52 protein-coding genes (1 of these 52 cut by a window edge) are annotated in these 56,929 nt (G+C 67.5%); 22 read left to right on the top strand and 30 right to left on the bottom strand.

Going from position 1 to position 56,929, the window contains the following annotated elements; translation table 11 throughout:
- Window positions 1-228 carry the end of a TOMM precursor leader peptide-binding protein gene (locus ACMX2H_RS00260; RefSeq protein WP_414958418.1) on the top strand. It extends 846 nt beyond the left edge of the window, so 228 of the gene's 1,074 nt are visible here — the last part of the coding sequence; the start codon falls outside the window, past its left edge; it ends in the stop codon at window positions 226-228.
- A 37-nt stretch (window positions 229-265) separates the two neighbouring features.
- Here ACMX2H_RS00260 and ACMX2H_RS00255 read toward each other — a convergent pair whose 3' ends face one another.
- Complete coding sequence (locus ACMX2H_RS00255) at window positions 266-2,398, bottom strand: ATP-dependent DNA helicase UvrD2 (RefSeq protein WP_414958417.1); 2,133 nt, start codon at window positions 2,396-2,398, stop codon at window positions 266-268.
- On the bottom strand, window positions 2,395-3,342 hold the full coding sequence (nudC, locus tag ACMX2H_RS00250; RefSeq protein WP_414958416.1) for an NAD(+) diphosphatase: 948 nt from the start codon (window positions 3,340-3,342) through the stop codon (window positions 2,395-2,397). The genes ACMX2H_RS00255 and nudC overlap by 4 nt, the downstream gene beginning before the upstream one ends.
- Window positions 3,343-3,504: 162 nt before the next feature.
- Here nudC and ACMX2H_RS00245 point away from each other — a divergent pair, with 162 nt between their 5' ends.
- The gene (locus ACMX2H_RS00245) at window positions 3,505-5,025 is read left to right on the top strand and encodes a macrolide 2'-phosphotransferase (RefSeq protein ID WP_414958415.1); all 1,521 of its coding nucleotides are present in this window, start codon (window positions 3,505-3,507) and stop codon (window positions 5,023-5,025) included.
- Between the two features lie 43 nt (window positions 5,026-5,068).
- On the opposite strand, the gene ACMX2H_RS00240 is transcribed toward ACMX2H_RS00245, so the two are convergent.
- Genes ACMX2H_RS00240 through ACMX2H_RS00230 form a run of 3 tightly spaced genes read right to left on the bottom strand, consistent with a single transcriptional unit; the run spans window position 5,069 to window position 12,065 of the window.
- Window positions 5,069-8,425 (bottom strand): ATP-dependent helicase, encoded by a 3,357-nt coding sequence (locus tag ACMX2H_RS00240; protein WP_414958414.1) that lies wholly within the window; start codon window positions 8,423-8,425, stop codon window positions 5,069-5,071.
- On the bottom strand, window positions 8,422-11,694 hold the full coding sequence (locus tag ACMX2H_RS00235) for an ATP-dependent helicase (protein ID WP_414958413.1): 3,273 nt from the start codon (window positions 11,692-11,694) through the stop codon (window positions 8,422-8,424). Before ACMX2H_RS00235 ends, ACMX2H_RS00240 begins: the two co-directional genes overlap by 4 nt.
- The gene (locus ACMX2H_RS00230; RefSeq protein WP_414958412.1) at window positions 11,691-12,065 is read right to left on the bottom strand and encodes an MGMT family protein; all 375 of its coding nucleotides are present in this window, start codon (window positions 12,063-12,065) and stop codon (window positions 11,691-11,693) included. Before ACMX2H_RS00230 ends, ACMX2H_RS00235 begins: the two co-directional genes overlap by 4 nt.
- Before the next feature lie 122 nt (window positions 12,066-12,187).
- Between ACMX2H_RS00230 and ACMX2H_RS00225 the strand changes: the two genes are divergently transcribed.
- From ACMX2H_RS00225 to ACMX2H_RS00210, 4 genes are all read left to right on the top strand, one after another.
- Window positions 12,188-12,886, top strand: coding sequence for a 3'-5' exonuclease (locus ACMX2H_RS00225; protein WP_414958411.1), 699 nt, complete (start codon window positions 12,188-12,190; stop codon window positions 12,884-12,886).
- Between the two features lie 183 nt (window positions 12,887-13,069).
- Window positions 13,070-14,062 carry a methionine ABC transporter ATP-binding protein gene (locus ACMX2H_RS00220; protein ID WP_414958410.1) on the top strand — a complete coding sequence of 331 codons (993 nt, stop codon included), beginning with the start codon at window positions 13,070-13,072 and terminating at the stop codon, window positions 14,060-14,062.
- A complete protein-coding gene (locus ACMX2H_RS00215) occupies window positions 14,059-14,793 on the top strand; it encodes a methionine ABC transporter permease (RefSeq protein ID WP_414958409.1) in 735 nt (244 codons plus the stop codon). The genes ACMX2H_RS00220 and ACMX2H_RS00215 overlap by 4 nt, the downstream gene beginning before the upstream one ends.
- A gap of 157 nt (window positions 14,794-14,950) precedes the next feature.
- Complete coding sequence (locus ACMX2H_RS00210) at window positions 14,951-15,790, top strand: MetQ/NlpA family ABC transporter substrate-binding protein (protein WP_414958408.1); 840 nt, start codon at window positions 14,951-14,953, stop codon at window positions 15,788-15,790.
- Between the two features lie 88 nt (window positions 15,791-15,878).
- Here the strand turns inward: ACMX2H_RS00210 and ACMX2H_RS00205 are convergent, their stop codons facing one another.
- From ACMX2H_RS00205 to hemE, 9 genes are all read right to left on the bottom strand, one after another.
- Window positions 15,879-17,024 carry an AI-2E family transporter gene (locus ACMX2H_RS00205; protein ID WP_414958407.1) on the bottom strand — a complete coding sequence of 382 codons (1,146 nt, stop codon included), beginning with the start codon at window positions 17,022-17,024 and terminating at the stop codon, window positions 15,879-15,881.
- Window positions 17,025-17,188: 164 nt separating this feature from the next.
- The gene (gene hemL / locus ACMX2H_RS00200) at window positions 17,189-18,523 is read right to left on the bottom strand and encodes a glutamate-1-semialdehyde 2,1-aminomutase (protein ID WP_414958566.1); all 1,335 of its coding nucleotides are present in this window, start codon (window positions 18,521-18,523) and stop codon (window positions 17,189-17,191) included.
- An 80-nt stretch (window positions 18,524-18,603) separates the two neighbouring features.
- Window positions 18,604-19,578 (bottom strand): porphobilinogen synthase, encoded by a 975-nt coding sequence (gene hemB / locus ACMX2H_RS00195; RefSeq protein ID WP_414958406.1) that lies wholly within the window; start codon window positions 19,576-19,578, stop codon window positions 18,604-18,606.
- The gene (locus ACMX2H_RS00190; RefSeq protein WP_414958405.1) at window positions 19,575-20,495 is read right to left on the bottom strand and encodes a uroporphyrinogen-III synthase; all 921 of its coding nucleotides are present in this window, start codon (window positions 20,493-20,495) and stop codon (window positions 19,575-19,577) included. Before ACMX2H_RS00190 ends, hemB begins: the two co-directional genes overlap by 4 nt.
- Before the next feature lie 2 nt (window positions 20,496-20,497).
- Window positions 20,498-21,463: a hydroxymethylbilane synthase gene (gene hemC / locus ACMX2H_RS00185; protein WP_414958565.1), complete on the bottom strand. Its 966-nt coding sequence runs from the start codon at window positions 21,461-21,463 to the stop codon at window positions 20,498-20,500.
- Between the two features lie 2 nt (window positions 21,464-21,465).
- Entirely contained in the window at window positions 21,466-22,599 is a 1,134-nt protein-coding gene (locus ACMX2H_RS00180) for a ferrochelatase (protein ID WP_414958564.1), read from the bottom strand.
- Window positions 22,600-22,655: 56 nt separating this feature from the next.
- Window positions 22,656-23,363, bottom strand: coding sequence for a hydrogen peroxide-dependent heme synthase (hemQ, locus tag ACMX2H_RS00175; protein ID WP_136784700.1), 708 nt, complete (start codon window positions 23,361-23,363; stop codon window positions 22,656-22,658).
- 64 nt (window positions 23,364-23,427) lie between these two features.
- Complete coding sequence (gene hemG / locus ACMX2H_RS00170) at window positions 23,428-24,903, bottom strand: protoporphyrinogen oxidase (protein WP_414958404.1); 1,476 nt, start codon at window positions 24,901-24,903, stop codon at window positions 23,428-23,430.
- 2 nt (window positions 24,904-24,905) lie between these two features.
- On the bottom strand, window positions 24,906-25,967 hold the full coding sequence (hemE, locus tag ACMX2H_RS00165; protein ID WP_414958403.1) for a uroporphyrinogen decarboxylase: 1,062 nt from the start codon (window positions 25,965-25,967) through the stop codon (window positions 24,906-24,908).
- Between the two features lie 191 nt (window positions 25,968-26,158).
- Here hemE and ACMX2H_RS00160 point away from each other — a divergent pair, with 191 nt between their 5' ends.
- Window positions 26,159-27,490: a glutamyl-tRNA reductase gene (locus ACMX2H_RS00160; protein WP_414958402.1), complete on the top strand. Its 1,332-nt coding sequence runs from the start codon at window positions 26,159-26,161 to the stop codon at window positions 27,488-27,490.
- Between the two features lie 51 nt (window positions 27,491-27,541).
- Here ACMX2H_RS00160 and moeB read toward each other — a convergent pair whose 3' ends face one another.
- Entirely contained in the window at window positions 27,542-28,726 is a 1,185-nt protein-coding gene (moeB, locus tag ACMX2H_RS00155; RefSeq protein WP_414958401.1) for a molybdopterin-synthase adenylyltransferase MoeB, read from the bottom strand.
- Window positions 28,727-28,835: 109 nt separating this feature from the next.
- Between moeB and ACMX2H_RS00150 the strand changes: the two genes are divergently transcribed.
- Genes ACMX2H_RS00150 through ACMX2H_RS00140 form a run of 3 tightly spaced genes read left to right on the top strand, consistent with a single transcriptional unit; the run spans window position 28,836 to window position 30,044 of the window.
- On the top strand, window positions 28,836-29,456 hold the full coding sequence (locus ACMX2H_RS00150; protein WP_240691679.1) for a TetR/AcrR family transcriptional regulator: 621 nt from the start codon (window positions 28,836-28,838) through the stop codon (window positions 29,454-29,456).
- Window positions 29,457-29,514: 58 nt separating this feature from the next.
- A complete protein-coding gene (locus ACMX2H_RS00145; protein ID WP_136784705.1) occupies window positions 29,515-29,739 on the top strand; it encodes a DUF3107 domain-containing protein in 225 nt (74 codons plus the stop codon).
- Between the two features lie 5 nt (window positions 29,740-29,744).
- Window positions 29,745-30,044, top strand: a complete 300-nt coding sequence (locus tag ACMX2H_RS00140) for a hypothetical protein (protein WP_414958400.1) — start codon at window positions 29,745-29,747, stop codon at window positions 30,042-30,044.
- Between the two features lie 6 nt (window positions 30,045-30,050).
- Here ACMX2H_RS00140 and ACMX2H_RS00135 read toward each other — a convergent pair whose 3' ends face one another.
- Both ACMX2H_RS00135 and ACMX2H_RS00130 read right to left on the bottom strand, forming a co-directional pair.
- A complete protein-coding gene (locus ACMX2H_RS00135; RefSeq protein ID WP_414958399.1) occupies window positions 30,051-30,386 on the bottom strand; it encodes a 4a-hydroxytetrahydrobiopterin dehydratase in 336 nt (111 codons plus the stop codon).
- Between the two features lie 130 nt (window positions 30,387-30,516).
- Entirely contained in the window at window positions 30,517-31,212 is a 696-nt protein-coding gene (locus ACMX2H_RS00130; protein ID WP_414958398.1) for a ferritin-like fold-containing protein, read from the bottom strand.
- Between the two features lie 51 nt (window positions 31,213-31,263).
- Between ACMX2H_RS00130 and ACMX2H_RS00125 the strand changes: the two genes are divergently transcribed.
- From ACMX2H_RS00125 to ACMX2H_RS00115, 3 genes are all read left to right on the top strand, one after another.
- Window positions 31,264-32,850 carry an RNB domain-containing ribonuclease gene (locus ACMX2H_RS00125; RefSeq protein WP_414958397.1) on the top strand — a complete coding sequence of 529 codons (1,587 nt, stop codon included), beginning with the start codon at window positions 31,264-31,266 and terminating at the stop codon, window positions 32,848-32,850.
- A gap of 328 nt (window positions 32,851-33,178) precedes the next feature.
- Window positions 33,179-34,798 (top strand): DEAD/DEAH box helicase, encoded by a 1,620-nt coding sequence (locus tag ACMX2H_RS00120; protein ID WP_414958563.1) that lies wholly within the window; start codon window positions 33,179-33,181, stop codon window positions 34,796-34,798.
- On the top strand, window positions 34,798-35,736 hold the full coding sequence (locus tag ACMX2H_RS00115) for a DNA-methyltransferase (RefSeq protein WP_414958396.1): 939 nt from the start codon (window positions 34,798-34,800) through the stop codon (window positions 35,734-35,736). Before ACMX2H_RS00120 ends, ACMX2H_RS00115 begins: the two co-directional genes overlap by 1 nt.
- Before the next feature lie 168 nt (window positions 35,737-35,904).
- On the opposite strand, the gene ACMX2H_RS00110 is transcribed toward ACMX2H_RS00115, so the two are convergent.
- The 3 genes from ACMX2H_RS00110 to ACMX2H_RS00100 form a co-directional block, all read right to left on the bottom strand.
- On the bottom strand, window positions 35,905-36,036 hold the full coding sequence (locus tag ACMX2H_RS00110) for a putative transporter small subunit (RefSeq protein WP_414958395.1): 132 nt from the start codon (window positions 36,034-36,036) through the stop codon (window positions 35,905-35,907).
- A gap of 10 nt (window positions 36,037-36,046) precedes the next feature.
- Complete coding sequence (locus ACMX2H_RS00105; RefSeq protein ID WP_414958394.1) at window positions 36,047-37,744, bottom strand: sodium:solute symporter family protein; 1,698 nt, start codon at window positions 37,742-37,744, stop codon at window positions 36,047-36,049.
- Window positions 37,745-38,135: 391 nt separating this feature from the next.
- The gene (locus tag ACMX2H_RS00100; protein WP_414958393.1) at window positions 38,136-39,002 is read right to left on the bottom strand and encodes a PHP domain-containing protein; all 867 of its coding nucleotides are present in this window, start codon (window positions 39,000-39,002) and stop codon (window positions 38,136-38,138) included.
- Between the two features lie 74 nt (window positions 39,003-39,076).
- Here ACMX2H_RS00100 and ACMX2H_RS00095 point away from each other — a divergent pair, with 74 nt between their 5' ends.
- The gene (locus ACMX2H_RS00095) at window positions 39,077-40,648 is read left to right on the top strand and encodes an aminopeptidase P family protein (protein ID WP_414958392.1); all 1,572 of its coding nucleotides are present in this window, start codon (window positions 39,077-39,079) and stop codon (window positions 40,646-40,648) included.
- Between the two features lie 150 nt (window positions 40,649-40,798).
- Here the strand turns inward: ACMX2H_RS00095 and ACMX2H_RS00090 are convergent, their stop codons facing one another.
- Window positions 40,799-41,728: a YflT domain-containing protein gene (locus tag ACMX2H_RS00090; RefSeq protein WP_414958391.1), complete on the bottom strand. Its 930-nt coding sequence runs from the start codon at window positions 41,726-41,728 to the stop codon at window positions 40,799-40,801.
- A gap of 175 nt (window positions 41,729-41,903) precedes the next feature.
- Here ACMX2H_RS00090 and ACMX2H_RS00085 point away from each other — a divergent pair, with 175 nt between their 5' ends.
- The 3 genes from ACMX2H_RS00085 to ACMX2H_RS00075 are packed head-to-tail and all read left to right on the top strand — an operon-like array spanning window position 41,904 to window position 44,928.
- Window positions 41,904-43,181, top strand: coding sequence for a magnesium transporter MgtE N-terminal domain-containing protein (locus tag ACMX2H_RS00085; RefSeq protein ID WP_414958390.1), 1,278 nt, complete (start codon window positions 41,904-41,906; stop codon window positions 43,179-43,181).
- Complete coding sequence (locus ACMX2H_RS00080) at window positions 43,174-43,773, top strand: DUF1003 domain-containing protein (RefSeq protein ID WP_136784714.1); 600 nt, start codon at window positions 43,174-43,176, stop codon at window positions 43,771-43,773. The genes ACMX2H_RS00085 and ACMX2H_RS00080 overlap by 8 nt, the downstream gene beginning before the upstream one ends.
- A gap of 3 nt (window positions 43,774-43,776) precedes the next feature.
- Complete coding sequence (locus tag ACMX2H_RS00075) at window positions 43,777-44,928, top strand: Mrp/NBP35 family ATP-binding protein (protein WP_414958389.1); 1,152 nt, start codon at window positions 43,777-43,779, stop codon at window positions 44,926-44,928.
- A 159-nt stretch (window positions 44,929-45,087) separates the two neighbouring features.
- Here the strand turns inward: ACMX2H_RS00075 and ACMX2H_RS00070 are convergent, their stop codons facing one another.
- From ACMX2H_RS00070 to sigE, 3 genes are all read right to left on the bottom strand, one after another.
- Window positions 45,088-45,513: a Sec-independent protein translocase family protein gene (locus ACMX2H_RS00070; RefSeq protein ID WP_414958388.1), complete on the bottom strand. Its 426-nt coding sequence runs from the start codon at window positions 45,511-45,513 to the stop codon at window positions 45,088-45,090.
- A 99-nt stretch (window positions 45,514-45,612) separates the two neighbouring features.
- A complete protein-coding gene (locus tag ACMX2H_RS00065) occupies window positions 45,613-46,743 on the bottom strand; it encodes an anti-sigma factor family protein (protein WP_414958387.1) in 1,131 nt (376 codons plus the stop codon).
- Window positions 46,744-46,751: 8 nt separating this feature from the next.
- Window positions 46,752-47,369: an RNA polymerase sigma factor SigE gene (gene sigE, locus ACMX2H_RS00060; RefSeq protein WP_414958386.1), complete on the bottom strand. Its 618-nt coding sequence runs from the start codon at window positions 47,367-47,369 to the stop codon at window positions 46,752-46,754.
- A 304-nt stretch (window positions 47,370-47,673) separates the two neighbouring features.
- Between sigE and ACMX2H_RS00055 the strand changes: the two genes are divergently transcribed.
- On the top strand, window positions 47,674-48,306 hold the full coding sequence (locus tag ACMX2H_RS00055; RefSeq protein ID WP_414958385.1) for an O-methyltransferase: 633 nt from the start codon (window positions 47,674-47,676) through the stop codon (window positions 48,304-48,306).
- Window positions 48,307-48,514: 208 nt separating this feature from the next.
- On the opposite strand, the gene ACMX2H_RS00050 is transcribed toward ACMX2H_RS00055, so the two are convergent.
- The 5 genes from ACMX2H_RS00050 to ACMX2H_RS00030 all read right to left on the bottom strand — a co-directional run bounded on the left by ACMX2H_RS00050 (window position 48,515) and on the right by ACMX2H_RS00030 (window position 52,933).
- Complete coding sequence (locus ACMX2H_RS00050) at window positions 48,515-50,116, bottom strand: leucyl aminopeptidase family protein (RefSeq protein WP_414958384.1); 1,602 nt, start codon at window positions 50,114-50,116, stop codon at window positions 48,515-48,517.
- 12 nt (window positions 50,117-50,128) lie between these two features.
- A complete protein-coding gene (locus ACMX2H_RS00045; protein WP_127511285.1) occupies window positions 50,129-50,308 on the bottom strand; it encodes a DUF3117 domain-containing protein in 180 nt (59 codons plus the stop codon).
- 174 nt (window positions 50,309-50,482) lie between these two features.
- The gene (locus ACMX2H_RS00040; protein WP_414958383.1) at window positions 50,483-51,718 is read right to left on the bottom strand and encodes a hypothetical protein; all 1,236 of its coding nucleotides are present in this window, start codon (window positions 51,716-51,718) and stop codon (window positions 50,483-50,485) included.
- Between the two features lie 5 nt (window positions 51,719-51,723).
- On the bottom strand, window positions 51,724-52,116 hold the full coding sequence (locus tag ACMX2H_RS00035) for a DivIVA domain-containing protein (protein ID WP_414958382.1): 393 nt from the start codon (window positions 52,114-52,116) through the stop codon (window positions 51,724-51,726).
- A gap of 34 nt (window positions 52,117-52,150) precedes the next feature.
- Window positions 52,151-52,933: an LOG family protein gene (locus ACMX2H_RS00030; RefSeq protein ID WP_136784722.1), complete on the bottom strand. Its 783-nt coding sequence runs from the start codon at window positions 52,931-52,933 to the stop codon at window positions 52,151-52,153.
- A gap of 193 nt (window positions 52,934-53,126) precedes the next feature.
- Between ACMX2H_RS00030 and ACMX2H_RS00025 the strand changes: the two genes are divergently transcribed.
- From ACMX2H_RS00025 to ACMX2H_RS00010, 4 genes are all read left to right on the top strand, one after another.
- On the top strand, window positions 53,127-53,918 hold the full coding sequence (locus ACMX2H_RS00025) for an amino acid ABC transporter ATP-binding protein (protein WP_414958562.1): 792 nt from the start codon (window positions 53,127-53,129) through the stop codon (window positions 53,916-53,918).
- A 56-nt stretch (window positions 53,919-53,974) separates the two neighbouring features.
- A complete protein-coding gene (locus tag ACMX2H_RS00020) occupies window positions 53,975-54,826 on the top strand; it encodes a glutamate ABC transporter substrate-binding protein (protein ID WP_414958381.1) in 852 nt (283 codons plus the stop codon).
- Between the two features lie 64 nt (window positions 54,827-54,890).
- Window positions 54,891-55,586 (top strand): amino acid ABC transporter permease, encoded by a 696-nt coding sequence (locus tag ACMX2H_RS00015; protein ID WP_414958380.1) that lies wholly within the window; start codon window positions 54,891-54,893, stop codon window positions 55,584-55,586.
- The gene (locus tag ACMX2H_RS00010; protein ID WP_414958379.1) at window positions 55,583-56,446 is read left to right on the top strand and encodes an amino acid ABC transporter permease; all 864 of its coding nucleotides are present in this window, start codon (window positions 55,583-55,585) and stop codon (window positions 56,444-56,446) included. The genes ACMX2H_RS00015 and ACMX2H_RS00010 overlap by 4 nt, the downstream gene beginning before the upstream one ends.
- A 163-nt stretch (window positions 56,447-56,609) precedes the next feature.
- Here the strand turns inward: ACMX2H_RS00010 and ACMX2H_RS00005 are convergent.
- Window positions 56,610-56,929: M20/M25/M40 family metallo-hydrolase (locus tag ACMX2H_RS00005; RefSeq protein WP_414958378.1), on the bottom strand; the 320-nt coding region annotated here is incomplete at its 5' end.

Here is a 56,929-nt window from a genome sequence, read left to right as displayed (position 1 = left end):
ACCGGCACGCCGGGCAAAGCGGCCGGCCGGATTTCCGCCGACGAGGTCTCCCAGTCGGTAGCGGCCGCCGGTTTGGCGGCCCACCAGGCCCTGCTGTTCCTGGACGGACGGAACCAACCGGGCAGCTTTTCCGCCGTCCTCAAGCTCGAAAGCGGCGACGGCACCGTGTCCCGGCACGCCTATCCCCCGCACCCGGGCTGCGGCTGCGTACTGGCGGTTGCATCCTGACACCGGCAGGCAGGAACCGCGGCAGGGGCCGACAGGCTCAGTTCGCGGCGAGAATCCGCAGCACGTCTTCGCCGTAGCGCTCCAGTTTGGCGGGCCCCACGCCGGCCAGCTTGGACAGCTCGGGGAGCGACTGCGGCCTGGCCTCGGCGATCGCCACCAGAGTGGCGTCGGTGAAGATTACGAAAGCCGGCATCGACGCGCTGCTGGCGGTGTCTTTGCGCCACTCGCGCAGCGCCTCGAACGTCGACTCCTCGTAGGTGGGCGGACAGTTGTGGCACCTGCCGACTTTGCGCTCCGCACCGCTGCCCAGCAGGGTCCCGCACACCCGGCAAACCGCCGGGGCGGCCTGCTTGCGGCGGGCCGGGCGCTGGCCGGCGACGCTGCGCACCGAGGATGACGATGCCGGGCGCAGCCCGTCCAGGAACCGGGACGGCTTGCGGTTCGCGCGGCCGCCCGGAGTCCGGGCCAGCGACCAGGACAGTGCCAGATGCTGGCGGGCACGGGTGATGCCGACGTAGAGCAGGCGGCGTTCTTCATCCACGGCCTCATCGGTATCGGCGAAGGAGATCGGCATCAGTCCCTCGCTGAGGCCGACCAGGAACACCGCGTCCCATTCCAGGCCCTTGGCAGAGTGCAGCGATGCGAGGGTAACGCCTTGCACCGTGGGAGCGTGCTGTGCCGCCGCGCGTTCATCCAGCTCGGCGACAAAGTCCAGCATGGTGAACACGCCGCCGGCCGCCGAACCGCGGGCTGCGTCCAGCTCATCGGCCAGCCCCACCAGCGCGGCCAATGATTCCCAGCGCTCACGCACTGCCCCGCCGGCCTGCGGAGCTTCGCGGGTATAGCCCAGGTTCGCCAGCACATCGCGGACCAGTTGCGGCACCGGCTCGGTTCCCGCAGCACGGGAGGAGGCGCGCAGCTGCAGGATCGCATCGCGGACCTCCCGGCGCTGGAAGAACCGCTCGCCGCCGCGCAGCTGATAGCCGATGCCGGCACTCGCCAGCGCCTGCTCGTAAGCCTGCGACTGGCCATTGGTACGGAAAAGCACCGCAATCTGGGCGGCCGCAACACCGTCGTCGAGCAGACCGCGGATGCGGGTGGCCACCTGCGCCGCTTCTGCCTCGTCGTCGGCGCATTCGGTGAAGGAGGGCTCCGGTCCCGCCGCGCGCTGGGCGATCAGTTCCAGCGGCGTCGGCCAGCTGTCCCCGCCGCGGGACGGCTGCCGGGTACGGGCGGCCAACAGCGAATTGGCCAGCTGCACCACCTGGGGTGTCGAACGGTAGTCCCGGACCAGCTTCACCACATCGGCGCCGGGGAAGCGTTTGGTGAACTCCAGCAGATGCCGCGAGGTCGCGCCCGTGAAGGAGTAAATGGTCTGGCTGGCGTCGCCGACCACGCACAGTTCGTCGCGGTCACCCAACCAGAGATCCAGCATCCGCTGCTGCAGCGGCGAGACGTCCTGGTATTCATCCACCACGAAGTGCCGGTACTGGTCCCGTACAGCGGCGGCGACCTTCGCGTCCTCCTGCAGGATCCCCACGGTGATCAGCAGGACATCCTCAAAGTCGATGATGTTCCGGTCCGTTTTGACGTCCTCGTAGGCCTGGTAGAGCCGCGCCACCGTGGTCTGGTCGTAGCCTGCCGGCGCCGCACGCCCGGCCGCCCGGCGAACGTAGCTCTCCGGCGTGAGCATGGAGACCTTGGCCCACTCGATTTCGGCGGCGAGGTCGCGGATGGCGGCCCGGTCCGTGGTCAGCCGCAACCGCCGTGCCGCTTCGGCGATCACGTTCGCTTTGTGGTCCAGCAAACCGGGCAGCGGACCGCCGACCGCCTGCGGCCAGAAGAACTGCAACTGGCGCAGTGCCGCAGCGTGGAATGTCCGGGCCTGTACGCCGCCGACGCCCAGGTCACGCAGCCGCGTCCGCATTTCGGCAGCCGCCCGGGCGGTGAAGGTCACCGCCAGCACCCGCTGCGGCTGATACACCCCGGTGTGCACGCCGTAGGCGATCCGGTGGGTAATCGCCCGGGTTTTGCCGGTGCCCGCACCCGCGAGGACGCACAACGGGCCGGCCAGACTGGTGGCCACCTGCCGCTGTTCCTCGTCCAGTCCGGTCAGAATCTGTTCCTCGAGGCTGCCCTCCGGGCGGGGCACCGCCGCCGCAGCGTTCACTGCCCAGCCTGCGGCAGTTCGCCGCCGTACCAGTGCTCGATCAGCGCCCGCGCAATGGAGATGCCGCTGGCAACCTGGACCTCGTCGGCCTCCAGCGCGGCGGCCAGTTCCGCACGGCTGAACCAGCGTGTGTCCAGGATCTCCACCCCGTCCGGTACCGAAACTGCGTTGGTTGCCACGGCGGTGAAACCGATCATCAACGACGCCGGGAACGGCCACGGCTGGGATCCAAGATATGTGGGCGAATGCACCACGACGCCGGACTCCTCCTCAATCTCCCGCACCACCGCTGCCTCCAGCGACTCCCCGGGCTCCACGAATCCGGCCAAAGTGGAATACCGGCTGGCCGGCCACGCGCTGTTGCGGCCCAGCAGCAGCCGGTCGTCCTCGTCAATCACCGAGACGATGATCGCGGGGTCGGTGCGCGGGAAGTGCTGGCTGTCGTCGGCGGGGCAGCTGCGAACCCAGCCGCCTTGCTCGATTTCCGTACGCTTCCCGCAGCGCGGACAGTGCGTGTGCGTCAGATGCCAATTGGAAATGGCCAGGGCTTCCACGAACAGCCCGGCGTCCTGGGCCGAGAGCTCCGCTGCCACATCGCGCAGGCTCAGCCACTCGCCGTCGTACGCCTCCAGTTCCGCGCCTTCGGGCAGCACGGACAGCACAATCTCGGTGCCGACCGGTACGTCCGCCCCTTCCACCGCCCGGCCCAGGTAGACGGACAGCTCGGTGGCGGCCCGTTCACGGCTCGGGAGCAGCGCGATCCGGCCGCCGCGAACCAGCGTTTTGCCGTTTGCGATAAGCATCACATAGGTGCTGTCACTGCCCCAGATACCGTCCAGCAGGCCGGGATGGCTGCGCCGTTCGCAACCGCGGTCCATTGTGGTGCGCGCCAGCATCAACTGGCCCAGCGGCGGGAACCCGGCGGAGGCGGTGCTAAGACTCATGCATCTACCGTACTCACCGCGGGGCCCGGATCGTTATTCGGACAGCGGCTTCTGTGGAATGCGCGACGGCGGTGGGTTCGGGTGCAGCCTGCGTCACCGTTCCGGCGACTCGCCGCGGCCGTGGACAGGCTGCCGGTACCGGTTGCACGTACGGTGGACTACGTGAGAAAGACACCTCTGGAGCTGGCGGCGATAGCCAGCGCGGCCGTACCCGGGTTGACGCCCACGGGCGTTGCCGGCTTGCCAGACGATGCTGCGGATTTCCAGTCCGCCGTGCTCACCGACTCGGCCGGCAAGCGGTGGCGGGTACGTTCGCCCAAGCACGCCGAGGCCAGCATGCGGCTGGAAACGGAGCTGCTGGTGCTCCGCGCCTTCTCCCCTGCCATCCGTGCAGAGCTGCCCTTCCAGGTGCCCACTGTCGCCGGAACCGTGCAACAGACCGAACTGCGCACGTTTGTCTACAACCACGTGCCCGGCAGCACCCTCGGGCTGGAGGCGCTGGTCGCCTCCGGTGCCTCCGTTCCGGTGTCGATCGGACGGGCAACCGCCGGCATCCACGATCTGCCGCCGTCCATGGTCGACGCCGCCGACCTGCCCAGTTACACCGCGGACCAGTTCCGCCAGCGCAAGCTCAACGAATTGGACCAGGCCGCCACCACCGGCAAAATACCGCCCGCGCTGCTGCGCCGCTGGGAGCACGCCCTGGAAGACGTGGCCCTGTGGAAGTTCAACCCGTGCGTGGTGCACGGTGACCTGCATGAAGACAACCTGCTGGTCCATGACGGCAGTGTCTCTTCGGTGACCGGTTGGACCGACCTGCGCATCGGCGATCCGGCCGACGACTTTGCCTGGCTGGTGGCCGTGCACGAGCAGTCGTTCGCCGACGTCGTGCTGGAGTCCTACCGGAAGTACCGCAAGGATCCGGTGGACCCGCACTTGATGCGCCGGGCAGCGCTGGCCGCTGAATTCGCCTTGGCGCAGTGGCTGGTCCGAGGTCTGGCAGCGGACGACCAGGCCATGGTGGATGAAGCCGTGGAGATGCTGAACGAGCTCGAATCGGACGTTGCCGAGCACGGCGGCCAGCCCATCAGCGTCACCGCTCCCCCGCCACCCGCCGTTCCCCCGACTATCCTCGCGGCGGCGCCGCAGATTGCAGAGGCCTCCGCGGGCACCGCCGGCGCGGCGAGCGCTGCTCCCGCGGCCATCCCGGAGGGCGGCAACTCAACCGGCGCCGCTAAGGACAGGGTTGGGGAATCCGGTTCCGCGAACGAGGATTCCGCAGCTGAGGGCGGGACTCCCGCCACCGTTGGCGGTCCCCGCGTGCACCTTTCCAACGGCGCAGGTCACGGGAAGGTCACCTTGCTCCCGGTTGAGGAACCGGCTGCCGACGCCGTTGCGTCGTCAGCACCCACGGGCTTGCCCGCCAGCCAGGGTCCAGCCGGCCACGCTCCGGTCGCCGCCCCTCCGGCTGACGTGGCTTCGGCTGGCCACGCGCCGTCCGGGCACACGCCGTCCGGCCAGGAGAGCGGCGCTCCAGAGAGCAACAGCCCGGAAAACGGCGCTTCCGAGAACAACAGTCCGGAGAACAACGGCCCGGCAGCATCCCCCGACCGGGAAGATGCCCCGGAAACCGGCCCCGCGTCGGCCGATACCACCGCCTTGCCGGTCATCAACCAGCAGTGACCGGCGCTGCGGCAGCTGTCGCCGCGACCGCCGGACAGGGCTTCTAGGCGTAGGCCCGTAGCACGGCCGCTTCCAGTTCCTCTTCACCGGCGAGGTCGTGCGGTCTCACCAGCTTGTCCTGGGGCACGTAGTAGAACGCGGCCTTGACCTGGTCCAGATCGATACCCTGCAGCCTGGCCCACGCGAGCCGGTAGACAGCCAGCTGCACCGACTTGACGGCCAGCTGCCGGCCTGTCGGCGCCGTGCCGGTCTTCCAGTCAATAAGGTCCCAGCAGCCGTCGGCATCGCGGAAGACCGCGTCGATGCGCCCTCGCACCACCACGTCGCCGACCCGGGTCTCCACGGGTACCTCGATGGCAGTCGGCACCCGGTCGGCCCATTCGGAGTTCTTGAACGTTGTGATCAGCCCGTCCAGGTCGTACGCTTCGTCGACGTAGGAATCGGCGGCCCCCGGATACTCCTCGAGGTCCAACATTCCGGTGGCACCGAAGAATTCCTCGATCCAGCCGTGGAAGGCCGTGCCCTTCCTGGCTGCCATGCCGGGCTTGCGCGGCACCGGGCGGCGCAGGCGCCGTGTGACTTCGTCCGGATCGTCGGCCAGATCCACCAGCAACGACGCCGAGATGTGCGCGGGCAACTGCACTTCTCCCGCCGTTGGCGCGGCATTATGCCGCTCCAGGAGCAGCCTGGCTTCGTGCGCCCACGCCGAATCCGCGGGAGGCGTGCGGTCCTGTGCGAGCGATTCGAGAACCGACTGGGCTGCTTGTTCCATCGCCGCGCGGCGGCCGGCACGTTGCCGCTGCGGGACTCCATTGCGGTAGATCCGCGGCCCTTCCAGTGGGTCGTAGGGCCACAGTGCCGCTTCCACTTTGGCGCGGAACGGATTCTCCGGCCCAAGATCCTCGTCCTGCACCCACTGCGCCACCTGCACCGTGCCGGGTTCGCTCTGCGATAACTCGTGCAGTTCGGCCAGAAAGACGGAGGTTGCCGTCGGCTTTACCTTGCTGCCGGACCAGCCGGCGGAACTGCAGACCAGCAGGTGCTTGGCGCGGGTGTAGGCCACGTAGGCCAGCCGGCGCTCTTCATCTTCACCGTGTGCTTGGACCTCCGCCTTGTAATCCGCTTCCGCGTTCAACCAGGACAGCTGGTCCGGCTGGTCGGTGTCCCACTGGGGCAGATCGGAGCGGTCGCCGCGCAACGGCCAGGGCAGCGCGGCGTGGCCGCTGCTCCACCGGCTGTCCGACGACGAGGGGAAAGCGCCGTCGTTGAGCCCGGGCACGAAGACCGCATCCCACTCCAGCCCCTTGGACGCGTGGACGGTGAGCAACTGCACGGCATCATGCCGCACATCCACCTGGGCCATGTCCAGGCCGCCTTCCTCGGCGGCGGCGGCCTCCAGCCAGGCGAGGAAGGCGAGCAGGTCAACGCGTTGTGAGGTCTGCATGAATGCAGCCGCAGCGTCATGGAAAGCATCAAGATTGCGCCGCGCCTGGTGGATGCTCTGGCCGGGTTTGGAGGCGACCTCGATGTCCAGCAACATGGTGCGCTCCACTTCACCCAACAGCAGTGTCAGGTCATCGCCGATGAAGCTGCGCAGGTAGCGGACCTCGTCCGCCAGACGTGCCAGCCGCTCGAGCGCGGCTGGCGTCAACGAGCGTCCATAGCGGGAGGTCCACCCCGGCCTGGGCAGCCGGTCGAGGGCCTCGACCAGGGACGCAGACTCGGCCAGATCGTGTTCGACGACGGTTTCCGTTGCCCCCTCATCGCGGTCCAACTCCGGAGCTTCGCCGGCCCGGACGGCGCTCAGGCGCTGGCGCTCCAGGTAGCGCGACCAGTCGGCCAAGGCCATGAGGTCGGCGGGGCCGATCCGCCATCGGGCACCGGCCAGCAGCCGCATCAGTGCATCGGAGCGTCCCGGATCTGCCAGCACCCGCAGCGTGGCCACGAGGTCCACGATGTCCGGCTGGGCCAACAGTCCGGCCAGCCCGACAATTTCGTACGGAATGCCCCGTTCCTCCAGGGCCTTGGCGATCCCGGGGATTTGGGCCCGCCGCCGGCACAAAACCGCGGCGCTGACCTGCTCCGCCCGGCCGGTTTCCGGGTCCCGGGCGAAGACCGTCTTCCTCGCACGTTCGATCGCGTCGGCAACGGCATTGGTTTCGTCCGCCTCCGTCGCGTACCGCCCCAGCACCACCGTCCCTTCCGTGGCTCCGGGCCGGGGGCGCAGCGGCGGGACAGTGATCCGGCCGGGACGCGGCCGGTTCGGGTCTTCGCTGTTCAGCGGCGAGGAAATCCGGTTGGCCATCCGCAGGATGTTTTCGCTGTTGCGCCAAGCCACGGTCAGGAAGCCGGCCGGAGCAGGGGCACGGCGTCCGTCGTCGTCCACCAGCGGGAATTGCTCTTGGAAAGCGAAGAGTTGGCCGGCTGAAGCACCGCGGAAGCCATATATGGATTGGTTGGGGTCCCCCACCGCGGTCACGGCGTGACCGTCGCCGAACAGTTCGGAGAACAACACCATCTGCGCGTGCGAGGTGTCCTGGAATTCGTCCAGCAACACCACCTTGTAGCGGCTGCGTTCGAGCTCGCGGGCCTGCGGCACTTCCCGGGCGATGCGCGCAGCCAGCGAGACCAGGTCGCCGTAGTCCAGGACACCGCGTTCCCGCTTGGCGCGGTTGTACGCGCCGGCGAGGCCCGCCACGGTGATCCGTGTCCGCAGCCGGTCCAGCAGTTTCCGCACGTCCTGCTTGGCCGGCCTGGTGCTGCCGTCCACATAAGGGAGGGCGGCTATCCGCTCCACCTCCGCCGTCAGGTAGTCGGCCGCCTGCTCAGGGGTCACCAGATGCTCCGAGCATTCTCCGGCGAACTGCATGACGGAGCCGACCAGCGTCGACTTGGCGGCCGCCAGGTGCTCGATCGGGCCGTCGTAGGCTTCCACAACGTGGCTGGCCAGTTGCCAGGACTGCGCCGTGCCCAGCAAGACCACGTCGCGTTCGATGCCCAGACGCAGCCCGTAGTCGCTGACCAGGCCGTTGGCGTATGAGTGGTAGGTGGAGACTTTGGGCTCCACGAACCCGGCGGCGTTGTCCGGCTCCTGCGGCAGCAGCCCCTTGCGGTCCAGCCTGGCCAGCTGGGCGCGGATCCGGGCGGCAAGTTCCCCGGCGGCCTTGCGGGTGAAGGTGACGCCGAGGATTTCGTCCGGCCGGACGAGTCCGTTGGCCACGAGCCAGACGACGCGGTCGGCCATGGTGGCCGTCTTGCCGGAACCGGCGCCGGCTATGACCAGCAGCGGCTGCATCGGGGAACTGATGATGGCGGACTGTTCCTCGGTGGGAAGATGCTGGCCCAGCGAACCGGCAAGTTCTTCCGGGGTGTACGTGGTGGTGACCGATCCGATGCTCACTCGGTGACCTGCTTTCCTTCTGCGCACAGCGGGCAAATTTCCGGTGCCCGGCAGCCGTGGCCGCCATTCCGGGACCGCTGCGGGTCGTGCCGGGCTTCAAATTGCGCGGCAGACATCAGTGCCGCCGCCTCATGGATCATCGGCGTAGCCCAGTCTTCGCCGTCGGACAGGCTGTCCTGCTGCTGGACCTTGACCGTTTTCAGGTCCTGGCCGAGTTGGACCAGGGACGCCCCGCCGGGGGCCGGTTGTTGCCCGGAAAAACCACCGGCCTGCACCGCCGCCTGGTAGCTTCCGAGCTGTGGGTGCCGTTCCAGGTCCGCTTTCGTCGGGGCAGAACGGCCCGTTTTCAGGTCCACAATATGTAGCCGCCCGTCGGCGTCCAGCTCCAAACGGTCCACTTGTCCGCGCAGTCTGGCCACACGCTCGGGCCCCTGCAAATCGACGGAGAAGTCCTGCTCGACGCCGACCAAGCTCCGGCCTTCCACCCGCATCTGGACCACGTACTGGGCAAGTCTGCGGACCATGCCTTCGGCCCGTTTAAAGTCCAACTGGCCTTCCCAGTTTTCCTTCATGCCCAACTGCGGCCAGCGGCGGACCAGTTCCGCCACGTATTCGGTCCCCGTGCCGTCGGGAAAGTCCTGGGCAATCCCGTGGACCAGCGTGCCCAGGCTGCGGGCGAAATCGGTGGCAGCCTCGCCCCCGGCGGCCTGGATGAACCAGTCCAGCGGGGACTTTTGGACGGCCTCCACCTTCGACGGGGACACCGGGACAGGTTCACCTTCCGGCACCACCGGTGCTGTGCTGCTCAAGGGCAACAGTCCCCACCAGTCGCGGGGATGCGCCCCGGGCACCGGTACCGGACTGGCAGCCAGCATGGCGAGGACGGCCGCAGCGTCGGCAGCCTGTTCCGGACGGTCCGTTGCCTGCTGGGCGGCCTGGCGGAGTTCCGCGGCCAAGGCCCGCACGGTGCGCGGCCGGAGTACTTCTGTGAGCGGGCGCGGAGTCTCCGGGTCCAGCCAAGGATCAACCAGGTCCAGAAACTGGGACGGCTGGGCATCTTCTGACTGGACTGCCGTGCAAATCAACCGGCGTTCGGCGCGGGAGATGGCGGTGGAGAAGCTGCGTAATTCGTCGTACCGGATCTCGCGCAGCCGGGCCACCGCGTCGATCCGCCGTGCTTCCTCGACGCCGTGCTCCAAGACGTCGACGAACTGGGTGCTGCCCAACAGTTCACCGCGCAGCCTGGTGTTCGGCCACACTCCCTCCTGGACGCCTGCGACGATGACCAGCGGCCAGCCGCGTCCAGCTGCCGAGGCGGGAGTGAGCAGTTCGACCGCTTCCCGCACTTGTGCCCGCGGCGCCAGGTTGTCCATCGGCAGTTCCTGGTTGAGCAGGTACTCCAGGAACTGCCGTGGGCTAGAGCCGGGGAGCTGGTCAACATACCGTTCGGCTGTCTGGAACAACGCCATCATTGCGTCGAGATCCCGGTCGGCCCGCACCCCGGCCGGCCCGCCTTGCAGCGCCTGTGCAGCCCAGCGGTCCGCCAGCCCGGCTGTGGACCACAAGGCCCACAGCACCGTCTCCGCGTTGGCCCCCGGCGCGGCCGCTGCCTCCCGGCCGGCCTGCAGCATGCGGGACACCCTGCGTGCGGCCCCGCCTTCGCTTCCGAGGGTGCTGAGGAATGCAGCGTCGCCCAGGGCCTCCACGAGCAGCGCATCGCTGGAGCGGCCCCCGCCGCCCAGCAACTCTTCACGCCGCAGGGCCTGGCGAAGGCGACGCAGGTCGATCGCCGTGGCTCCCCCGAGCCGGGAGGTCAGCAGTGAGACCGCGCTGTCAGCGGTGAGCAGGTCCGGGTCCAGCGCCATGGCCAACGCGTCCAGCAACGGCCGGACTGCGGCTTCATCGCGCACAGCGGTTTCTGCCACCGGAACTTTCACCGCGATGTCCTGCCCCGTGAGATAGCGGGCCAGGGCGGAGAGCTGGCCGCCGGTCCGGACGATCACGGCCATCTCACTGAGCCTGTACCCCTCGAACAACCGGGCTTCCAGGATCCGTTGGGCCACATAGCGGTGCTCGTGGACGGGCGAAGCCACCACATGCGCACTGGCGGACGGAGCTCCGGCCCGCAGCGGGGCGCCGGGGGCGGCTCCGGCAGCGGCTTCGGCAGCGGCTTCGGCGTGTGCCCTCGGCGCTGGATGGACGAGTTCGCGGGCGCGGTGGGCGCCGGCAACCTGGGAGATCCTGACCGCGGTGGATTGCCAGGCGGCGGCGACCGCCGGCACCATCCGGTGCGAGGTGGTCAAGACCAGTGTCCGCAGCGGTTTCCCCCGGGTGCCGAGGAGCCCTGGAAGTTTGCCAATCACGTCGGGCCGGGCGCCACGGAACCCCTGGACGACCGTGTCCGGCGAGGCGGCGAGCAGGGCGTCCTGTCCCTCGACGAGCAACGCCAGCAGCTCGAAGACGGCGGGATTGGCTTCCTGCAGGTCATCCGCGAGGATCAGCTGCAGCCGGCTGCGCTCCCGCTCGAGGAGGCCCGGATGCTCCAGCAACAGCTGGCGGGCCGAGGTAATGATGCCGGCCGGGTCGAAGGCCTCGGGCATCCGGAGGTCGATCAGATCCCGGTATTCGCGGTACAGCCGTGCCGCCGCGGTCCAGTCCGGGCGGCCGCACTCGGCGCCCAGGAGTTCCAGCTGCGCGGCGGTGCTGCCATACTCGGTCAACCGGTCGAAAAGCTGGCGGATCTCCTGCCGGAAGCCGCGGGTAGCCAGCGCCTGCTGCAGGTCTTCCGGCCAGCCCGCCCCTTGGCCATATCCCGCACGGTGGCCGGCCAGCAGCTCGGCGATGATCTGGTCCTGTTCCGGCCCGGACAGAAGCCGGGGCGCCCGCTCCACCAGCGGAAGCAGCCCCTCCATCCGGGCCCGGCGGATCAGGTCAAAGGCGTACGCTGACCAGGTTCTGGCCGGGGACGTGCCCAGGCTGCGGTCCAGCCGCGCCGTCAGGGCATCCCGCAGTCGCGAGGCAGCCAGCCGGTTGGGGGCCATGAAGAGCAGTCCCGCCGGGTCCAACCCGGTCTCCTGCACCCGCCGAACCGCATGCTCCACCAGGGCGGTGGTCTTCCCTGTACCAGGACCGCCGAGCACCAGCACCGGGCCGCAGCCGGCAGGCAGGCCGATGACGTCGCCCTGGTCGGCACTCGGCAGCGGGGCACCGGCAGAGGTGGCTTCGGGCCGCACCAGCTTCAACCCCGCCGGTGGCTTCGTCTCCATCATGCGCCCATCCCATCAGTCGGCTCGGACACTTTGCGCCGCAGCCGCTCGATCGCTGCCAAATCTTCGGGCCGGGGCATCCAGCGGGCCTGGGCCATCCGGACCTTCGCCGGCCCGGCGTCCGGCTCCGCCAGCGGTGTCCCCTCCCGGCGGTAGTGCGCCACGGCCCGCGCCATCAGCTCATCGGGCAACGAACCATCGGCACGGATGATGCGCCACCACGGAGCGGCATCCCCATGCAGGGACATGATCCTGCCGACCAACCGGGGCCCGCCCGCATCAAGCAGCTCGGCCACGTCGCCGTACGACAGCACGCAGCCGCGCGGCACGATCGCTGCGAGGTCCAGGACCGCCTCTACTACCGCTTCCCGCATTACACCATTGTAATTTGATCCGCCCGGAGTGCCCTCCCCAAGCCTCGAAGGCCAACGCCGGTTTTCCTACGCGCCGCTGCGCCTCCCGGATTTCGTCCGACCCGGCGGCTACGGTTACCGGCATGAACAGCTGGCATGAACGCCCCCGGGCCGCATTCGATCTGGAAACCACTGGCCGCGATCCGCATACTGCCCGGATCGTCACGGCTTCCCTGGTTGTGGTCGGCGAGGCGGGACGTCCCGTGCAGGAGCGCGAGTGGCTGGTGGACCCCGGCGTCGACATTCCCGCCGAAGCCGCAGCGATCCACGGGATCAGCACGGAGCGGGCACGCGCCGAAGGCCTCGACGCGGCCGCCGCCACGGCAGGGATTGCCGAGTCGTTGGCAGCGCTCTTTGACGCCGGCATTCCGGTCATGGCCTTTAACGCCGCCTACGATTTCACTGTGCTGGCCAACGAATGCTCGCGCTACGGCCTCGCAGCCCCCACGGCAGCTCCGGTGATTGATCCGTTTATCCTGGACAAGCAGATGGACCGCTACCGGCGGGGGAAACGCACCCTGGTAGCGCTGTGCGAGCTTTACGGGGTGCGCTTGGAGGCTGCCCACACGTCGGCGGCGGACGCCCTGGCAACCATCGGGGTCGCGGATGCCCTCGCGAGCCGCTATGCAGGATTGTGCATTGACGCCGTCGAACTGCATGAACGGCAAATCGGCTGGTGCGCCCAACAGGCAGCCAGCTTTCAGGAATGGTTGCGGCGCACTGATCCGGAAGCAGTCGTGGACGGCGCCTGGCCCGTCCGCTTGATGCCCGTGGCCGTTTGAGGAACCCCCGGCCTGAAACCCTGTGGCACCCACGGGCCACCCTTCTGTCAACTTCGGGTCGCCGTGTGACGCAACCTCTTGTCGAATTCCGGCGAACTGGCGCGGCTGTCATAATTAAGACTTGGCGCCGACGCGTGCTATGGCGTCCGCCAATGCTTCCTGACTTCAATTCCCCGAGGTTCCATGATCACCGTTACCGACCTGCGCAAGGTCTACCGCCAGGGCAACCGCGAGGTGGTAGCCCTGGACGGCGTCAGCCTGTCCGTTCCCAAGGGGTCCATCCACGGCATCGTCGGCCATTCGGGTGCCGGCAAGTCCACCCTGGTGCGCTGCCTTACCCTGCTGGACAGCCCGACGTCGGGCTCCGTGTCGATCAACGGGGCGGAACTGAGCGCTGCCCGGGACGCCGACCTGAGGACGGCCCGGCGCCGCATCGGGATGATCTTCCAACATGCCAACCTGATGGACTCGCGCACCGCTGCCCAGAACGTGGCGCATCCGCTGGAAATCGTCAGGACGCCCAAAGCGGCGATCCGTTCCAAGGTGGCCGAACTGCTCAAGTTGGTCGGGCTCGAGGGGTTTGAGAACGCCTACCCGTCCCAGCTCTCCGGCGGCCAGCGCCAGCGCGTCGGCATTGCCCGCGCCCTCGCCTCTGATCCGGACGTCCTGCTCTGTGATGAGCCCACCTCGGCACTGGACCCGAAGACCACCGATGAAATCCTGACGCTGATCCACGACCTCACGCAGCGGCTACAGCTCACCGTGCTGGTGATCACGCACGAGATGCAGGTCATCAAGCGCATTTGCGACTCGGTCTCGCTCCTGGAGGCGGGCCGAATCGTCGAACATGGTCCGCTGCGCGATGTGGCGGCGAACCTCGGCGGCCGCCTGTCGACGACGCTGCTGCCACTGCCGCCGGCCGAAACAAACGGCAGCGGCACGGTGTTGGAGATCCTGTATTCAGGCGACAGCGCGTCGGAACCGGTCCTCACCGGCGCCGCGCGCGCCTTCGGCATGGACCTGAATGTCCTGGCCGGCAGTGTGGAGTCGTTGGCCGGCACCCAGTTCGGCCACCTGCGCATCCAGTTGCCGGCCGGCGCGGACACCGCGTCCTTGTCCCGACACCTGACCGGCCAGGGCGTTGCCGTACGCGTCGTCCAGGAAGAGACAGCATGAACTTTATCGACGAACTGATGACCAACCCGGCCCTCACCAACGCCCTGCCCAAGGCCCTCGGCGAAACCTTGCTGATGGTGGGTGTCTCGGGCGTCTTTGTCCTGCTGATCGGGCTGCCGCTGGGCATCTTCCTCTACACGAGTGCCCCGGGGGGCCTACGGCCCATGCGGGTCACCAATCGGATTGTGTCCGACGTCATCGTGAATATCACCAGGTCCATCCCCTTCGCCATCCTGATGATCGCGTTGATCCCGCTGGCCCGGGCGATCACCGGAACCTCGATCGGCGCTCTGGCAGCCTGTGTCTCGCTGACCATCGGCACCGTGCCGTTCTTCGCCCGCTTGGTGGAAACCGCTCTGCGGGATGTCAGCTCCGGCAAGATCGATGCCGCGATGGTGATGGGCTCCACCCGGCTGCAGATCGTCGCCAAGGTGCTGGTACCCGAAGCGTTGCCCGGGCTGGTAGCCGCCTTGACGACGACGTTGGTCACCTTGGTGGGCTACTCCGCCATGGCGGGCCTCACCGGCGGCGGCGGCCTCGGCCAGCTCGCTTACAACTACGGCTTCCAGCGTTTCGACACCACCGTCATGCTGGTCACGATCGTGATCATGGTGGTCCTCGTCCAGCTGATCCAGTGGATCGGCGACGCCTCGGCCAGGCGGGTGGACCACCGCAGCGCGGCCACCGCGGGCACCAAAAAACGGCGCCACGAGCCGGTCGCCGCTGTCTGAACGGTCACCCGTCAGTTCGGGGACAACGCTGTCCCGCTCCCCCATGCTCCCGCCGGCCGTGAGGCCACGGAGGAATGCAGCCAGTAGCCGCTAGCTGCACCACATCCGGGATGAGCCGCCTTCGGCTGCCCCGGTTAGTTGAAAGGAACGCACGCAGATGCGTAAAGCACTAACCCTCATTGGTACCGGCCTGGCCGCGGCCTTGGCGCTGACGGCTTGCGGTGGCTCAGATTCCACCCCCAGCGCCGATGCCACGCTGGACCCGGCCAATCCCACGACCATCTCGGTCGGAGCCACCCCGGTTCCGCAGGGCCGGATCCTGCAGTTCGTGGACGAGAACCTGGCCAAGGATGCCGGCATCGACCTGGATATCAAGGAATTCACCGATTACCAGACCCCGAACATCGCCCTGAACGATGGCTCGCTGGATGCCAACTACTACCAGCACCTGGCCTTCCTCGAGCAGCAGGTGGCCGACAAGGGCTACGACTTCGAACACGGCGAAGGCATCCACATTGAGCCGTACGCCGGGTTCTCCTCCAAGCACAAGACTGTCGACGAGATCCCCGACGGCGCAACCATTGCCGTCACCAATGATCCGGCCAACCAGCCGCGGGCACTGAAGCTGCTCGAAGCCGAGGGCCTGCTGACCGGCATCGAGGACGATTCGGCGGCGCTGACGCTGACCGACGAGCAGAACCCCAAGGGACTGAAGTTCGAGGAGAACCAGCCCGAAATCCTGGTCCAGCTGATCGATGATCCGAAGGTCGACTTGGCCATCATCAACGGCAACTTCATCCTGGATGCCGGCCTGAAGACGGAGGATGCGGTCATCGTGGAATCCGCCGAGAACAACCCCTATGCCAACTTCCTGGTATGGAAGGCCGGCGACGAGAACCCCGCCGTCGCCAAGCTCGACGAACTGCTGCACAGCCCGGATGTGAAGAAGTTCATCGAGGAGACCTGGCCCAACGGCGACGTGTTCCCCGCTTTCTAATCCCCGTCCTGGGTCGCTGACTTCAGCGTCCGCAACGGAAACATGAGGTCCCCGGAAGCTTCCGCTTCCGGGGACCTCATGTTCTTGGTCAGCGTATCGCTGGCTGGCGGCGCTGCCGGACCGGTGCAGGCGGCTCGCCGGAGTTCCGTCCCGTCATCACCTGGATGACCACCCAGGACACCGCCGTCACCGGTACCGCCAGGACCGCACCGATGATGCCGCCCAGGATGGTCCCTGCGGTCAGTGCCAGCAGGATCACCAGGGAATGCAGGCTCACGGAGCGCCCCATCACCACCGGCTGCAGGAAGTTGCCTTCCAATTGCTGCACCACAATCACGACGGCGACCACCACCAGGGCGGCGACCGGCCCGTTGGCCACCAGCGCAACCAGGGTTGCCAGGACGCCGGCCACGGTGGCGCCGACGATCGGGATGAAGCCGCCGATGAAGATCAGCACCGACAGTGGCAGCGCCAGCGGCACCTGCAGGATGAACAGGGCCAGGCCGATGAAGAAAGCGTCGACAGCGGCTACGGTAGCGGTGCCCCGCACGTAGCTGCCCAGCACGTCCACGGCACGGGTTCCGGCTTCTTCCAGCTTGGGACGGCGGGCCGCCGGGAACCAGCTGAGCAGGAAGCTCCAGATCCGCGGGCCGTCTTTCAGGAAGAAGAACAGGATGACGGCCATCAGGACGGCGCCGGTGATGATTTCCGCCGCCATCGACAACCCGCTGAGTGCGCTGCGTCCGGCGGCGGCGCTGGTCAGGAAGTCCACCACCGAGGCCAGTCCTTCGTCGATCTGCTCCTGGCTCAACGGCAGCGGGAAATTGACCATCAGCTCCTGCAGCTGCAGCCAGCCCTCGCTGGCGGAGCGGACCAGTTCATCCGATTCGCTGCGGACCGCGAAGACGATTCCGGTCACTACTCCGCCGAGTACTGCGAGGATGCCGAGGAACGCCGTGGCCGTCGCCAGCGCCGGTGACCATCCCCAGCGGCGGAGCAGCCCGACCACCGGACTCACGGCAGCGGCCAAGATCAGGGCAATCAAGAAGGGGATCACCAGCAGCCGCAGTTGCAGCAGCCCGTAAATCACCACCACGGCCAGCGCCAGCGCCAACAGCAGCTGGGCCGAACGGGTGGCGGTACGGCCCAAATGGTCCGACCACATGGTCCGCGGCGGTACGTGATGCGCCACCTCCGGCATGGTGCGTGCACCGCCGTCGTGCTTTTCCTGCATTTGCCTGCGCCTGGACAACAGGCCCATCAGCACTCCCCTGGTTAGACGTTTTGGCAGCCTGCCCAAAGGGGGCCGGCCTCTGCACCAGTCTGCCATGCCGATCGGCGGCCCGGGCACGCCGCAGGAGGGTCCGGCGCGCTCCAGCGCCGGACCCAAACCGGTTACTAGGCCATCGGTTCGGCTGCCGCGGCGGCGCGTGCGGCAGCCGGCAGGGCCGCGAAGATCTTGTCCATCGCGGCGTCGTCATGCGCGGCGGACAAGAACCAGGCTTCGAAGACCGACGGCGGCAGGTAGACGCCGGCGTCGAGCATTGAGTGGAAGAACGGCGCGTAGCGGAACGCCTCTTGGGCCTGTGCGTCGGCGTAGTTGCGCACGCCGTGGGCCGAGGTGCCGAAGGCCACGCTGAACAGGTTCCCGGCTGTCTGGATGCTGTGGTCCACACCGGCCTCGGACAAGGCAGCGGACAGCGCGCCCTGCAGTTCACGCGAGCGGGAGTCGATAGCCGTGTAGACGTCCTGCGTTGCGGCGGTCAGGGTCGCGACGCCGGCCGCCATGGCGATCGGGTTGCCGGAGAGCGTGCCGGCTTGGTAAACCGGGCCCACCGGGGCCAGGTAGTCCATCACGTCCGCCCGGCCGCCCAAGGCTGCGACGGGCATGCCGCCGCCGATCACCTTGCCGAAGGTCAGCAGGTCGGGCACGAAGGGATCGGTGGCGCCCTCGGCGCCCCCGGTCAGCCCCCAGTAGCCGGCATAGCCGGTGCGGAACCCGGTCAGCACCTCGTCCAGGATCAGCAGCGCCCCGTGTTCGCGGGTGATCCGGGACAGGGCCGCGTTGAAGCCGTCGCCCGGCGTGACCACGCCCATGTTGGCAGGTGCCGCCTCGGTGATGACCGCGGCGATCTGGCTGCCGCGGGCGGCGAAGACCTCTTCCACGGCGCTGATGTCGTTGTACGGCAACACCAGCGTCTCGGCAGCCGTCGCCTCGGTGACACCGGCCGAACCGGGCAGCGCCAGCGTGGCGACTCCGGAACCCGCGGCGGCCAATAGTCCGTCCAGGTGGCCGTGGTAGCAGCCGGCGAACTTCACAATCAGGTTGCGACCGGTATAGCCGCGGGCCAGACGCACCGCGGTCATGGTTGCCTCAGTGCCGGTGGAGACCATCCGCAGCCGTTCGACGGCGGAGACCCGGCCGACCACCAACGCGGCCAGCTCGGACTCGGCCGGCGTCGACGCCCCAAAGGACAGGCCGCGGTCCACTGCGGAGTGCACGGCTTCCAGCACACCCGGGTGGGCGTGGCCCAGCAGGGCCGGCCCCCACGAGCAGACCAGGTCCACATACTCACGGCCATCGGCGTCGGTGAGGTAGGCGCCCTTGCCGCTGACCATCATGCGCGGGGTTCCGCCGACCGAGCCGAAGGCCCGCACCGGCGAGTTCACGCCGCCGGGCATCAGTTGGCGGGCACGTTCGAAGAGTTCCTCGGAGCGGACGGCTTCAGTCATGGTCATGGTTCCTTTTCTCACAGCTTTCAGTCCGCTGCGGACGGGGTGTGGTGTCCGCAGCAAGCAGGGCGTCGGGGTGGCTACTTCAGCCAGCGGGCCAGTTCCGGGGCCCAGTAGGTCAGCACCATATCGGCACCGGCGCGGCGGATGCCGAGGACCGATTCAAGGATGGCTGCCTTCCGGTCGATCCAGCCGTTGGCGGCGGCCGCCTCGATCATCGCGTACTCGCCGGAGATCTGGTAGGCAGCCACCGGGACCGGGGACGTTTCCGCCACGTCGGACAGCACGTCCAGGTAGCTCATCGCCGGTTTGACCATGATCATGTCGGCGCCCTCGGCCAGATCCAGCTCCACTTCGCGGATGGCCTCCCGCCGGTTGGCGGCATCCATCTGGTAGGTCCGCCGGTCTCCGGTCAGCTGTGAATCCACCGCTTCGCGGAACGGACCATAGAAGGCCGAGGCATATTTGGCGGCGTAGGCCAGAATCGCGGTGTCCTGGTATCCGGCCTCGTCCAGCGCCTGGCGAATCACAGCCACCTGGCCGTCCATCATGCCGGAAGGACCCAGCACATCGGCTCCCGACGCCGCCTGGACCACCGCCATCTGAGCGTAGATCGGCAGCGTGGCGTCGTTGTCCACCGTGCCGTCCTCGGCCAGGACGCCACAGTGCCCGTGGTCTGTGAATTCGTCCAGGCACACGTCGCCCATCACCACCAGGTCGTGGCCGACCTCGGCCTTCACATCGGCCAGGGCGCGGTTCAGGACGCCGTTTGGGTCCACGCCCGCGCTGCCGACGGCATCGCGTACCTCCGGAATACCAAAGAGCATGATGCCGCCCAGCCCCAGTTCCACGGCCTCGGCGGCCGCCCGCTTGAGCGAGTCCGTGGTGTGCTGGACCACGCCCGGCATGGACTGCAGCGGCACCGGTTCGTTGATGCCTTCGCGGATGAACGCGGGCAGGATCAACTGGTTCGGATGGGTCCGGACCTCCGCGGTCATCCGGCGAATCGCTTCGGTGGCCCGCAGTCGACGGGGCCGGTGATAGGGGAAGCTCATGGCGTTCCTTCCGTTTCGGTGGGCTGGTGCCCCAGCGATTGTGCGAGCGCGTCGGCAATGCCCGACGGCGTCGGTTCGGCAGCCGTGGCCGCGATCTCCAGCCCCAGCTCGGCCGCCTGCCGTGCCGAGCTGGCACCGATGGCGATCAGCCGGACGCCGGACGGCCAGGGGTCAAGCAGACCGGACAGCCGCCGCGTCACGCTGGGCGAGGTCAGGATGACGGCATCGACACCGCCGTCGAGCGCGCGGCTGCGGAAATCGGCAACCGTGATCAGCTCCAGGCCGTCGACCCGCTCGAGCGAGGCGATCTCCAGCGCCGCCGTCAGCCGGAGCTCGGGCCGGGCGGGATAGTCCACGGTCCGGTAGGCGGTCACGGGCAGCACCTGCCAGCCTTTCGCCATCAGGCCCTCGAACACCGTGGGGGCGGCGATGTCCGCCTGCGGCAGCAACACCATCATCCGCTCCGTCGAGCGGCTTCCGCCTTCGGGCGGCAGCGGCCAAGCATCCACCAGGCCGACGGCGTCCATGCTGCCGGACGGAACCAGGTCCACCGAGAGTCCTTCTGCTTCCAGCGCCCTGGCGCTCGGCGTACCGACGGCGGCAACCTTGGTGTCGCCGACCAGGGCGGCCAGGCTGGTTCCGCGGTCCAGTGCGCAGGCTTTCAGCGCCCGCACCGTGGTGATGCTGGTGATCACCAGCCAGTCCACCTTGTGCTGGGCCAGCAGCGTGAGCGCTTCATCCAGTTCGCCGGGATTGTCGGTCCGCTCAAAGTCGATCAGCGGCATGACGCTGGCCGAGGCGCCGCGCCGCCGCAGTTCGGCAGCCATCCCGGCTGCACGGTCCGGGGTGCGCGGCAAGACCACCCGCAGCCCGGCGAGCTGGTTTTCCGGCGCTCCGCGCTGCCGCAGCAACGCCATGGTCAGCGGCCAGCCTGGCTCATCAGGTCGCCGGCGCCCCTGCCCAGCAGCTCTTCAGCCAGTCGGGCCCCCAGCGCCACAGCGTCCTCGGAGCCGGCGGCCTGTACCTGCTGCTCGCCGTGCAGCAGCCGGCTGCCGTCGGGGCTGCAGACCACTGCCTTGAGCACCAGGCTGCCGCCCTCGACCCGTGCCAGCGCGCCCACTGGAGCGCTGCAGCCGGCTTCCAGACGCGCCAGCAGCGAGCGCTCGGCAGTCACGGCCAGGCGGCTTTCCGCGTCGTCGTAGTCGGCCAGCGCGCCCGCCAGCGCGGTCCCGGCTGCGGCATCGGCCACCCTGCATTCCACCGCCAGGGCTCCCTGCCCGGGAGCGGGCAGCATGACCGACGGGTCCAGCAGTTCAGTGACATGCTCGGTCCGGCCCAGGCGCGCCAGTCCGGCGGCGGCGAGCACGACGGCATCAAGATCGGCGTGCTTCCCTTCCACCCTCGGCTCACCGGTCAGTCCCTTGACCCGTCCCAGCCGGGTGTCCACGTTGCCGCGGATGTCCACCACGTCCAGATCCGGACGGGCGGCGCGCAGCTGGGCGGCCCGGCGCGGCGAACCCGTGCCCACCTTGGCCCCGGCCGGCAGTTCGGCAAGGGTCAGGCCGTCGCGGGCGCACAGCGCGTCCCGGACGTCCACCCGCACCGGAATGGCTGCGATCTGCAGCCCCTCCGCGACGCCGGTGGGCAGGTCCTTCAGCGAGTGCACGGCCACGTCGCAGCGGTCGTCCAACAAGGCCTCGCGCAGCGCGGCGACGAACACACCGGTGCCGCCGATCTGCGCCAAGGAACCCTTGAGCACATCGCCCTCGGTCTTGATCCGGACCAGTTCGTACTGCAGCGCTCCGCCGGCGGCCAGGGCCTCGGCCACCGTAGTGGTCTGGGTGACGGCCAGGGCGCTGGCCCGGGTGCCCACGCGGACGGTCACGGTCATGGCTGCGCCACCCCGACGGTCGAATCCATCCCGGCAACGGTCGGCTTCTCGCCGCGGCGGTTGGCGCAGCAGCCGGGCATGCAGACATCCATCCACGGGCCCAACGCGGTCAGCGCGGGGCGCTCCGCCTGATGCCGGTCCAGCGTCCGTTCGCAGACGAGGTCCACCAAACCCTCGACGAATTTTTGGTGCACGCCGGGCGTGGGGATGCGGGCGGCGGCCAGGCCGAGGGTGCGGCATGTTTCCAGCGCCTCGGTGTCCAGGTCCCAGACCACCTCCATGTGGTCGCTGACAAAGCCCAGCGGCACGATGACCACGCCCTTGACGCCTTGCGCCGGCAGTTCCTCGATGGCGTCGTTAATGTCCGGTTCCAGCCACGGCACGTGCGGCGCGCCGGAGCGGGACTGGTAGACCAGCGACCAATCGACGCCGGCAGCTTCCGGCACCCGTTCGAGCACCGCGCGGGCGGTGGCCAGGTGCTGTGCCACGTAGGCGCTGCCGCCCTCGTACTCCACACCGCGCGGGCCGGCGTTCTCGGCGTCCCCGATCGGAATGGAGTGGGTGGCGAACAGGATGTGGATCGGAGCGTCCGCAGCCCCTTGCGCGGCCAGGTCGGCACGGACCCTGTTCAGGCCGTCGGCGAGTCCTTCCACGAAGGGCTCCACGAAGCCCGGGTGGTCGAAGTACTGGCGGACCTTGTCCACTTCCAGTTTTCCGGCCAGCCCGGTCTCCACCAGTGCCATGCCGAAGTCCTCGCGGTACTGGCGGCAGCTGGAATAGCCGGCGTAGGCGCTGGTGCTCACGGCGAGCACCCGGCGGTGGCCGGCAGCATAGGCTTCCTTGAACACGTCGGTGATGTAGGGATCCCAGTTCCGGTTTCCCCAGAGCACCGGGAGGTTGATGCCGCGGCGGGCCAGCTCTGCTTCCAGGGCGGATTTCAGCGCACGGTTCTGCGCGTTGATCGGGCTGATGCCGCCGTTGGCCCGGTAGTGGGTGGCGACTTCCTCGAGCCGTTCGTCGGGGATGCCTCGGCCGCTGGTGACGTTGCGCAGGAACGGAATGACATCGTCCTGGCCCTCGGGTCCGCCGAAGGAGGCCAGCAGCAGCGCGTCGTACTTCTTCGGCTGCATCGTCCCGTCCGGGGCCACGCCGGCCCGCGGGTCGAAGGACTGTTCGGTTGGCTGGCTCACCGCAGCACCTCGGCGATTTCGGCGGTGCTGATGCGCTTCCCGGTGTAGAACGGGATCTCTTCGCGCACGTGGTTGCGGGCGTCGGTGTAGCGCAGGTGGCGCATCAGGTCCACCAGGTCGATCAGCTCGGGAGCTTCCAGGCCCAGGATCCATTCCCAGTCCCCCAGGGCGAACGAGGCCACGGTGTTGGCGAGCACCTGCGGGTAGTCACGGCCCAGCATGCCGTGGTCGCGCAGCATCTTGCCGCGCTCTTCGGCGGGCAGCAGGTACCACTCGTAGGAGCGTACGAACGGGTAGACGCAGAGCCAGGCTTCCGGCTCCTTGCCCAGCGAGAAGGCCGGCGCATGGTTCTTGCTGAACTCGGCGTCGCGATGCACACCCATGGCGGACCAGACCAGCTCGGTGGCGGCGAACAGCCCGGTGCGGCGGATGGCGCGCACGGCGGCCTGGAGCTCGTCCGGCTGCGGTCCGTGCAGCCAGATCATCACGTCGGCATCTTCGCGCATGGCGGAAACATCGTAGGCGCCGCGCAGCGTCACTTTGCGGCCGGCCAGTTCTGCAACCGTGTCATCGAACGCTGCTACAGCGGACGGATCCGCCGGCGCACCGGTGCGCTTGAAAACCGTCCAGAGGGTGTAGAACAGCTCCTCGTCGGTGCCGCCGGAGGCGGGGGTTGCTGACTCTGACTTTGCCGATTCGCTCATGCTTACCAGTCTGCCTTCTGCATCGTAATTAATCGAAAACTTTGCTTCTACACATTGTAGAAGATCAATCTGCGGGTTGCAGCCGGGCGGCGAGCTCCCGCGCGCGGCGGCGTGCGTCGCCCACCACGGCCACCAAACCGGTGCCGGCAAGCCAAGCGCCGGTCGCATCAATGCCCGCCTGGGAGGCCAGTTCGCGGCGCACGGCAGCCACCCGGTCGCGGTGTCCCAGCGTCGCGGACGGCAGCGCTCCGACCCAGCGGACCACCTTCCAGCCCACCACGTCGTCGTCCCCGATGCCCACGCCCATCAGCGAGGTGGCATCCGCCAGCGCCTGCCGGTAGAGCGCGTCGTCGTTCCAGCCGGTAAAGTCCTCGGCTCCCTGCTGCCCCACCGCGCGTCCGTAAGAAAGCCGCAGCACATGGCTGCCCGGGCCGGCCTCGTCCGCCAGCCACGGCCACTTCGCAGTGGCATGGGTGAGGGCCTTCGCCTTGATCTCCCGCACCGAGGGCGCCACCAGCAGACCGGTGCCGCGCGGCATCGCGTCCAGCTCCGGCAGATCCACCACCAGAGTCACCAGAGCCACCGCAGGGCCGGCTTCGGGTTCCAGTCCGGCCAGCGCCGGCATCGGGCCTGCCAGCAGCCGGACCGCGGCACCGCCGTCGGCGGCCATCATCACCGCGTCCGCCGTGAAGGTGCCCGCTTCAGACTCCACCAGCCACCCGTCGTCGTGCTTGCTGACCGCAGTGGCCGCCGCCCCCGCATGCAGGGAAACGTGGCGGGTCTTCAGGTCGGCCAGCAGCGCTTCGGTCAGCCGCCCCATTCCGCCGGCGATGCCTGCCACATTGGATCCGGCCGGGGCGGCCTTGCGGATGGCGCCCACGGCAGCAGTCAGCGAACCGTGCGAGGCCACCGAAGCGCGCAGCCCCGGCATCACCGAATCCACTTCGAGCACATCGGGATCCGCCGAGTAAACGCCGCCGACCACCGGTGCCACCAGTTTCTGGAGCACGGCATCGCCCATCCGGGTTCGCACCAGTTCGCCCAGACTTAGCTGCTCGCGGCGCAGCAGCGATCCCAGCGGCATGACCTTGTCGCCGGAGGCACGCAGCGCTGCCCGGCGGCCGATGGCCCGGACCACGTCCGGATCCGCCAGATCCGCCGGGATGCCGAGCACACCCGTCTTGGGCAGCCGCTGCGCGCCCTCCGGCAGCTGGATCCAGGCCCCGGCGGGGTTCGGCTGCACCAGGTCGGCGCCCAGCCCCAGTTCGGCGACCAGGTCGGAGACCACGCTGGAGCGGGTGGCGAAGGACTCTGCGCCGGCGTCGAGCGTCAGCCCGCCAAGTTCGTGCCGCGTCACGCAGCCGCCGAAGCCGGCGCTGCGTTCCAGGACCGTCACCTCGACGCCGGCCAGGGCCAGCTCGCGGGCGGACACCAGACCGGCTATGCCGCCACCGATGACGACGGCGGTGCTCGGCCTGGGCTTGCGCCCGCCCTGCCGGTCGGAGCGCCGGGAGGCGTGCTGCGGGACGGGGTGCTGCATGGTTACGGGGCCACCGAATGGATCAGTTCGACCACGCGGGTCAATACCGTCGGGTCGGTCTCCGGCGGCACCCCGTGGCCCAGGTTGACCACGTGGCCGGGTGCGGCACTGCCGGCGGCCAGCACATCGCGGATATGCGCCTCGAGCACCTCCCAGGGCGCCGACAGCAGCGCGGGATCGATATTGCCCTGCAGCGGCGTGCGGCCGCCCAACCGGCGGTTCGCCTCGTCCAGCGGCAGCCGGTAGTCAACGCCGATCACATTGGCACCAACGTCGCGCATGGCGACAAGCAGCTCGGAGGTGCCGGTGCCGAAGTGGACCAGCGGGACGTCCAGATCGCGGACATGGTCCAGGGCGCGGGTCGACGCCGGGGCCACCCGCCGCCGGTAGTCCGCCAGCGAGAGCGAACCGGCCCAGGAATCGAACAGCTGCCCGGCGCTGGCGCCGGCTTCGAGCTGGGCGCGCAGGAATTTGCCGGACGCGTCAGCGGCCCAGGCGGCCAGCGCGTTCCAGGTCTCCGGATCTGAATGCATCATGGTGCGCGGGCCCAAATGGTCGCGGGACGGCCGGCCCTCCACCATGTATGCCGCGAGCGTAAACGGTGCGCCGGCGAACCCGATCAGCGGCTTCTTGCCGAGCTCCGCCACGGTCAGCCGGACGGCTTCCCGGATCGGCTCCAGCGCCTCGTCCGTCAGCTCCGGCAACGCGGCCACGTCGGCGGCGGTGCGGACCGGAGCACCCAGGACCGGCCCCACACCGGGGACGATGTCCACATCAACCCCGGCCAGCTTCAGGGGGATGACAATATCGGAGAAGAAGATTCCGGCATCCACGTCGTGGCGCCGCACCGGCTGAAGCGTGATCTCGGAGGCCAGCTCCGGCTTGAGGCAGGCATCCAGCATGGCGATGCCCTGGCGTGCTTCCCGGTACTCGGGCAGTGACCGGCCGGCCTGCCGCATGAACCAGACAGGACGGCGGCCGGGCTTGCCTCCGCGGTAGGCAGTGATCAGGTCGGAGTCAGCGGTACGCCCGTCCACCAAGGGATGGGAAGCATTCAGTGTCATGACATAGATTCTCATCCAGTGGCCACACTTCTGGCCAACCGGGCGGCGCGCTTCCAGCCGCAACGCCGCTCCCCCGCAGGCCGAAGTGGGCAATCTCACCGCCGCGGACGGAGCGGAAGGCAGGTTAACACAGGGTTAATGGGCGAAGCTTGAATGAGCTGAGGCTTCCTTCCCGCTAAGATAGAGGCGCTGTGGTCTTACTTTCACTCGTTGCAACCCATTCCAAGGTCGATCTGGAAACGGTGGCCCGCCTGAGCGCCGGCACCTCCCGGATCGATACAGGCGTGCTCGCAGACGGGTCCCCGGTCTCCGGCGCCGTCGTCCTGGCCACCTGCAACCGGGTGGAGGTGTACTGCGAGGCCGAGAACGAATCCGACCTGGAATCCGCCCGCGCCGCCCTCATCGAACAGATCAGCCGCAGCTCGGGCCTGGACGAATCGCTGGTCGCCGACTCCTTCGATCTGAATACCGGCGAAGATGTTGCCCGTCACTTGTTCGCCGTCGGGGCCGGCCTTGATTCCGCAGTGGTCGGCGAACGCGAGGTGGCCGGCCAGGTGCGCCGGGCGCTGATCGAAGCCCAGGAGAAGGGCACGGCCAGCGGCGGGCTGGTCCGCTTGTTCCAGACCGCCTCCCGTACCGCCAAGGATGTCGGCACGCAGACCGCCCTCGGCGGACGCGGGCTCTCGATCGTTTCCGTCGCCCTCGACTTGGCCACCGACCTGGCGGCCGACAAGGACTGGTCGGGCAAGCGGGTTGTCCTCTTCGGCACCGGCGCGTATGCCGGAGCCACCATGGCGCTGCTGCGCGAGCGCGGCTGCACCCAGATCAGCGTCTATTCCTCGTCCGGACGCGCCGAGACGTTCACCGAAACCCGGGGCGGCGAGCCGCTGACCCGTGCCGCGCTGGGCCCGGCCATTGCCGCCGCCGACGTGGTCATCGGATGCAGCGGCGGCGACAACCAGGTCAGCGCCGAGCGCGTGGCCGAGGTGCGCACCGGCGTCGACAAGCCGCTGACCATCATCGACCTGGCGCTGAGCCACGACTTCGACCCTGCCGTTGGCGGGCTCGAGGGCGTGGAACTGATCACGCTGGAATCCGTGCGCATGGCCGCCCCCGAGGAACAGGCCGAATCGGTCCAGCAGGCCGCGGAGATCGTGGCCACCGCGGCCCGCAGCTTCGAAGCCAGCCAGCAGGCGCGCAGCGTGGACACGGCCATCGTGGCACTGCGCAAGCACACCATGCAGGTGCTGGAGAACGAACTGGAAAAGGTGCGTTCCCAGCACGGCTGCACCGGCCCAGCCCAGGAAGTCGAATTCGCCATGCGCCGCATGGTCAAACAGCTGCTGCACCTGCCCACCGTGCGGGCGCGCGAGCTGGCCGCCAACGGCGAACAGGACCGCTACTTTGCCGCGCTCGAAGCGCTGTACGGCATCACGGTGGAGGAACCGGCGCTGCCGGCAGCCGCGGATGCCGCCTCGTGCCCGGTGGCAGTGGTGCGCGACGACGACGCAGCCACCGCCTGATCCGCCGCCTCCGGAGCAACGGCGGTTGGCCCGCTACAGACGGGCGTTGCCTCAGTACACAGGCTTGGCTGGCTCCACGTCCCTGACCCACGCCAGGATTCCGCCGTCGAGGTGGGACACCCGGGTGTAGCCCTGCGCCAGCAGGCTCTCCAATACCTCGGATGAGCGCACTCCCGACTTGCAGTGGAACACCAGGTCTTGCTCCCGCGGCAGGTCACCGATGGCCTCGCCGGACAGGATCCGGCCCTTCGGGATGAGAACCGCACCCGGAATGCTGACCACCTCGTATTCGCCGGACTCCCGGACATCAATCAGCTGGAAATCCCGCGTGCCGGCCTCGCGGTCGGCCAACATGCGGGAGAGCGTGCGGGCGTCTACGGCGTGGTCAGAGTCCACCGTCCGCACCGGGGCCACGCCGCAAAAGGCCTCGTAGTCGACCAGTCGGGTGATCGGCTCGGCGTCCGGATCCTTGCGCACTTTAAGCTCACGCCAACTCATCTGGAGCGCGTTGAAGATCAGCACCCGGCCCAGCAGGGTCTGCCCGATACCGGTGATCAGCTTGATCGCCTCATTCACCATCACCGACCCGATCTGGGCGCACAGCACGCCCAACACGCCGCCCTCGGCACAGGACGGCACCGAGCCGGGCGGGGGCGCCTCCGGGTAGAGATCCCGGTAGTTCGGGCCGTAGGCATCCCAGAAGACGCTGACCTGTCCGTCGAATCTCAGGATGGAGCCCCACACGTACGGTTTCCCCAGCAGCGCGGCGGCGTCGTTGACCAGATACCGGGTGGCGAAGTTGTCCGTGCCGTCCAGGATCACGTCGTACCCGGCGAAAATGTCCAGCGCGTTCCCGGAGTCCAGCCGCACTTCATGCAGCACCACGTCCACGCCGGGGTTCAACGCCAGAATGCTGTCCCGCGCCGAGGCCGCCTTACTGCGCCCCAGGTCGGCCACGGTGTGGATGACCTGGCGCTGCAGGTTGCTGGCCTCGACGTCGTCGTCGTCCACAATCCCAATCCGGCCCACACCGGCCGCGGCCAAATACAGCATGGCCGGCGAACCCAGGCCGCCGGCGCCGATCACCAGCACCTTGGCGTTCTTCAGCCGGAGCTGGCCAAGCATGCCGACTTCCGGAATGATCAAGTGCCGCGAGTAGCGTTCGGTCTCGTCCTTGGTGAGCGATGCCGCCGGCTCCACCAGCGGCGGCAGCTGCCCGGGTCCCTGGGTGGTCATTGTTCCAATCTACGCCGCTAAGCGGTTACTGATGCGTAAACTGGTCGGGACTGACACTTACTGTGGCGCCGCGATCCTGACCGGGCGCCGGAAGAGGCCGTGTATCGCCGTGACGACAGAACCCCGCCCCGCTGCCAGACCCACCCGCCTCCCGCGGGAGGAACGGCGGCGCCAGCTGCTGCAGGCAGCGCACGAGGTGTTTGTGGCCAACGGCTACCACGCGGCGGCGATGGACGAAATTGCCGACGCCGCCCACGTGAGCAAGCCGGTGCTCTACCAGCACTTCCCGGGCAAGCGCGAGCTGTACCTGGCGCTGCTGGACCATCACTTGGAATCGCTGAATGCCATGCTGATGGCGGCCCTGAATTCGACCACGGACAACAAACTGCGTGTGCACGCAACGATCCGGGCCTACTACCAGTTCATCGCGCAGGACAGCCAGGCCCACCGGCTGGTCTTTGAATCCGATTTGAACAACGACCCCGATGTCAGCTCCCGGCTGGAGGATTTCAACGCGCGGCTGGCCAGCGCCATCGCCGATGTCATCGCCGAGGACACCAAGCTGTCCGAGGTTGAGGCGACCCTGCTGGGGCGTGCCCTGGCCGGCATGGCGCAGATCAGCGCGCGGCACTGGTTGCGTGCCGGCGGCGACCTGGACCAGGACGCCGCCAGCGAACTGATCTACCGTTTAGCTTGGCGCGGAATTTCACGCTTCCCGAAGGAACCCTAGGATAGATTCGCCAGTAGGGAACCTACCCGCAAACAGCATTCAAGCAGGAGGCATCAGCGTGGAAGTCAAGATCGGCATGCAGAACGTCGGCCGTGAAATTGTGCTCGATTCGTCGCAGTCGCCGGACGAAGTGGCCGAGATTGCCAGCCGGGCCATGAACGGCGGTGCCGAGCTGCGCCTGACCGATGCCAAGGGGCGCCTGGTCATCATTCCGTCCAACGTGCTGGCCTACGTCGAAATCGGCGCTGAAGGTCCCCGTCCCGTCGGCTTCGGCGCGCTGTAGCCGTCATGGTGCCGCTGGTCCTGCTGGTGCTGGTAGCCGCCGCCGTGGGTTTCACGGTGTGGGCCGTCGACTCACGCCGGAGCGCTTATGGCGTGCTGCTGCTGCCCGGCATAGCGGTGGCATCGGCAGTACTGCTCTGGTTCATCCTGACGGCCGCGGGCCTGTCATCCGAGCCCGGCGTGCACTATTTGTCGTGGCTGCTGCCCATGGCGGTAGCCGTTCCCGCTGCGTCGGCGGGCGCCTGGTTGATCGGGCGCCGCCGCGTACAGCGGGACACCGAGCGCCTGACCGCCCTGCTGGGCTGAGCCAGGCTACCCGGGGTAGGCCTCCGGGTCCGCGTCTGCGGACAGCTTCCGCGCCAACACGCTGACGGCCGCTGCCGCGGACACGTCGCGTGTGGTGACCTCGGCGTCGGCGTCGTGCGAGGTGAACCGCAGGAACACTCTGTTGTACCGCCAGTCCAGGTCCGGATGGTGCTGCTGCTCCTCGGCGAGGTCGCCCACGGCGGCAATGAAATTCAGGGCCTCGCGCCCGTTGTCCAGCGTGAACACGCTGACCAGCGCTCCCCCTGCGTAGCGCCACTGCGGCAGTCCGCCCAGCTGCCGGTCGATCTCTTCGCTGCTCAGTACGTCCTTGGCACGTCCCACGTTGTCCTCCCGGTCTACTGCACGGCCAGGGACGGCCGCCCGGCACCGCCGCCCAAGCCAGCGCATGCTGTTGAGGGGCCGTCCTGACCGCCACCCTACCGGCGATACCTCCGGCTTTGAAGGGCTCCGCTCACGCGGTCAGGCCCAGATCGTTCATCCGCCGGGAGTGGTTCTGGGTGAGCTGGGCAAACAGCTCTTCGGTGGCCTTGGCCTGCCGGTCCGGATCCTGGCCGCGCATCAGCTCGCTCAGGACGGCACGCTCAATCCCGATCCGCTGCGCCTGGGTCAGCGCCTCGCCGACCAAGCGGCGCCCCCACAGGGCCAATCGCGAGGACAGCCGCGGATCGTCGGCGAGCACCTGCTTGAGCCGGGCTGCGATCATCGAAATCTGTTCGGTGTTTTCCTTGATCCGGGCCACCAACTTCTGCGTCTCGCTGTCGAGTGCTCCGGCGATGTGCAGGTAGAAGTCGCCCAACACGCCGTCGGTGACGTAGGCCTTCATCAAGGATTCGTACCAGTCGGCCGGCCGCGTCCGGTCATGGAAAGCATCGATCGAGGGCTGGAACGGGGCCATCGCGGTCTCGACGTCAACGCCGAGTTGCTCCAGCTGGGCGGCCACCGCCTCAAAATGTTCAAACTCGGTCACGGCAAGCCGCCCCACCGCAGCGCGGTCGTGCAAGGTGGGCGAAAAGCGTGCGTCGGAGGAGAACCGCTCGAAGGCGGACAATTCGCCGTAGGCCATGACGCCGTACAGATCGATCAGGAATTGCCGGCGGCGGTCGGAATCCTCTCCGGCCGCCGCGGGCACAGTGCTCTCGGTGCTCATGAATTCAAGGGTAGCGTCCCATTTCGCCGCGGCTGCCGTTAGGCTAACCCTGTGCCGTCCCCGCATTTGGATTCGAAGGTCAACGAGTCCCAGCACCTGCTGGCGCGGGTGCTGAATGACCTGCGGACAGAGTTCGACCTGCCGCAGGAGTTCGACGCGGGCGCACTGGCCGAAGCGCATGCCGCCGTTGCCGCCCACCAACTGCCGGAGACCGATCTGACGTCGCTGGAGTTCGTCACCATCGACCCGCCGTCATCCACCGACCTGGACCAGGCGATGTACATCGAGTCCGGCAACGCCGGCTACACGGTCTGGTATGCGATCGCCGATGTTCCGTCGTTCGTGGCGGCCGGCGGGGAGCTGGATGCCGAAACGCGCCGGCGGGGTCAAACCATCTACGCCCCGGACGGGCGGATACCGCTGCACCCGGACGTCATCGGCGAGCAGGCCGGGTCCTTGTTGGCGGACCAGGTGCGCTCGGCTTATGTGTGGCGTTTTGAGCTCGACGCCGGTGCCCGCGTCACCGCGGCCACGCTCGAACGAGCCAAGGTGCGCAGCCGGGCCAAGCTCAACTATGAGCAGGTGCAGCAGGACATCGATTCAGGCGACGCGGCACCCACCCTGCTGCTGCTGAAGGAAGTGGGCCTCAAACGGGTGGAACTGGAGCGGGAGCGAGGCGGCGCCAGCCTGAATGTTCCGGACCAGGAAATCGCCCACGACGGCCGACACTACTTCATTGTCACCAAACCCCCGCTGCCGGTGGAGGATTGGAATGCGCAAATCTCGCTGATGACCGGAATGGCGGCAGCCCGGATCATGCTGGAAGGCAAGATCGGCATCCTCCGCACGATGCCGGGCCCCGATGCCGAGGCCGAAGCCCAGTACCGCCGGCAAACCGAGGCCTTGGGCTTCCCGTGGCCGCATGATGTGGCCTACGGCGACTACCTGCGCAGCCTGGACACCACCGATCCCCAACAGCTGGCCCTGATGCATGCGGCCACGGCACTGTTCCGCGGCGCCGGTTACACGCCGTTCGACGGCGAATTGCCCGCCGAACAGCTCCAGGCAGCCATCGCCGCCCCCTACGCCCACACCACCGCCCCGCTGCGCCGGCTGGTGGACCGGTTTGTGCTGGTGATTTGCCATGCGCTGTGCGCTGGCGAGCCGGTGCCGCAGTGGGCGCGCGACGCCTTGGACGAATTGCCCAAGCTGATGGCAGCCTCCGACCAACTGGCAGGGCGGGTGGACCGCGCGGCCTTGGACGCGGTGGAAACGGCGCTGCTCAGCCACCGGGTCGGCGAGGAATTCGACGCCGTGGTCATTACCGGCACCCGCAGCCCGGCAAACGGCAACGGCAACGGCAACGGCAGTTCAAACGGCAGCGCAAACGGGAGCCAAGGCAACCGTAACGGCAACGGAAAAGTCCTGGTGGCGGGCCGCGGCAAAGGCAGCGGCAACGGCAATGGGAATGGCAACGGCAATGGCGCCCAAGAGCCGTATGGCGTGGTCCAACTCAGCGATCCTCCGGTCACCGCACGATGCACGGGGATCTTGGAGGCAGGAGCCACCGTGCGCGTCCGGTTGGCTGTGGCGGATATCGAGGAACGGCGGCTGCGCTTCGAATTGGCCGACGGATAGCCGTCCCTCGGTGCGCCGAAAAGCCCGGTTTGCCCCGCACCGGTAGACTTAATCGTGTAGTACTGGATGCCCGGTCGTTGATTGAGTGATTTGAATCCATCAACAGATCAGCCCCTACGCGATCTTAAACCTCCTTGCCTGCCGTTACCGGCCGGCCGGGAAAGCAGTTGTTAGCCCGCGATCGGCTTCCACTGGTTGCGCCACGCTTCCGCTTTGTTCCGCTGCCGCATCATCTGTGGCAGGACCGTTGAGCACCGGCGGCGTCGGCGCCTGAATGAACGGTATGTAATTGAACACTGACAACATCCAAGTGGGCGGCGAACAGCTCATCCACGCTGACAACAGCGCCGAAGAACTCGCCGTGGAGGCCTCGCTGGCCTCGGACGAACGCCCGCACGAACTGCCCAAGCAGACCTTCGCCGATTTCGATGTCCGCGCGGACATTGTTCGTTCGCTCTTTGACGCCGGCATCACCCACCCCTTCCCGATCCAGGCCATGACCCTGCCGGTCGCCCTCGGCGGCCACGACATCATCGGCCAGGCCAAGACCGGCACCGGCAAAACTTTGGGCTTCGGCATCCCCGCGCTGCAGCGGGTCATCGGGCCGGATGACGACGGCTTCGACAAGCTTCCCGTTCCCGGCGCGCCGCAGGCCCTGATCATCGTGCCGACCCGCGAACTGGCAGTCCAGGTCGGCAATGACCTCACCACGGCTTCCAAGCAGCGCAATGCGCGCGTTGCCGTCATTTACGGCGGCCGCGCCTACGAGCCGCAGATCGAGATGCTGCAGAAGGGCGTGGAGGTCGTGGTCGGCACCCCGGGCCGGCTGATCGACCTGCACCGGCAGAAGCACCTGAGCCTGAAGAACGTCCGCATCGTGGTGCTGGACGAAGCCGACGAAATGCTGGACCTGGGCTTTTTGCCGGACGTCGAGACCCTGCTGGCCGCCACCCCGGCCGTCCGCCAGACCATGCTCTTCTCCGCCACCATGCCGGGGCCCGTCGTCGCCATGGCCCGGCGCTACATGACCCAGCCGACGCACATCCGGGCCGCCGACCCGGACGACGAAGGCATCACCAAGAAGGACATCCGCCAGGTTGTCTACCGGGCGCACAACCTGGACAAGGACGAAGTGGTGGCCCGCATCCTGCAGGCCGAGGGCCGCGGCCGGACCATCATCTTCACCAAGACCAAGCGCACCGCCGCCAAACTGTCCGAGGAACTGGTGGACCGCGGATTCGCTGCGGGCGCCATCCACGGCGACCTCGGCCAGGGCGCCCGCGAACAGGCCCTGCGGGCCTTCCGCAACAACAAGGTGGACGTGCTGGTTGCCACCGATGTCGCCGCCCGCGGCATCGACGTGGAGGACGTGACCCACGTCATCAACTTCCAGTGCCCCGAAGACGAGAAGACCTACCTGCACCGGGTGGGCCGCACCGGCCGGGCCGGCAACAAGGGCACCGCCGTCACCTTTGTCGATTGGGACGATGTTCCGCGCTGGGGCCTGATCAACAAGGCCCTGGGCCTGGACGTTCCGGAACCGCAGGAGACTTACTCCTCGTCCCCGCACCTGTTCACCGACCTGAACATCCCGGAAGGCACCAAGGGCAGGCTGCCGCGCAGCCAGCGCAAGCTCGCCGGCATCGACGCGGAAAAGCTCGAAGACCTCGGTGAGACCGGCAAGCGCCAGTCGCGTTCCGGCGGCCAGCGGCAGGATGGCGGCCGTGGCGGATCCCGCCGCGCCGGCGCACACCAGGGCGGCCCGCAGAGCCGGTCCGGCTCGGGCAACCGCCGCCAGCGCCGCAGCGGCGAGGAGGCCCCCGCGGAAAGCCCGGCCACCGCTTCCGCCGAGAAGCCCCGCCGGAAGCGGTCGCGCACCCGCCGCCGCAACGGCGAGGTCGTCAATCAGGCGGCCAAGCAGGGCACCGACGGCGCCAGCGGGGAATAGTGGCCGACGCCCGCTGGACGCAGGACGGCAGCTCGCTGGTCGTCAGGGCGGACAACGCCGACTTCCTGCCCACGCTGCCGGACGGCTCCTTCACCATGATCTATCTGGACCCGCCCTTCAACACCGGGCGGGTCCAGCGTCGGCAACAGACCTCGATGGTCCGCAGTGCCGACGGCGAAGGTGACCGTGTCGGGTTCAAGGGCAGGTCCTACCAGACGGTCAAAGGCACGCTCGCCAGCTACGACGACGCCTTCGACGACTACTGGTCCTTCCTGGAACCGCGGTTGTCCGAAGCCTGGCGCCTGCTGGCCGACGACGGCACGCTCTACCTGCACCTGGACTACCGCGAGGTGCACTATGCCAAGGTGCTGCTGGATATCTTGTTCGGCCGCGAAAGCTTCCTGAACGAAATCATCTGGGCTTACGACTACGGCGCCCGGGCCCGCAACCGCTGGCCGGCGAAGCACGACAACATCCTGGTCTACGTAAAGAACCCCAAGGCCTACCACTTCGACAACACCGAAGTGGACCGCGAGCCCTACATGGCACCGGGCCTGGTGACTGCGGAGAAGGCAGCACGCGGCAAACTGCCCACCGATGTCTGGTGGCACACCATCGTCTCCCCCACCGGCCGGGAGAAAACCGGCTACCCCACGCAGAAGCCGGAGGGGCTGCTGCGTCGCATGGTGGCCGCCAGCAGTCGCCCCGGTGACTGGGTCCTGGACTTCTTTGCCGGTTCGGGGACCCTTGGCGCGGTGGCCGCCGGCATGGACCGGAAGTTCGTCTGCGTGGACCAAAACCCGCAGGCCATCGACGTGATGCGCAAACGGCTGGGCAAGCATGCCAGGGTCATCGATGCTGGTGGGACCACCGTCGTCGATGCCGCCGAGTCTGCCGCCGTCGGGGCCGGGGAATCAGCAGCGCTGCCGGCTGGCTGACGCACTTCTTGGGGCCTGCTGCGCCGGTCAGGGCCCCGCGGTCAGCGCGGGGGCCCGCGGCGCGGCCAGGCATCGCAAGCAGCCTCAATAACGACGGGGCCCGGAATCAGTTACATGAACTGGTTCCGGGCCCCGCCGTCGTTGGGGAACAGGGTCCGCTGCTGGCAGCTAAATGATGCTGCGGCCCTCGCGGCGGGACTGGACCCACTCCTTCAGGAAGCCGCGGGAGATGACATAGAGGGTGCCGGCCACGATGACCGGCCAGATGAGGATGTAAACCGTCAGGAGCAGAGTCTCCATCGAAGTCTCCTTACTTCAGTGCCGCGGTGTGGCCCGCGGTCTCGGAATCGGCGGTGGACGGTGCAGCTTCGCTGGGATCGAAATCGCCGATCCGCTGCTTAATGGTGTCGAAGTCGAAGTCCATCGTGCTGCGTGCCGACATCAGGTAGCAGACCACGGTGCTGACCGCGTAAGCGACCAGGGAGCCGCTGAGTACTGCGTAGTCGTGCAGGTTCCCGATCGCGAACGGAGCGGCGACGATGGCACCGGCGGCAGCGATGATCTTGGCCCACTTGAGGCCGAAGAAGCCGAAGGCCATCAGGCCCAGCACCACGCCGATGCCGACCACGGAGACGACGTCGAAGAAGATGCCGACGGCACCGTCCATCGGCAGCCAGCCGAACCGCACGGGCAGGAAGAAGGCCAACGCCACCAGCACGGACACGGTGAAGGCCTTGTTGGTGACTTTCTCCCAGTAGAAGCTGGCGATCACCGGGAAGACCAGTGCACCCCACAGCGCCCCCACGAAGACCAGCAGATCCAGAATGCTCATCTGCCCGCTGGCGAAGTAGAGCGCGGCCGCAGTGGCAACGATCATGGTCACGCGGCCCACCAACAGCATGGTCTTGGCGTTGGCCTTGGCCTTGCCCACGGTCTGGCCATAAACATCGGCCATCATGATCGACGACAGCGCCGAAAGGTCCGAGTCGGCTGTCGAGGAGAGCGCGCCGATGATCATGATCAGGAAGACGCCCAGCAGGATCGGATGCAGGTACGTGGAAGCCATCTGCGGGATCAGGTTGTTCAGGTCTCCGCCGGAAGGCACCAAACCGGTGTAGAGGGCCATGACGCCGAGCATGCCGACGCCGATGACCGTGGCACCGTAGCCCACGGTGGCGGTCACGAAGGTCTTCTTGATCAGGTCCTCGCGTACGGCGAAGAGCCGCTGCGCGATGGTCTGGTTGCCAATGGCGTAGGCCAGGACGGCAGCGATGTAGGGCGCGCCCTGGTTCAGGAACGCCTCGCTGGAGAAGAAGTTCGACTGCTCGGGCGTCAGGTTCTGCGCGCCCGCTTCAAACATCCCCGGACCGCCTGCCGCAAAAAACACGGCAGGAATGATCACGACGACGGCGCCCAGCATGGCCAGCACCTGGGCGAAGTCGGTCAGCACCGAAGCGCGGAATCCGGACCACAGGGTGTAGAGCAGCACGCCGGCTGCCACGGCGATGACGCCCTGGCCGAAGCTGAACGGAGAGAGCAGCGCCACCAGCGCGCCACCGGCGATGAAGTTCGAGGTCAGGCTGATCAGGCTGCCAACAACGTTGGAGCCGGCCAGCATCAGCTGGCTGGAACGGCCGTGGCGGACATACATCACTTCCGCCAGCGTGTGTGCCTTCGGTGCCACCGCACGGATCCGTTTGCCGAAGGGGTAGATGAACAGGATCATCAACGCGCCCCAAAGGCCGTAGTGGATCGGCCCGGAAATACCGTAGGTGTAGCCGGACGTCGCCGACGCGTACATTGACGACGCCCAGATCCAAGTTGCCGTCATGCTGGCCGCCGAAATGCCGAAGCCCAGCTTGTTGCCGGCGGTCATGTAACCGTCGGCGTTCTCTTTCTTTTTCCCGATGAGCGCAGACATCAGGAGCGTGCCGCCATAAAACAGCACGAGCAGCAGAATCACGGTCCAGCCGCTGAGTTGGTAGAAATCCGCATTTTCGTGCGTCATTCCGGTCCTCTCGTTCTTGGCCAGCCCACCGGATGCCAGCCAGGCCAAGTGCGCGCCGAGCCTTTCGGCTCGATTGCCATGTTGTCCGGCCAAAGTGCATCGGACGAAAGAATCCGGTGGAGGATTCGAAGCGCGCTGTCCCGCCCGGAACTGACCCGGACCCAAAACCGGTCGCTCTGCGCGACGTAAAAATGACGGCGCGATGTCCTCGCGCCGCCCTGCACAGGCAGTTGCTGTCGATCAGTCAACTGCGGGACGTGGGATGCCCGTCGGGACAGTTTTTCCGGATCATGGACATCGGAAACTTGCCCGGAGGAAGCATCAAGTGCAGGATGACTCTATCATTTTTCGGCGGTTAGGCCGGAAAAGGTCATAACAAAGCCGTAACCGGTCAGCGGGCGAGGCGTCCCGGCAGGTAGGGCTTCGTGCCGGTTCCGAGGGCCAGAATGCGGTCCAGCATGTCCGGCTCGGTGGTGTTTTCGCCCAACCGGTTCGGTTTGCCGGTGCCGTGGTAGTCGCTGGAGCCGGTGATCAACAGATCGTGCCGTGCGGCGATCCGGCGCAGCTTTTGTCGGCCTGCTTCCGGGTTGTCCCGGTGGTCGATTTCCACGCCGGCCAGTCCCGCCTCGATCATCTGCGCAAACACAACATCGCCCACGATCCGGCCCCGGCTGCTGGCCACCGGGTGGGCAAAAACGGGCACACCTCCGGCCTCGCGGACCAGCGCGACGGCGGTGGCAGGATCCGGTGCGTAGTGCGGCACGTAGTAGCGCGAGTGCGCGGTCAGGATCTGGGCAAAGGCCTCGCTGCGGTCGGCCACGACTCCGGCGGCCACCAATGCGTCGGCGATGTGTGGCCTGCCGATCGTCGCACCGTGGCCCAGATGGTTGGTGGTGACTTCGGACCACGCGATGGGAAAGTCTTCGGCCAGTAGCTCCACCATGCGTTCGGCCCGCGTCATCCGCGCATCGCGCGCCTTGTCGATTTCCGCCAGCAAACCGGGATGTGCCGGATCATGCAGGTAGGACAAGAGGTGGACGCTGATCCCCTCGACCGTCCGGCAGGTGACTTCCATGCCCGGCACGAACCCGATGCCGGCCTCAGCCGCGGCGTCGTAGGCCACCTCCCAGCCGGCGGTGCTGTCATGGTCGGTCAGCGCCACCACGTCAAGACCGGCGGCTGCAGCGGCTCGCATCACTGCGGCGGGCGGCTCGGTGCCGTCGGAAACCGTGGAATGCGTGTGCAGGTCGATCATCACAGCACCAATTTACGCCAGGACTTCCCCCGACGGCGGATGTTGGCAGCGCCATGGGCCGATGAGACGATGGACCGGTGAGTACTTACCAGGAAGAAAACGCTTCGCAGCAGGCTGCCGGTGAGCAGCCGCTGGAAGACCGTGTCAACAACCGATCCCAGCGCCCCGAATCGGATGCCTTCAAGGAATTCATGGGCAGCCACTGGGCGCCGGCCGATTCCTCCGCCGTCGAGCAGGCAGCCGTGGCGCCCTACGCTGCGCGCCGCCGCCGCGCCCTGTCCGACCAGTTCCAGGGCGAGCGCCTGGTCATTCCGGCCGGCCCCCTGAAGGTCCGCTCCAATGACACCGACTACCGCTTCCGCCCGCACTCGGGCTTCGCACACCTCACCGGTCTGGGCCTGGACAATGAGCCCGACTCGGTGCTGGTCATGGAGCCCACCGAGGCAGGGGCCGGCGACGACGGCGGCCACCACCGTGCCACGCTGTACTTCCGCCCGATGTCCGGCCGCGATTCCGCCGAGTTCTACGCGAACGCCCGCTACGGCGAGTTCTGGATCGGTCCCCGGCCCACGCTCAAGGAGCTGAACCAGCGGCTGGGCCTGCCCACCGCCGACTTGAGCGAACTGGAAGTTGCGATCACCAAGGACGCCGGCGTCGTCCACGTCGGCGGCATGCGGATCCGGTTGCTGCGCGAAGTCGACCTGAACGTGGATGCCCTCGTGGACACCTCCCGGATCAACACCGGCGTGGATCTGGAGGAGTCCGACCAGCTCGACGGCACACTTGCCGAAGCCTTGTCCGAACTGCGCCTGCTCAAGGACGAGTGGGAAGTCGAGGAGATGAAGAAGGCCGTGGCTGCCACGGTCAGCGGCTTCCACGAAGTGGTCAAGGTGCTGCCGCGTGCGCTGACGCACGAGCGCGGCGAACGCGTGGTCGAAGGCGCCTTTTTCGCCCGGGCACGCGAAGAGGGCAATGACCTGGGCTACGACACCATCGCCGCCAGCGGCAACAACGCGACCATCCTGCACTGGATCCGCAACAACGGACAGGTGAAGGCCGGCGACCTGCTGCTGCTGGACGCCGGTGTGGAGGCCGACTCGCTCTACACCGCCGACGTGACCCGGACGCTGCCGGTCAACGGCACGTTCACGGACGTCCAGCGCAAGGTCTACCAAGCGGTCCTCGACGCCGCCGACGCCGGGTTCGCCGCCGCGCAGCCCGGCGTCAAGTTCCGGGACATCCACACGGCCGCCGTCACCGTACTCGCCGAGCGGCTGGATGAATGGGGACTGCTGCCGGTTCCGCTGGACGAGGCCCTCTCCCCCGAGGGCCAGCACCACCGGCGGTGGATGCCGCACGGCACCAGCCACCATCTGGGCCTTGATGTCCATGACTGCGCCCAGGCGAAGCGCGACTTGTATCTGGACGGTGTGCTCACTCCCGGCATGGTGTTCACGATCGAGCCGGGCCTGTACTTCAAGGACGAGGATCTGGCGGTACCGGCCGAATACCGCGGCATCGGCGTGCGGATCGAGGACGACATCCTGATGACCGCCGACGGTCCGGTCAGCCTGTCAGCGGCGCTGCCGCGCAAGCCGGAGGACGTAGAGTCCTGGATGGCCGGTATCTACGGCACGTCCGGCGAGTAAACGGGTCAGCCGGCAACGGCCAAACCCGGATAACATGACAAGGGGTCCGCCGTTCACGGCGGACCCCTTGTCGTTAAGGTGCTGGTGTGGCTGGCGGCCAGATGCTGTCGCGGCCGGCGCGTTAGGTGCCGGCGGCCAGGTCCGGGACGGCTAGCTGTTGGAACGGCCCTCGCCAGCGGACGGATCGTCGTTTCGTTCTGGATGTTCGGGCCTGCCGGCGCCGGGCTGGCGGCTGCTGTCCTCCGGCTGGGTCGGGCCCGCCGGCTGCGCAGGGGCACTCTGCTGCGGCGCGTCCGCTTGCGGTTCGGGCGTCACACGGATTCCGTACTGCGGGCGGCCGTCCGGCAAATCCGGGTAACGTCCGCGTATCGGCTGTCCGGGGGCGGGCTGCCCTTCCGGCTGGACCGGGCCGGGCTGCTGCTGCGGTGCCGGGGCGTTGCCGCCCTGACGGTACGGATCCTCTCCCCACTGCGCGGGCCGCTCCGGTGCCTGCGGTTGCTGGCCGAAGGGCGGCTGCTGGCCGTAACCTGCCGGCGGTTGCTGGCCAAAGGGAGCCGGTGCCTGGTTGACCGGCTGCCCGGGGCGGGCGGTGCCGGCCATCGGCAACTGTGCGGCGAGCCGGCGGGCTTCCTGCGCCACCTCGGTAGCCACCACCACGTCATAGCTGGTGGCGATCACCTGGTTGGTGGACGTGAAGTCCCGCTTGCCGCGCTGCAGCGCGTAGGAAATGATGCCGAACAGCATCCAGAACGCTGCGCCCATGGCCATCGACGAAATCAGCAGCACATACGTTTCGCCGCCGCCGAACAGCATCAGCAGCAGCCCCACGAACAGGCCGAACCAGGCGCCGGTGGCCGCCCCGGAGAGGGCCACCCGGGGGTAGCTGAGCCTGCCGGTGACGCGCTCGACGGTCTTGAGGTCGTTGCCGACGATGGTCACGTGCTGGACGGGAAACTCCTGGTCAGCCAGGTAGTCCACTACTTTCTGGGCATCCAGATATGACCGGTAGTTACCGATCAGCTCTCCCTGTGGAAGAGCACGGTTCAGGTCCCGGGAATCTGTGCGGCCAAGCATCGACATATCCTCATTGTCGCTGATATGCGCGGCAGATGGTCCAGGTATCGCTTCAGGTGAACGGCGGTCACCGGATTTGGCCCGGTCAAGCGTGCTCGGCGCCCGCCAACCCGTCACCCGGATCCCACACCGAGAGATGGCCGGATCCCGGATTTCGGGGCCCAGCACGTAGCCTAAAGGGGTGAGCACAAAAACCAACCGCGTCTTCGTCGCCCGGCTGCTGGGCCTGGATGTCTTCGACCCGCTCGGGGACCGCCTGGGCCGGCTGCGCGACGCCGTTGTGCTGGACTACGGCCCGGCCAAGCCGCCGCTAGTCGTCGGCCTGGTGGTGGAGGTCCCGGGCAAGAAACGGGTGTTCGTCCCGATGACCCGGGTCACCTCGATCAACGCCGGGCAGATCATCTGCACCGGGCTGGTCAACCTGCGCCGGTTTGAACAGCGCGGTGCCGAGACCTTGGTAGTTGCCGAGATGTTCGACCGACGGGTCACCCTCGCCGACGGCAGCGGCGATGCCACCATCTTGGACATCGGCATGGAGCAGTCCCGCGACGGCGACTGGTATGTTTCGCAGCTCTTTGTCCGGCGCGGGTACTCGAGTTCGCCGCTGCGCAGCCTGCGGCGCAACGAAACACTGATTGTGGACTGGCAGGAGGCCTTCCAAGGCGCCCGCCACGAACCGCAGGCCGCCGCCACCTTCGTGGCCAGCCATGAGGACCTCAAGCCCGCCGACTTTGCCGAGGCACTGCATGAAATGACGCACAAGCGCCGGCTGGAAGTCGCCAGCGAGCTTCAGGACGACCGCTTGGCGGACGTGCTGCAGGAACTGCCGGATGACGACCAGGTGCAGATCCTGACCTCGCTGGACTCAGAGCGCGCCGCCGTCGTGCTCGAAGAAATGGACCCGGACGATGCCGCGGACCTGCTGGCGGAGCTGCCCGAGGAGCAGAAGGAAGAGCTGCTCCAGCTGATGGAACCGGAGGAAGCCAAGGACGTCCGGCGGCTGCTGGAGTACGAGGAAAACACGGCGGGTTCCATGATGACGCCGGTGCCGGTCATCCTGCCGCCGGAGGCCACAGTGGCCGAGGCGCTGGCCCACGTGCGCCGCGAAGAGCTCACGCCGGCGCTGGCGTCGGCGATATTTGTCTGCCGGCCGCCGCTGGAAACACCCACCGGAAAGTATCTGGGCGTGGTCCACATCCAGCAGTTGCTGCGCTTCCCGCCGCCGGAGGCGCTGGGAAACATTGTGGACTCGGACCTGGAACCCGTGCTGGACCAGACCGACGTCAGCGACGTGGCGCGGACCCTGGCCACCTACAACCTGAACGCGCTGGCAGTGGTCAACCGGGCCGGCCGGCTGGTGGGTGCCGTGACCGTTGACGATGTGCTGGACCACCTGCTGCCCGACGACTGGCGGGCACAAGACGACTCCCCCGTGATTGGAGGCGGACGCGTTGGCTGAGAAGACAGACCGCAAACTCAAAGTCGCCGGGCTGGACACCCCGCGCGAAACACGTAGCCGCCTGCTGGCCCGGATACGGCCCAACCCGGACGCCTTCGGCCATGCCACGGAGAACTTTGCCCGCTTCATGGGCACCCCACAGTTCCTGATGTGGATGTCCGTTTTCTGTGTGGTCTGGCTGGCCTGGAACACCTTCGGCCCGGAGACGCTGCGGTTCGACAGCGCGGCACTGGGCTTCACTGCGCTGACCTTGATGCTCTCGCTGCAGGCCTCCTATGCCGCTCCCCTGCTGCTGTTGGCACAGAACCGCCAGGACGACCGCGACAAGGTCTCGCTGCAGCAGGACCGCCAGCGCGCCGAACGCAATCTGGCCGACACCGAGTACCTGACCCGGGAGCTTGCCGCGTTGCGCATCGCCATCCGCGAAGTGGCCACCCGGGACTTTGTCCGCAGCGAGCTGCGTTCGGTGCTGGAGGAACTTCTGGACGACGAGTCCGGGGAGGAACGCCGCCGCGGCCGGCGCAGGCCCTCCGACGCGACCGCTGCGCTGCCCAAGCTGCCGCAGGCCCAGAACGGCGGCCAGGAGTACTGATTCATGGTTGATCTACACAAGTCCGAGCTGCCGGATCAGGCAGCGGTGACGCGCGCTCTGGCCACGGTGATTGATCCGGAGCTCCGTCGGCCGATCGTGGAGCTGGGCATGCTCAAGGACGTCCGGATTGACGACGCCGGACGGGTCACCGTGGGCGTGCTGCTCACCATTGCCGGCTGTCCGCTGCGCGGGACCATCACCGCCGACGTCGAAGCGGCGCTCGCACCGGTTCCCGGAGTATCCGGTGTACAGGTGGAGCTGGACGTGATGACGCCGCAGCAGCGCAGCGAGCTGAAGGAACAGCTGCGCGGCTCCGACCGGAGCAATCCGTTCGCCGACCCCTCCTCGCTCACCCGCATCTACGCCGTGGCCAGCGGGAAGGGCGGGGTGGGCAAGTCCAGCGTGACCGTCAATCTAGCCTGCGCGATGGCTGCGCAAGGACTGCGGGTGGGCATCATCGACGCCGATGTCTACGGGTTCTCCGTCCCCGGGCTGCTGGGCATCACGCAGGCCCCGACCCAGGTGGACGAAATGATCCTGCCGCCGGTGGCATACGGGGTCAAGGTCATTTCCATCGGCATGTTCGTTGCGGACAACAAGCCGGTGGCCTGGCGTGGGCCGATGCTGCACCGGGCGCTGGAGCAATTCCTGACCGACGTCTACTTCGGCGACCTGGATGCGCTGTTCCTCGACCTGCCGCCGGGCACTGGAGATGTGGCTATCTCGGTGGCGCAGCTGCTGCCGTCGTCGCAAATTCTGGTGGTGACCACCCCGCAGACCGCCGCCGCCGAAGTGGCTGAGCGTGCCGGCGCCATCGCCGCGCAGACCGGGCAGCAAGTGGCGGGAGTGATCGAAAACATGTCCTGGCTTCTCCTGCCGGACGGATCAAAGATGGAGGTCTTTGGCTCCGGCGGCGGCACGACCGTCGCCGAGCGGCTCTCCACGGTACTGGAAACGCCGGTTCCGTTGCTGGGGAGCATCCCGCTGGAGCCGTCACTGCGGGCCGGCGGCGACGCAGGCCGCCCGATCGTCCTCAATTCGGGGAGCGAACCCGGAGCGGGTGTAGCCGCGGAGGAACTCCGCAGGATCGCGACGGAATTGGCAGCGCGTCCGCGCGGCCTGTCCGGACGCCCGCTCGGCGTCACACCCCGCTAACAGCCTTCCATCTGACGCGCTGCGCCGACCGGCAGATCTGGCGCGCTGCGCCGACCGAAAGACCGGCGCGCTGCGCCGACCGACAGACCGGCGCGCTGCGCCGACCGGCACCCGGTTTCGCGCAGGCGATGCCCGACGGCGAATGCCGGGCTGTCTGGATCAGGTCGCCTCTGAGTCGAACGGAGTGGGTTCGCCGTCCGCAAGCTGGACCGCTGGCTTTGCGACCGGACGCCCCGGCGCCCGTGAGCCGGTGGACACTGCCGTGCCGGCCGCCGCTGCAGCTGCCGCGGCCACAGCAGGTGCCGCCGGCGCGGGACGCGGCGCATCATCGTCGTCGTCCAACAGGGCTTCTTTGATGATCCGGCGGGGATCGTATTGCCGCGGATCCAGCTTCCGCCAGTCCATGTCCACAATCTCGTCGCCGACTTCTTCACGGAGCTGTTCCTTGGCGCCGGCGGCCATCGTTTTCAACTGCTTGACGAACTTGGCCAATTGGGCGGCATATTCGGGCAACCGCTCAGGACCGAGGATCACCACGGCAAGGATTGCCAGGATGATCAGTTCTGAGCCGTTGATTCCAAACACGATTGAAGATTACCCGTTCGTTGTGCCGGTGAGCCACTTTGGCGCTGCCAGTCCGGCGTTCCGCGTGGTCCTGTGACGTTCCGCCTGTCTCGGCGTGAATCAACCGGATGCCGGCGGGCTGACCATCATCCCGAGGCCGCGGATAATGCGGCTCAGCGGGTCGTCCGACGGCGCCGGAGCAGGCAGCTCCAGCCGGGAGTTCTCCGTCAGGACCACCTGGCTGACGGTTTCCGGCATCTGCGCCAGCGGCAGGTCGGACCGCAACGTATAGGTCACGTCCTCGGAATCGAGGACTACCGTCCACACCTCGCCGTTCCGCATCCAGACGGCACGGCCCAGTCCGGCGACTTCCTGGAATCCATCCATCGTCACGGGATGACCCGTGGTGGCGTTCAGCGGTGGTGCGGCTTCGCCAGCGCCTGCTCCCTCCCGGTCGGCGTCCGCACGCCGCTGTTCGGTGATGACAACCCGGTGGCTGCCGTCGCTCAGGTGGAGCCTGACGGCGGGCTGGCCAGCCACCAGCAACTGTTCAGCGCTCTGCAGGTGGTAGCCCAGTCCCAGCAACAGCGGGCAGGTCCAACCGTTGCGGCGCAGGGCTTCCAACCCCGAACTGTCCACGGCCACCGGCCGCATGACGGCCGCATTTGCGGATACCGGCGCCCAGGCCGTCCCGGCCGCCGGGGATGGGGTCTGTGCCTCGCCGCCCAGGACGTACGCGGCGGACAGCACCAAGACGGCGCAGCCAGCCATCACGCCGCCAATGACAGCCACCACGCGCGCGGATGGTTTACCCGCGGTACCGGGGGTGGCGGCCGGAGCTGCGGCTGAGACTGGCAAGAGACCGGCATGCTGGCCCGCAGTGTGGGACCGGCCGGCCCGTGCGGAATCGGACCAACCCGGCTGCCCGGCATGGGACCGGCCGACCGGCGCGCCGAAACGGTCGATCCGCGGATCGTTGTCGGCGGGCATGGTTCCGGTGGCTCCCCTGCCGGTGGGCCTGGCCTGCGGTGTGGGGGTTTCCGGCCGGCTGCAGCGCAGGATGCGGGCGGTCAGGTCCTCGCCGGGGGGCGGCACGTCCAGTGACCGGAGGCGCTCTTGGATTTGGCGGTACTCGTCGACGCTGCGGCGGCAGCGCTTGCAGCGTTTTAGGTGGCGTTCGAGCGCCGGACGGCGATCATCGGAAAGTTCGCCATCCAGATACTCCGCCAGCTCTTTTTCCGGGTGGAGCATTGCAGCGATCAGTGCGCTCCGATGATCCGGGGCAATTTCAGGCGGGGGCGCTTGCCGCCGGGATCCCGGTGTGCCAGCTTTTCACGGAGCATTGTCCTGCCGCGGTGGATGCGCGAGCGAACAGTTCCCAGTTTGACGTCGAGGGCCGCGGAGACTTCCTCGTAGGACAATCCCTCGAGATCGCAGAGCACGACGGCGGCGCGGAAGTCCGGCGGCAACTCCTCCAACGCGGTTTGGACATCGATGTCCAAATTGTTGAATTCAAAGCTGCGCTCGGGGCCGGGGTCCTTGCCGGGCAGCCGGGCTTCGGCTTCCTCGCTGAGTCCGTCGAAGCGGATCCGGCTCTTGCGCCGGGCCTGGTCCAGAAAGAGGTTGGTGGTGATCCGGTGCAGCCAGCCGTCCAGCGTGCCGGGTTTAAAGTTCTCCAACGACCGGAAGACCCGGACAAAAACTTCCTGGGTGAGGTCTTCGGCGTCGTACCGGTTTCCGGTGAGCCGGAACGCCAAGCGGTAGACCTTGGCGGAGTGGTTACGGACCACTTCTTCCCAGGTCGGGGCAACCCACTGATCGTTTCCGGCGGCTACCTCCGGAGCCGCGTCCGGCGCGGCGCCCTGAAGCTTCGTCATAGTAGTGCCCCTTCCACGGCCCGCCACACGTGCCGCCCACCGTCCCTGGTGGCCGGGAATGCGGCGCGCATGCTGCCGGTCTGGCTAACGGCGTCCCGGGTAACCATCTTGGCCCAGAAAACTGGGAGAATTCTGTAAAGAAGCTGCGCGAACCCCGCCAAGCCGAGCAGCGTTGCGCTTCTTTTGCCGTCCGTGGCCTTGGCTTGCGCCGGATGCGCGGAATTCCGGCTATTTCTGGCAGTAGGCTTGGCACTACGGCCCCTTGGCCGTTCCCCTCACGAACTTGAAGAGAAAGCGATGATCCATGAGCGCCGACAAGCAGACGAGTTGGTCCTACACGGAGGGGCTTCCCGCCGAGGATGACGTCTTGCTGCGGGCCCGTGAACGTTCGTATGAGCTGGGTGTGGCAGCCGTCGGACCCGGCGTCGGCGCGGCCCTGACCGTCCTCGCCGCCGGCACCAAAGCACAGACCGTGGTGGAAATCGGCTCCGGCGCCGGCGTCTCCGGAGTCTGCTTGCTGCGCGGACTGCCCCCGGCCGCGGTGCTGACCACCATCGACGCAGACGTCGACCACCTGCGGGCAGCCCGCCAGGCCTTCGCCGATGCCGGGATCCCAGGCAACCGCACCCGCACCATCTCCGGCCGTGCCGCCGACGTGCTGCCGCGGCTGACCGACCATGCCTACGACCTGGTCTTCGTCGATGCGGACAAGCCCTCCTACCCGCTCTACGTGGAGCAAGCCGTCCGGCTGCTCAAGCGTGGCGGCATGCTGATTGTCAATGACGCGTTGGACCGTGACCGGGTCTCTGATCCAGCCATCCGGGAAGAGTCCACCACTACGCTGCGCAAGGTCGGCAAGGCGATCCGCGAGAACGACCAGCTGATATCCACCATCCTGCCGACCGGCGACGGGCTGCTGCTGGCCGTCAAACGCTGACGGGTACGGGCGGGGCTGCCCATCTGCGGTTTCGGCTGCGGGGGTCGGGCTGAGTGCCGAGCGCTGGCCTGGCCCCAGCAGCCGCCGGCTAGGTGCCGAGCGCTGGCCTGGCCCCGGCAGCCGCCGGCCAGGTGCAGGTAGCGCTGGCCGGGCCCCGGCAGCCGCCGGCTTAGTGTCGGTGCGGGGGCCTAGTGACGGTGTCGCCGGCCTAGCCGCGGTAGGAGCGCAAGAAGGACAGCAGGAGCCGGGCACCATACCCGGTAGCGCCCTTAGTGACTTCGCCCTGGTCGGAGTCGGCACGGGCGGGACCGGCGATGTCCAGATGGATCCATGGCGTCCCGCCCACGAACTCGCGCAGGAACAGCGCCGCCGTGATCGATCCGCCGCCGACCTTCGACTTCTGCGACGCAATGTGGGAGATGTCCGCGATGCCGGACTCCAGCGCGAAGCCGTACTCGGCCGCCACCTCATCCAGTGGCATGTGCCAGACCCGCTCCCCGCTGGCCTCGCCGGCGGCTTCGAAAGCACGCAACAGGCGGGGCTGTGTGCCGTAGAGCGCTGCATGCTGTTTGCCCAGCCCCATGGAGGCGGCGCCGGTGAGGGTGGCTACATCCACCAGGACGTCGGGCTGCAACCGCGCCGCGGTGTAGGCGAGCCCGTCGGCCAGCACCATGCGGCCCTCGGCGTCCGTGTTGCCGATCTCCACGGTGGTGCCGTCGTAGACGGTGACCACGTCGCCCGGCCGGTAAGAGCCGGCGCCGATCGAGTTCTCGGCCAAGGCGAGCAGTCCAGTGACGCGGTGCTCCACGCCCAGTTCCGCAGCCGCGGCCAGCACTGCCATGACGACGCCGGCGCCCGCCATGTCGGTCTTCATGGGAACCATCGGTTCGCGCGGCTTGAGCGACAGCCCGCCGGTGTCGAAAGTGATGCCCTTGCCGACGATCACGATGTGCTGGGTGTCCGTTCCGGCGTGTGCCGGCACGTAGTCCATCTGGACCAGCCGCGGCGGGGTCGGCGACGCCGCCCCCACGGCCAACAGTCCGCCGAAGCCTTCGGTCGCCAACTGGTGCTCGTCCCAGACCTGGACGCTCAAGCCGCTGCCGCCGGCGAGCCGCCGGGCCTGGCCGGCCATCCACTCCGGGTTCTTGACGTTGGACGGCATGTTCGCCAAGTTCCGGGCCAGCCAGGTGGCCCGGGCACCGGTGGCGGCAATGGCGGCCGCCCGCTCCGCCATCCCGCTGACTTCCAAAACCGCCGCCATCGTCTTCGGCGCGGCTGACGCCCCGGCACGCAGCGGGCGGTAGCCGCCCAACAGGAAACCCTCAACAAACGCCAACTGCAGCTCTTCGGGCAGACTGTCCGCCGCGGTGGTGCGCACCCTTTCGGTCCCCATCGTCGCCCGCGCCAAGGCTGCTCCAGCCTTGCGCAACTCCGTGGGGCTGCCGCTGCCCACGCCAATCAGGACCAGCCGCGAGGGCAGTCCTTGGGAGTGCGGTGGTGCCGGCACTGTCAGTACGTCGCCCGCCTTGCCGGAGATCCCATGGACCTCCGCCAGGGCTACGACGTCGACGCCGAAGTCCGCTGCCGCTTCGCCCGCCCCGTGGCGCGGCTGCGGCGTGGCCCGGTCAGCACTGCCATCGCCGGCGGCAATCGGCACAGCCACAACTGGGACCCCTTCGGCGCCGCGGACCGGCGACTCCCCGCGGCCGAGCCCGGGGCGGACCTGGACCAGCGCCATCGGCGGCTTCGCCAGGGTCGACTCCAGATAAAGGGCGGTGTGTTCCGCTGCGGTGGCGGGAACGCGGCTCACAGCAAACGGTTCCTAGCTTGCCACGTCGCTGGTGACGCCCAGCAGGCAGTCTTTGAGGTTGCCCGCTTCTTCGGCGTTGAGCTCCAGCACCAGACGTCCGCCGCCGTCGATGGGAACCCGCAGGATGAGGCTGCGCCCCTCCTTGGTCACTTCCATCGGACCATCACCGGTACGCGGTTTCATCGCAGCCATCTGGGAATTCCCTTCCGCCATGGGGCAGGCCGATCCGTGATCGCCCTGCCCGCCAACTCACATCAACGGCCTTCATTTGTACGGCCGTCATGTCCAACCACTACCCATTATCGCGTACATCACAACCGGGTGCTAATTCCACCCCGGCGTGGTGCGGCGAAACAGCCCTTGCGGCTACGGCGGATAATCCCCGCCGCCAGGTAGTTGAGACCAGGACCAGAGCCAGGTGACCCACACAATCTGCCCTGCTAGAAACATCAACGCCAGGCAGATACGGTAGGCGCGGCTGCGCGATACGAAGGCCGCAGCCAACGCCAGCGGGAAGAGCGGGAGCATCAACCGGAACGTGCTGGTCTGCGGGTGCAGGAAGGCGAGCAGGTAGCCCAGATAGCAGACACACCACAGCCTCAGCTCGGTCCCGATGCTCCGCGCCGGCGCACTGCACAGGAACCAGGCGACGACGGCGACCAGCAGCAGGGGCGCCATCATGCCGCCCACCGGCCCGAACAAGTGCACGCCCATGTCGAACCACGGCCTGAACAGGACCAAATCTTCGCCCCGCCAGGCGGTCTCCGTGTCGGTATAGGCGCTCGGCTCCCCGGTGATAGACCAAGCCAACACCGGCCAGGCCACCGCGGCGGCGCAGCTGACCAGCGCCAGCGCTGCTGCCCGGAGGAACTCCGGGGTGTCCAGCGGGTCCGTGCGGCGCTGCTTGATCCGCCACAGCAGGTGCAGGCCGGCGAGCGCCGCGAACGGCACGCCCACCGGCCGGGACAGGCACATCAGCACCACTACCGGAATGGCCAGCAGGTACTTCCGTTGCACCAGCAGCAACAGCGCCGCAGCCAGCAGCGCCAGGTTAAGCGACTCTGCGTAGGGCACCTGGAGGATCGGCGAGACCGGAAAGACCGCTACAAACGCCACAGCCCACAGTGCGGTGCCGTGGGATGCGTACCGCCGGAAGAGCTTGAAGATCCCCAATACGGCAGCGAAGCCGGCAATGGTCGCCACCAGTGGGGCCAGCACCTGCCAGCCCAGCCCGGTGGCTGCCGCCAGGCCGCGGACAATGCCGGGGAAGAGTGCGTAGAACGCCCATTGGTTCTCCACCGCCCGCCCATCCATACCGCGCGGGATCTGGGTCGGATAGCCCTCCAGATAGACCTGCCGGTACCAGGCACTGTCCCAAATACCGATGAAGGAGAGGTAGTCCGGATGCGCATCGGTCCACGGATTCGAAACCTGATGTCTTGCCACGGCGAGGAAGACCAACAGGGAGTACACCCGTGACAACCCATACAGCAGGGTGACTTGGACCCACCACGGCCACCCGCCGATCCGTTGACGCCAGAAGTAGAACTCGGCGTTCACAGCCTCCCGCAGCACCCGCGTCCGCGGGAGTCGGTCCTGCACCCGGGTCATCCTTCCCGCGCCGGGTGGGCGCCGCCGTCGTCCTGTGAACCGTCGTCGTGCTGTGACTGGCTCATCTGCCGGATCAGGCGCTCCTTGGCACCCAGCTCAGCCCGCAGCACTTCCAGGACTTCGTCCACCTGATCCATCCGGTAGCCGCGCAAGGCGGTGGAAAACCGCAGGCTGTCCAGGTCCTCGGCGCGCGGATGCTCCGGCAGCAGCACGGCCGGCAGCCGCGCATCATGCTCGCTCAGTCCCTGCAGCGCGGCCACGTGCCCGACTTCCCACCCTTCGCCGGCGTCTTCGGCGCCGGTGGGCTTCTTCCGGCCCCAGCGTCCGGACGCCGCAACAGCAGCGGCGCCTGCGACGGCGATGGCCAGGAAAACCAGAAATACGCTCACAGGATCATCGTGCCAGAGTGATGGTCCGGCCGGCCTAGAACCCGGTGCGGGACGACAACCCGGAAACGATCTGCTGGACTGCTTCCTCGGCTGTGTCCACCACGCTGATCAGGTCCAGGTCGACGTCCGCAATCATTGCTTCGGCCAGCAGGGTGTTGCGGATCCAGTCGATCAGCGGCGACCAGAAAGCGGTACCGACCAGCACAATCGGGAAGGACGTCACCTTCTTGGTCTGGACGAGCACCATGGCTTCGAAGAGTTCGTCCATGGTGCCCAGGCCGCCGGGCAGCACGATGAACCCCTGGGCATACTTGACGAACATGGTCTTCCGGGCGAAGAAGTACCGGAAGTTGATGCCCAGATCCACCCAGTTGTTCAACCCCTGCTCGAACGGCAACTCAATGCCCAGCCCCACGGATACCCCACCGGCCTCGCTGGCTCCCTTGTTGGCCGCCTCCATGGAACCGGGACCGCCGCCGGTGATGACCGCGAAGTTCTGCCGGACCAGCAAGCGTCCAATCTCTTCCGCGATGGCGTAATGCTTGCTGCCGGACTTAGTGCGGGCGGAGCCAAAGACGCTGATCGCGGGGCCAAGATCGGCCAAGGTGCCGAAGCCTTCCACGAATTCGCTCTGGATCCGCAGCACCCGCCAAGGATCCGTGTGCGTGAACTCCGCCCGGTCCTTGGTGTCCAACAGATACTGGTCTGCCTGCGGGATGTCCGCTTGGCCGCGCCGCAGTTCCACGGGTCCCTTGAAACGGGTCTTCGGAGCGCCGGGGAGTTGGGACGGCAGCGGAATATCTTGCTGGTTTGTCATTACCCAAGGCTACAGATTCGGCGGCCTTCCGGGGTGGTTTTTGCGGCGATTCGGCCGAGGATTCGGCGTTCTTGGCCTGCCGTGCGCAGGTTGCTCTTGAATCACGATTCCGACCGTCCGGTCGCTAATGCGTTGCGTGAAGGAATTCTTTCGCTAGATTCGTTCCATGACCAGTGACGAATCGCATAGTGAAATGCCGCCTGCTGCTCCGGCGGCGGCAACCGGAGCCAGGTCTGCCACCCCGACGGGTCAGCCGCTGGTCTCCTTGAAGAACGTGAACAAGCACTTCGGCGCCCTCCACGTCCTGCAGGACATCAACCTGGAGGTCACCAAGGGCGAAGTAGTGGTAGTGATCGGTCCGTCCGGTTCCGGCAAGTCCACACTCTGCCGGGCAATCAACCGCCTGGAAACCATCGACGACGGCGAGATCCTCATCGACGGCAACAAGTTGCCGGCGGAAGGCAAGGCGCTGGCCAAACTGCGCGCCGACGTCGGCATGGTCTTCCAGTCCTTCAACCTCTTTGCCCACAAATCGATTCTGGAGAACGTCACTCTGGGTCCGATCAAGGTCAAAGGGATGAAGCCGGCCGAGGCCAAGGAACTGGCCATGAGCCTGCTGCAGCGGGTGGGCGTGGCCAACCAGTCGCAGAAGCTGCCGGCGCAGCTCTCCGGCGGACAGCAGCAGCGCGTGGCGATCGCCCGGGCGCTGGCGATGAAGCCGAAAGTCATGCTCTTCGACGAGCCGACCTCGGCGCTTGATCCGGAAATGATCAACGAGGTGCTGGACACCATGGTGCAGTTGGCCAAGGAAGGCATGACCATGATCGTGGTGACACACGAGATGGGCTTCGCGCGGAAGGCAGCCGACCGGGTGATCTTCATGGCCGACGGCAAGATCGTGGAGCAGGCCACGCCGGAAGAATTCTTTACCAACCCGAAGAGCGATCGGGCCAAGGACTTCCTGGGCAAGATCCTCGAGCACTAAAACCCCTTACTCACCTGGCCCTTCCTGATGGAGGGCCGACAACGCAAGGAGAAAACATGCGCAAGACCCGTTATGGAATGGCCGCACTGGCAGCCGGCGCAGCCCTCGTCCTGTCCGCCTGTGGCGGCGGTGGCGGTAACGAAGGCGGCGGCGGTGAGGCCACGGGCGGCGGCGAAACCGTCCGCATCGGTATCAAGTACGACCAGCCGGGCCTGGGCTTTTCCTCCGGCGGCCAGTTCAGCGGCTTCGACGTGGATGTAGCCAAGTACGTGGCCAAGGAGCTGGGCTACACCGAGGACCAGATCGAGTTCGTCGAGTCGCCCTCGGCCAACCGCGAAAACATGCTGGCCAACAACCAGGTGGACATGATCTTCGCTACCTACTCCATCACTGATGAGCGGAAGAAGACCGTCGACTTCGCCGGTCCGTACTTCGTGGCCGGCCAGGACCTGCTGGTCCGCGCAGACGACAACTCCATCACCGGCCCGGATTCGCTCAACGGCAAGAACCTCTGCTCGGTCACCGGTTCCACCTCCGCCCAGCGCATCAAGGACGAGCACGCCTCCAACGTGAACCTGGTCGAGCGGCCCAGCTACGCGGAATGCGTCACCGCAATGCAGGGCGGCCAGATCGATGCCGTGACCACCGACGACATCATCCTGGCCGGTCTGGCCGCGCAGCCGAACAACGCCGGCAAGTACAAGGTTGTGGGCAACCCGTTCTCCGAGGAGAACTACGGCGTCGGCCTGCCGAAGGGCACCGACAAGTGCGCCGACATCAACGCCGCGATCAACAAGATGGTCGAAGACGGCTCGTGGGACGAAGCCCTGAAGAAGAACACCGAGGGCGTCGACTACTCCTACAACACGGAACTGAACCCGCCGAAGCCGGGCGAAGCCTGCGCCTAGCTCCACCTGCTGTGGGGCGGGGCTCCGCCCCACAGCATGACTTGCCTCTTCCCACCGAAAGGGGATGGACAGTTTGTCCGAGTACTTCCAGAGCTTTCTGACGGCGCTGCAATCGTATGACGTCGTCGGAGCCTTCTGGGTCAACATCCAGCTCGCGTTCTGGGCCGCACTGGGCTCCGCGGTCCTAGGCACTGTCCTGGCGCTGATGCGTATCTCTCCCGTGCCCAGCTTTCAATGGGTAGGTACTGCGTACGTCAATGTTTTTCGCAACACGCCGCTGACCATCATCATGACCTTCTGCATCCTGGTCATGGTGTTCCAGCTGCAGATCAATCTCTCCAGTGATTTCAACTTCAACTTCTTCCTCTGGGCCATCGTCGGTTTGTCCGTCTACCACGCCGCCTTCGTCTGCGAAGCGATCCGCAGCGGTGTCAACACCGTTCCGCTGGGCCAGGCCGAAGCAGCACGTGCCATCGGCCTCAGCTTCCTGCCGGCGGCCTGGATGATCATTCTGCCGCAGGCTTTCCGCGGTGCGATTGCTCCGCTGGGCAACACGCTCATCGCGCTGATCAAGAACACCACAGTGGCGACGGCGGCGTCGGTCGTTGAAGCGGCCGGCCTGATGAAGACCATGATCGAATTCCGGCCGGATGTCATCCTCGCCATCTTCGCCACTTTCGCCGCCGGGTTCGTGATCCTGGTGATCCCGGTTGGCCTGCTGACCACTTGGCTCTCGAGGAAACTGGCGGTGGCACGATGAGCATCAAGCAAAGCGTCCTCTTCGACGCACCCGGCCCAAAGGCACGGGCGAGGATCCTGGGAACCAACATCGTTGGGATCCTGATTTTCGTCGCCGCTGCGTTCTTCATTCTGAAGGGTCTCAGCGACAAGGGCCAATTGGCACCCGAATTGTGGACCCCCTTCCTGACCGCAGAGGTCTGGGAGTTCACCATCCTGCCGGGCCTGATGAATACCTTTAAGGCCGCAGCAGTCTCGATTGTCACGTCCGTGGTCTTCGGATTGCTCTTCGGCGTGGGCCGGCTCGCCTCGAACGCCACCCTCCGCTGGCTCTGCGGCGTGATCGTTGAATTCCTGCGGGCCGTACCCGTGCTGCTGATGATGATTTTCTTCTGGCTGCTGTTCGGGCAGCTGCAGGTCGGCACCCCCGCTGACATTCCGTTCTACGCCGTCGTGGTGGCGTTGACGCTGTACAACGGATCGGTCATCGCCGAACTGGTACGGTCCGGCGTGTACGGCCTGCCCAAGGGACAGCGTGAAGCAGGCATGGCCATCGGCATGACCCGCGGCCAGTCGTTGCGGAACATCGAACTCCCGCAGGCACTGGTGGCCATGCTGCCGGCCCTGGTCAGCCAGTTCGTGGTGATCTTGAAGGACTCCGCCCTCGGCTACATCATCACCTACTCGGAGCTGCTGCGGTCCATGCAGATCTACGGTTCGGCCGGGCCGATCCTGCAGTCGCTGACGGTAGCCGCCGTGCTCTTCATCATCATCAACTTCGCCTTGTCCTGGGTTGCCAACTGGCTCTCCAGGTTCCTGAGCAGCCGGACCTCAGGCAAGGCAGAGCCGCTGACCACGCAGCCGATGGCCGTCAAGGTCTGACGCAGCAGCCTCGCGGCAGCGCCGAGAGAGTGCTGAAAGCAAGGGGAGGATGCCTACGCATCCTCCCCTTACTCGTTACCCCCAGCCGAATCGATCTTCCACGGCCGGACCGACGGCCCCAGCCCGGACGGGCCACCCGGTCCGGCGGCCCCAGCCCGGACGGTCAGTCCGCCAACCACCGCCGGAGCGCTGCCAGGCATTCCCGAATCGCCTCCGCCGGCACGTGTTCGTTGTCGGTGTGGGCCAGCAGCGCATCGCCGGGGCCGAAGTTGACCGCCGGAATGCCCAACTCGCTGAAGCGTGCCACGTCGGTCCAGCCGTATTTGGGCTTCGGCTCAGCGCCCACGGCGGCAACAAAGTCGGCGGCGGCGGGGTGGTTCAGGCCGGGGCGGGCCCCGGCCGCGGCGTCGGTACGCACCACGCTAAAGCCCTCCAGCAGGCTGCGTACATACAGCTCGGCGTCCTCGGGCGTCTTGTCCGGGG

Source organism: Arthrobacter sulfonylureivorans, assembly GCF_047607445.1.
GTDB lineage: Bacteria > Actinomycetota > Actinomycetes > Actinomycetales > Micrococcaceae > Crystallibacter > Crystallibacter sulfonylureivorans_A.
The sequence above is the reverse complement of the archived record's forward strand: the minus strand, read 5'-3'. Positions and strand labels throughout refer to the sequence as shown.

Excerpts from the sequence above, each read along its gene's own strand:
- nudC (WP_414958416.1), bottom strand. The coding sequence starts at position 3,342 with ATGAGTCTTAGCACCGCCTCCGCCGGGTTCCCGCCGCTGGGCCAGTTG.
- ACMX2H_RS00235 (WP_414958413.1), bottom strand. The coding sequence starts at position 11,694 with ATGATGGAGACGAAGCCACCGGCGGGGTTGAAGCTGGTGCGGCCCGAA.
- ACMX2H_RS00230 (WP_414958412.1), bottom strand. The coding sequence starts at position 12,065 with ATGCGGGAAGCGGTAGTAGAGGCGGTCCTGGACCTCGCAGCGATCGTG.
- ACMX2H_RS00225 (WP_414958411.1), top strand. The coding sequence starts at position 12,188 with ATGAACAGCTGGCATGAACGCCCCCGGGCCGCATTCGATCTGGAAACC.
- ACMX2H_RS00220 (WP_414958410.1), top strand. The coding sequence starts at position 13,070 with ATGATCACCGTTACCGACCTGCGCAAGGTCTACCGCCAGGGCAACCGC.
- ACMX2H_RS00215 (WP_414958409.1), top strand. The coding sequence starts at position 14,059 with ATGAACTTTATCGACGAACTGATGACCAACCCGGCCCTCACCAACGCC.
- ACMX2H_RS00210 (WP_414958408.1), top strand. The coding sequence starts at position 14,951 with ATGCGTAAAGCACTAACCCTCATTGGTACCGGCCTGGCCGCGGCCTTG.
- ACMX2H_RS00205 (WP_414958407.1), bottom strand. The coding sequence starts at position 17,024 with ATGCAGGAAAAGCACGACGGCGGTGCACGCACCATGCCGGAGGTGGCG.
- hemL (WP_414958566.1), bottom strand. The coding sequence starts at position 18,523 with ATGACTGAAGCCGTCCGCTCCGAGGAACTCTTCGAACGTGCCCGCCAA.
- hemB (WP_414958406.1), bottom strand. The coding sequence starts at position 19,578 with ATGAGCTTCCCCTATCACCGGCCCCGTCGACTGCGGGCCACCGAAGCG.
- ACMX2H_RS00190 (WP_414958405.1), bottom strand. The coding sequence starts at position 20,495 with ATGGCGTTGCTGCGGCAGCGCGGAGCGCCGGAAAACCAGCTCGCCGGG.
- ACMX2H_RS00180 (WP_414958564.1), bottom strand. The coding sequence starts at position 22,599 with ATGCAGCCGAAGAAGTACGACGCGCTGCTGCTGGCCTCCTTCGGCGGA.
- hemQ (WP_136784700.1), bottom strand. The coding sequence starts at position 23,363 with ATGAGCGAATCGGCAAAGTCAGAGTCAGCAACCCCCGCCTCCGGCGGC.
- hemG (WP_414958404.1), bottom strand. The coding sequence starts at position 24,903 with ATGCAGCACCCCGTCCCGCAGCACGCCTCCCGGCGCTCCGACCGGCAG.
- hemE (WP_414958403.1), bottom strand. The coding sequence starts at position 25,967 with ATGACACTGAATGCTTCCCATCCCTTGGTGGACGGGCGTACCGCTGAC.
- moeB (WP_414958401.1), bottom strand. The coding sequence starts at position 28,726 with ATGACCACCCAGGGACCCGGGCAGCTGCCGCCGCTGGTGGAGCCGGCG.
- ACMX2H_RS00140 (WP_414958400.1), top strand. The coding sequence starts at position 29,745 with ATGGTGCCGCTGGTCCTGCTGGTGCTGGTAGCCGCCGCCGTGGGTTTC.
- ACMX2H_RS00130 (WP_414958398.1), bottom strand. The coding sequence starts at position 31,212 with ATGAGCACCGAGAGCACTGTGCCCGCGGCGGCCGGAGAGGATTCCGAC.
- ACMX2H_RS00110 (WP_414958395.1), bottom strand. The coding sequence starts at position 36,036 with ATGGAGACTCTGCTCCTGACGGTTTACATCCTCATCTGGCCGGTCATC.
- ACMX2H_RS00105 (WP_414958394.1), bottom strand. The coding sequence starts at position 37,744 with ATGACGCACGAAAATGCGGATTTCTACCAACTCAGCGGCTGGACCGTG.
- ACMX2H_RS00090 (WP_414958391.1), bottom strand. The coding sequence starts at position 41,728 with ATGTCGATGCTTGGCCGCACAGATTCCCGGGACCTGAACCGTGCTCTT.
- ACMX2H_RS00075 (WP_414958389.1), top strand. The coding sequence starts at position 43,777 with ATGGTTGATCTACACAAGTCCGAGCTGCCGGATCAGGCAGCGGTGACG.
- ACMX2H_RS00065 (WP_414958387.1), bottom strand. The coding sequence starts at position 46,743 with ATGCTCCACCCGGAAAAAGAGCTGGCGGAGTATCTGGATGGCGAACTT.
- sigE (WP_414958386.1), bottom strand. The coding sequence starts at position 47,369 with ATGACGAAGCTTCAGGGCGCCGCGCCGGACGCGGCTCCGGAGGTAGCC.
- ACMX2H_RS00055 (WP_414958385.1), top strand. The coding sequence starts at position 47,674 with ATGAGCGCCGACAAGCAGACGAGTTGGTCCTACACGGAGGGGCTTCCC.
- ACMX2H_RS00045 (WP_127511285.1), bottom strand. The coding sequence starts at position 50,308 with ATGGCTGCGATGAAACCGCGTACCGGTGATGGTCCGATGGAAGTGACC.
- ACMX2H_RS00030 (WP_136784722.1), bottom strand. The coding sequence starts at position 52,933 with ATGACAAACCAGCAAGATATTCCGCTGCCGTCCCAACTCCCCGGCGCT.
- ACMX2H_RS00025 (WP_414958562.1), top strand. The coding sequence starts at position 53,127 with ATGCCGCCTGCTGCTCCGGCGGCGGCAACCGGAGCCAGGTCTGCCACC.
- ACMX2H_RS00020 (WP_414958381.1), top strand. The coding sequence starts at position 53,975 with ATGCGCAAGACCCGTTATGGAATGGCCGCACTGGCAGCCGGCGCAGCC.
- ACMX2H_RS00015 (WP_414958380.1), top strand. The coding sequence starts at position 54,891 with ATGGACAGTTTGTCCGAGTACTTCCAGAGCTTTCTGACGGCGCTGCAA.
- ACMX2H_RS00010 (WP_414958379.1), top strand. The coding sequence starts at position 55,583 with ATGAGCATCAAGCAAAGCGTCCTCTTCGACGCACCCGGCCCAAAGGCA.